We start from the raw sequence: 57,671 nt of genomic DNA on the forward strand, positions 1-57,671 counted from the left end.
CTGCCGATAAAGAATAGGCTGTCGGCATCCTTGATTGATTCCGCATACAGCTTCACTTCGTTGGCGTTTTCCAGCACCTTCTCCACCTGAACGGGAAGTGCCTTCAAGCCTTGGACCAGCTCCGAATGAAGCTCGGTAGACAGCGTCTGTCTTTCCTTGGCCAAGTAAATGCTGAACAAATAAAAGGCGAGCAGCTGTGCGGTATATGCTTTCGTCGATGCCACGGCAATTTCCGGGCCAGCCTTCGTTGCGATGACATAGTCCGCATCACGCGCCACAGAACTGGTTGGCACATTCGTAATGGCCAATACTTTAGCGCCTTGCCTTCTGCTCTCTTGCAGAGCAGCAAGTGTATCCGCTGTTTCCCCAGATTGGCTCACCACGATGACGAGCGTTCGGTCCGTGATGATCGGGTCACGATATCTGAATTCTGATGCGATATCGCACTGCACCGAGATTCGCGTTAGCTTCTCAAGGACCGTGCTGCCGACCAATCCGGCATGATAGGCGGTGCCGCAAGCCACAATAAAGATTTTATCCACATGTTGAAACGCGCCTGCTGCGTGCGATAATTCTGGGAAAATCACTTCGTTCAGGTCGTTGATACGCCCGAGCATCGTATTGCGCAGCGTTAATGGCTGTTCGTGAATCTCCTTCAGCATGAAGTGCTCAAACGGCCCCTTCTCCACCTGATCTGCGCTCCAATCAATATGCAGTAGCTTACACGCCGCCGGCTCCCCTGTCTCGACCTTCATGATGGAGATACCCTCGTGTGTAAGGATGGCCAGATCGCCATCCTCCAAAATATAGACCTCACGGGTATGCTCAATAAGAGCGGAGATGTCCGAAGCCATGAAGTATTCTCCCTGACCCGCACCAATCACAAGCGGACTCGATTGTCTGACCGCGACAAGCTTATCCGGCTCATACTCCGTCATGACACCAAGGGAATAAGACCCCTGCAGTCTCTGAATAACCGCAAGCATGGCGGTGAAGAGGTCCCCTTCATAATGCTCGGCAAGCAAGTGAGCAATAACCTCGGTGTCGGTCTCGGAAGCAAAGGTGACGCCATTTTGCTCCAGCTCAATTTTCAGCTCCATGTAGTTTTCCACGATGCCGTTATGCACGACAGTGAATTTGCCCGACATATCCGTATGTGGATGGGAGTTGACATCCGACGGTCTGCCGTGCGTAGCCCATCGCGTATGCCCGATGCCAATCGATCCTTTCAACGGCTGCTTTTCCAGCTGAACCGATAAGTTCGCCAGACGTCCTTCCGCCTTGCTAATCTTGACCTGATCCTGCACGAGTACAGCGATCCCCGCAGAATCATACCCTCTGTACTCCAGCTTGCTTAATCCGTTCAGCAGAATCGGCTGTACATCTCGCCTTCCAATATATCCTACAATGCCACACATCGTTGTTTTCTCCTCTCTCTTCTAGGATGCGTTTAAACGCCTACAGCGAGCCTCACTTCTCGCTTGCGAATACCCGTCCCCAATCTATAAATGTTGTCCCCTTGAATATCGACAAAAGCGTTGCGCGTATCGATAATTGGCACGCCTAGCTCCGCGAGTTCACGGTTGTTGAAGCAGCGGTGATTCGTAATCAGCACCATGCCGTCATATTCGGCAAAAGCGGACAGATCGTATTTCACAGATTGTACCGTATCACCATCTTTATCGAGGAAGGAAACGGCATGTGGATCATAATAGTCCACATGAGCTCCGCTCTCCCGAAGAAGCTCGTACAGCTCCAGCCCCGGGGATTCACGGAGATCATCCACATCTGGCTTATACGCCATACCTAGAATAAGAATCTTCGAATTGCGGATCGATTTCGCATACATATTGAGAATCTGCGAAGCTTTATACCGGACATACTCCGGCATATTATCATTGATGGATTGCGCCAGCTCGATAAACTTGCTGTAGAAGCGGAATTCCTTCGCTTTCCACGATAAATACATCGGATCGAGCGGAATGCAGTGACCGCCGATGCCAGGTCCTGGATGGAACGGCATAAAGCCAAACGGCTTCGTTGACGCAGCCTTAATGACCTCCCAGACGTCAATGTCCATTTTGTCGCACATCATGGCCATTTCGTTAATGAACGCAATGTTAATGCTGCGAAACGTATTCTCAAGCAGCTTGGACATCTCCGCTACTTTCGGCGAGGAGACAGGTACGACGTCCTTCACGACATGGCTATATAAGGTTACGCCGAGGTCGATGCACGCTTCCGTCGTACCACCGATAACCTTGGGCGTATTAAAGGTGTTGAATTTGGGATTACCCGGATCGACCCGCTCCGGCGAGAAGCAGAGGAAGAAATCCTTGCCTACCTTGAGTCCTTGCGCTTCCAGCTCGAACTGGATGAGCTCCTCCGTCGTTCCCGGATAGGTGGTGCTCTCCAGGATGATCAAAGCTCCGCGCTTGAGATTTTTCTTGATTTCCCGGACTACACTCTGAATATAAGAGGTATCTGGATCTTGGTTTTCACTGAGTGGCGTCGGTACACAGATGCTGATCGCATCCAGCCTTTGAACCGTGTGGTAGTCGTCGGTCGGAATAAATCGGCCGGACTCGATCGCTTTCGCCACTTCCTCGTTCGGAACGTCTTGAATATACGATTGGCCGCTTTGAAGTGACTCAACCTTCCGGAAATCGAGATCGATGCCGTATACCGTAAACCCGCCCTTCGCCATCTCCATGCAGAGAGGCAGCCCTACATAGCCGAGACCGATGACCCCGATTTCGGCCGTTTTTGTCTGAAATTTATATTTTAATTGGTTAAATGCGTTCATTATGATTCCACCCTCTCAAGTTTTCTCGTTTATTAGCTCAGACGGGAACTGAGTTTTTTGATTCTCCACTCCAGCTCCGAAATGGAGAAGGGCTTCGTCACATAATCAGATGCGCCCAATTCAAAGGCACGGTCCATACTTTTCGGCAGTTGCTTATCCGTAAGAACGATGACTTGTCCTTCGTCGGCATAATTCCTCTTGATTTTGTCGATCAACTGGTACCCGTCAAGAATCGGAAGGTTCAGCTCCGTGATCACCAAGTTCGGCATTGTTTTCTCAAATTTCTCAAGCGCTTCACTGCCGTCCTTGGCCTCTTCTACCTTGTAGCCGTTGATCTCAAGCCGCAGCTTGACGAACTCTCTGCTCACCTCGTCCGGATCGGCGATGAGAATTGATGTAATGCCCTGCTGAACCCCATGATTCATGAACAAGTGAATATCTCTGCTCTCCCCTTTTCCATGCAGCGTCGTCTGGAGCATCTGTGACATCGACTGTTCCGTCAGCTCCCCACTCTCTGGGAAACTGGCGACGACCGTCTGACCTTCGAGCAAATCTTGCTGGTCCAGGAACTCTTTGAGCACGAGCGATGCGTAGTGGGTATTGATAAGTTTTTGCCCAGACAGAACGATTCCGAGAAGGCCGCTTGGATCCAGGTAGAAGCAATGAAGGGCTGCCTCCGGCTCAAAGCCGCTCACATAGGTCTGCATTTGTTCCAGCACCTTCTGGCTTACCGCTGCGCATGGCGCAAGGATCATCCCGCATGGAGCACCCTTTTCATAGGAAGCCTGAACTTTTTCTGCTAATTGCAACATTGCTTCTTGAATCGGATCATGAACTAGTACCGCCATCTTCTCCACTCCTCTTATCTATTTATTAAAATTGGTGCGGACCATCGTTCCCCACGAGTTGTTATTACGCAGGAATTGGACATGTCCGTTTAACCTCCACCAAACACCAATTTGCCGATAACCTGCAAACATCAAGAGCGAATATAAGATCATTTTGTTCAGGTCACGCAGCTTGGGATATCGGCTGAAGGCCGTTTCTTCAATAAACAAGGCCCCCAGGCTTAAGGCAAAGCAGGAAAATAAATTGACTAACGAAAAGATAACAACGGTGTACCAGTCCGTCATATTCAGCATCCAGTAACCCAATATAGCCAACAGGCCGCTGAGGCGGAAATACGGATTCAGTGTTTCAAACACAATGTTATAGGGAAGTGTCAGCAGCCCAAATATTTTGTATTTCGGGCGCAGCACCATGTGAATACCTTCTTCAATCATATTTTTCAGATTTCCCCGCCCCCAGCGCTTGCGCTGACTGCTCAAGATTCGGTACGAATCAGGGGCTTGTGTCCAACAAACGGCATCCGGGCAAAACGCTACCCGGTATGGAATTTTATTGTCCAAGCAGTAACGGTGAAGCTTAATGACAATGTTCATATCTTCACCAGGGTAGCCCCCACGGTAACCGCCGACTGCGATGATCTTTTCCTTTTGAAACACACCAAAAGCACCCGAGATAATAATGAGACCATTGACCGCACTCCAACCGATTCTGCCCCCGAGGAAGGCTTTCGTATATTCAACGTGTTGCAGTGCCGGCAGCAGCTTACGAGGAAATTGAACATCCTTCACAATGCCATCTTCCACCGTGCAGCTGTTGACGATTCGAACATTGCCCCCAACGGCGACCGTCTCCTCGGGGTTCTCCATGTAGACCCGGGCAATCCGCGTTAAGGCATCCTTTTCAAGCAAAGAGTCTGCATCAATCGTGGAGATCAACGCATAGTGGGAAAGGTTGATGCCTGCGTTTAGCGAATCGGCCTTCCCTCCATTTACTTTATCTATAAAAAATAGATTGGGATACTCGGAATTATGATAAACCCCTCTGATTTTTCCGGTCTTAATGCTGCTGGAGAGCACCGGATGAATGAGCTCCAGATTGAATTCTTCAAGCATGCACTTCAAGGTCCCATCCTGTGAACCGTCATTGACGACGATCACCTCATATTCCGCATAATTGAGCGCCAGCAGCGACCTTACGTTCTCAATAATCGTTAACTCCTCGTTGTAGGCCGGTACCAACAGGGAAACTGGCGGGAGCTGGCTGGAACTGGATAGCTTATTGATCCGATTGTACTGAATTCCCCGCTTGATCGAGAAAATATGCCGAATCGAAAATCCGAAGATGAAATAATAGAGCAGTGTGACGAGAACTACATAAAAGAGCGCGGCGTAGCTGTAATAGAGCAAAAACTCCCTTAACCCTTTCAAGAATGAATCCAAAACCACTTGATATCCAAAAACCCACATGTTTACGCAACCCTCCTATACAACACGATATATACGTTTGGACCTGTTAAATACTTTGTCATAGGTGTACATGAGTAGGTTATACTGCATGAGCTTATCCCAATTGTGCAGCTGCATAGACAGATGCTTGATCTCATCATCAATCAGCTGCTGCATGAACTGCCCACGCTCCTTCCCTTGAACCGCTGCTGCACTCTCACAAAGCGCCACCATACCTGCTTCTCCCAAATGGAGCAACCCTTTGGCCGACGCGTACACGATTCGCTGATCGGCGTCGCTCAGACTGGTTTTCATCAGCTCGATGTAAGCTGTATTCTTGATGTTGGCCAAAGCCTCTATCGTCAATCGGCGAATGCCAAGATTGGGATGACTCAGCAGCTTGCTAACAACGTTTCTAGGCAGCAAACGGGAGCTTTTCAGGTACAAATCCACCGCTTTGATTTGAATGTCTTCATGCTTGGAATCCATGAGACGGTAAACCGCAGAGGCCGCTGCCGGATCGGTGTAGACATTGAGCCCAATTAGCCCAATCCGAACGTAAGCTTGATCCTGACGACTCACATAGCCCGTGTACAAGGAACCGGCATCCACTTCCGAATCGGCGATCATATCCACAATCAGCTCGTAGCATTTCTTGTTGTGCTGAAGTAGAATCTGAACCATAGCTTCGAGATCCTGCTGGCTGCGGGCACACTTGGCGACTGCTCGAGCTACCACAAACAGAGACGAATTAAGCGGATGCTCTTTTAACAGATCCAGTAGTGCTGGCACCGCCGCCTTCACCCGCATGCATCCTAAATGATACGCGGCATCCAGCTTCACCCGATAAGATCGGCTGATAAAACGTTCCATATGGTGCTGCACGAGCCCCAGATCTTCGCAAAGCTGAGCCAGTTTGTGCCGCTGTTCGCCTGAGAAGATTTCCATCATATCATTCAGCTTCTCCTGCATCGCCTCCCTTTCCACCGGGTTCATCTTCCAGGGAGGGACTCTTAACGGCTCTACCCCATCCAGATTCGCTTGCACATACGTTAGGTAATCCTTAAACTTCGTTTGGAATCGGCCGTTCAATTTTCTCCTTCTTATACTTCTTAACTTGATGGCATAAATGATGACCACACAAACTAGATTAAAAGCCAAAATGATATATAAAGCTTGTATGGCTGCATTAAGATTGGTGTACACTCTTGCACTCTCCTCTTTTTCAGCTGCCCGATGGATCTGTAGGGGTAACGGGTCCGTTGATCTTATGCAACGCCTCTTTCATGATGTAGTAGCTTTGTTTCGGCCGTTCCACGTAATTCACCTTATCTTCCCAGCCCTTCCATGTGTATAGCGGCATCGTGGACACCGGAACCAGCTGCGCCGCAGCGGTGTTATCCCGACCAACAACCCCATCATTCTTCACAATCCATGGAACAAAGCGAACGCCTTTCACGTGCGTCATTTCAAATTTATTTTTACTCGGCAGGTTGTAGTTGATAACGCTCAGCGAGCTTGGATCACTGAATCCCAGAAGCATCCACGGTATTCGCATTTCGAGCACCTGCCATTGAACTTGCCACATCGCCTTCGAATTGTATTCGGGACGCGACGGATCACTGTAGCCTCTCTCTAAAAGGCCAACCTCTACATCCCCGAAAGGGTGGTTCACACGGGAGTCGGGATATTCCAGCAGATAATTGACCGCCAGCTTCCAAGGCTTGAAAATCCCTGAGTCATCCTGCTTTTCCTTCGGATTGATGTCCGGCAGTCCGGTACGCTCATACAAGCGAGCGTGAATATCGTAATTGGAAGCGATCGTTATGCGGCTTTTATTTTCATCCGACAACTCGATTAATGTTTCCAATCCTTCATCAAGTGTCATACCGTGAAACTCTGGTCCGTGGCGATTACCACCGGGCAGCGTATCCGCCCCGAAATAGATGCTTTCCTTGGACGGGTCAAAAGGCTCAGATAGCTTGGCCTGCAAATAAAGGTAACCTTCGTCCTGCGTGGCCCAGATCTCCTCAAAGCCGGGAGCCTGCACATCGAGCTTCGTCTTATCCTTCAACTTGTTCCAATCCGAGGCGTCCCCATCGATGAAGAGTTTATTGTCTTTACTCGGGAACATCCCGAGTACCCCGAAGAACGACTCATTCGTCAGCGTGTTATACCAATACGCCCGACGATCCGCTTCATCGTAGCGCTGCGTGTTCCACGTCTTTTTGAACCATTCGTCCTGCCACGTGAACAAAATCGCTCCAGAGTAGCCAGAACCATGAATCTGCTGCAGCAAATCCACATCGATTTCTCCCTGCTCCTTCTCACTATGACCGCCTTGATCGCGGCCGAGCGTGCCCAAGTGCGCTACGCCTAAGGAAGCCGGCACACCATACTCCGTAACCATGACCGGCAGATTGGGATGCGCTTCTTTTAATTTATTCAGATACGTGTAGTAACTATCGATTTCACCATTGCTATTGGTCTTTTCCTGAAACGACTTATCAAATGCAAAGAAATCCGGGTAGTACGGATACACATGATACGAGGCAAAATAGCCCGCCTCCCAATTCGCCGCCTCAATATGCGTCGGATCGACGCTAACCAGATCCTCTTCAACCAGCGGCTCGCCCGGATGTGTGAGCGGATCCGTCGTCACCCAATTGGCGAAAGCCATCGGATGCTGCCAGCCATACTGAATTTCCGTTTGCGCTGCCGTGTCGACCATCAAAGCCAGCCACTTTTCAAAAGCGTTCGCCCCCGGCTTACTGCGGAAATATTTCCCGACATAGTCTGGGGTGTCCTTGTGCAAATCATTGGTCCCCTTCACCATCTTCGGATCCCATTCCGTCCCGACAATCCAGCCCATCAGATAAGGACCTGCATTATAGGTATAAGCACCTCCTGCTTTTCCCGAATGCGGCTCGGGCGTGAGTGTCGTCTTTCCATAGACTGCCGCAACCGCGTCTTTGATCTCTTGCTCGAATTTCTCCTTGATCTTGGGATCGAAGGCATCTTGCCCTTCAATCAATTGTTCCTCGGGACTCCAAATGCCCTGAAGAAAGAAAAGCGGATTTTCCTGATGTTTCATATTGTATTTGGAAAGCGCCTCGTAAAACTCAGGCATCATGATCGTATACACCCGGATCACATTCGCTCCCATGTCCTGGATCATGCCGAACCATCTCTCGTAGTCGTCCTCCGACACGGCCAGTTCACCGGGAAAATGTCCAGGGATCGTCGCCCCCATATTGATCCCCTTGGCAAAATAGGGCTGCCAGGCTTCATTCGTGTATTCTTCGACATTCATTCCTTGTGTCCTAAACTTCACATGTATGCCGTCAGCCAACGTCGTGCTTTCAATTCTGACCAACAACGGCCGCAGCCAGTAATAAAAAGCCCCGGCTACAATTGCGATGACAAGTCCTATCTTTATCAATAATTTCGGCCATGAGCGCATTCTATTCACCTTCGATAATTTGCTGAATTCTGCTGTCTATTGCCATGGTACGACAGGAAAGTGCAATTGTCTGTTTTCAAAGTGTTAAACATTGTGAGGAAATTAAGAGCATTGTGTTCGTTATTTGAATTGTGTTATCGGATGTTTAAAAGATTGTGACCAAATTGTTAAAAGGGGATAATTTTGTGTAAATGGGAGTGTTAGGGGGAAATGTAAGGGGTGAATTTGGCGGATGTTGGGGGAGTATGGAGAATGACAAGTTAACAGCATGGATGCGTAATGAGAGCGCTTAGTTAAAAAGCAAAGGCACCTGATTTGGGTATCAGGTGTTCTTCGAACTAATCTATTCATTTCCTCAAGAATGAGTTCAACTCCCCAAACCCGCTCCACGACAGCAATCGCAGTCTTCAGTAACATTGTCAAAATAATAAAAGTCGTTTCACCGTGTCGCCTTTCTCCCACTACATGATTTGAGGAGATTAACTGGATTGCATGGTGGTGGAGAGATCGGCTTGCAGTTGCAACCCCTGGAGCTTGTTCTCGAGGATCCCCTTCTCGAATCTGACGTGGAGCAGCCCGTGTCGAGATCCTGTGCCATCGTGTGAATCGTCGTGACGATATCCTCAGCGGTGAGGATGTGAATAGAATCGGCGTGGCTGGAGATATATTCAAGTAGGATATCGATGAAGACATTGCAGAGGGAGATTCTTTGCGTGAGTGTGGTTTCTTCGTGGATGATGGATTGGTATTGGGTTTGGATGGGGTGCATGGAATCGCCTCCGGGATAAAATGATACGTATTAGCGTACCAGTTTTAAAAATATTATATGGTACGTTATCGCGTATAGTCAACCTCCAAACAAGTGAAAGGTGATCCCCTATGGCAAAAAAAGTCGTTGTTAAAATCACGGAACTTACTCAGAAGCACAATATCTCCTTGCGTGAGCTGTCGAGATTATCGGATGTGAGACACGCCGCGCTGAGTGAGTTGGCGAACGGAAAGCGTGAGAATATTAATTTTAGTCATATAGTAAGAATTGCTGAAGCTTTGGCGATTGAGGATATACGGGAGATTGTGGATTTGGTGGAGGGGTAGATAGGAATACAAGCGAAACTGTTTAAAAACACCTTGCTCTAGTAAAACCTCATCTCCAATTCCTGAAACTTAAATGAAACTTTCCAAGAAAAGTGATATCATGTTACGGAATGTACTTATTAGGAGGCACTCATGAAGAAACTCGTAAAAGTGGTTGCTGCAATTATCGAAAATGATCAGCAAGAAATTCTATGCGCCTTAAGATCTCCCGAAATGGCAATTCCAAATATGTGGGAGTTCCCTGGTGGCAAGGTTGAAGCTGGTGAGGATCTTTACTCAGCTTTAGAAAGAGAGATCACTGAAGAACTCGAATGTAAAATTGAGACAGTTAAAGAAGTATTCAATGATAATACCCATGAGTATGAAAAATTCATTATTAATTTACTGTCAATTAAATGTAGAGTCGTAGATGGAACTCCAACACCCAGTGAGCATTCAAAGCTAATTTGGCTAAAAAGGGAGAATCTAGATTCACTCAAATGGGCTCCCGCTGACATCCCTGCAGTAGAACAATTAATAAACGAAAAGTAGTCTCTCGAAATGAGAAGACTACTTTTTTTCACTGAACTATACTTTTTTCGTAAACTCCGTAAATAAGGCTGACGGTATTTCGTTGTGCAACTCGATTTTTACTGTAATGGGTCTCTCCCCCTCATACTGGACGGTATCACCCGTTCCAATATAAATATATGGCTCACTCTGTCCATCAATCACCTTATACTTCCTTACAAATAAATGTAGCACAATACCACGAACCTTATTATCAACGATGTTTTGCCCTCTATCCGTATTCTGGGAAGTATTATTGGGTGTTTGCCACTGGAAAAAACACTCATCTATGAATTTATCATTATAATTGATACTTTCCTTAATGTCTTCCTCCTTGTGAAGATCGATAAACAAGAAGTAGCTATTACCATTTGTAAGAAGCCCAGAGCCTCTATAAGAACTATGGGTTTTACGGTAATTAGATAATAAAGCAGCGTCAACCATTTGATATTGCTCATACAGTTTAAAATGTGGAACACCAAAGAATTCTTGTTTGAATTCTTTTTCATAGCGAAAAATGCCATAATTCACAATATCCTCGATATACTTCCGGTATTCCTCATTGATTAATAAGTCTCTAAACAGCGGACTCCTAACAAGCTTTCCATCACGAAATTCAGCCAATTTAGGCTTATTCTTCAGTTGAACACTATCATAATAATCTTGATTCATGCACTCAAACGCATGCAGAATACTATCATCATCCACTTCATTAATCATTTTTAGGATCTGATGCCTTGCGATGTCGAGATTCAATTCCTCGTGATCTAATAAATATCGAATGATAACAAATTCATAGATCCTTTTTAGCGGAAGCTTGCTAGATAATTCTTTTAATGTTCCTTCAAATGTATCGTTATTCAATAATTCCTTTAAATCATCATCTCTCTCTACATTGGCCACGAATTGTAAGTAGTTTTTTTCGCGATCAATAAATTTAACAGGATCAGGTGCACCGTCAAACTTCATATAATCCATCAATAAATAAGGAATTCTCCCACTATTTAGCTTTTTAAATTCAAAGTACGCTTCCTTTAAATATTTCATTGAATTGAAGTTTTCTTTATCAATCTGCGCCAAAATTCTTTCCTGGGAGATCTTATCCATTTGGATATGGGTACATCCTGGTATATTAGCAAACCCCGTCGCAATCGCTACCTTCAAACTTTCTTTATCATAGTAACGACTTCCGTTTAGTGCGAGAGCTATTAGGAAAGTCTTATTATGGTTACCGATAAAATCAAGGACAGTTAAGAAACTTTTATCTGCATGCTTACGCAATCCTCTTCCAAGTTGCTGAATAAATACAATTGGAGAATTCGTTGGTCTCAACATAAGTACGGAATTTACCGAAGGAATGTCGACTCCTTCATTAAAAATATCAACGGTAAAGATAAATTCCAGTTCGTCATTTTCATTTTCGAGGCGATTGATAAATCGCACGCGTGTGTCTGATGAATCATCACCATCCAAGCAAACACTTTTGTATCCTCTTTTATTAAACTCACTAGTCATATAATTGGCATGCTCAACGCTCGCGCAGAAACCAAGACATTTCCTTTTCTCACCGTCATGACCATAGAAATCCATTTTTTCAATAATAAAATCGACGCGTTCATTTACTTTAAGGCGTTTTGTGATTTCAGCAATGTCGTCAATATTTACATCACTTAGATCAATGCTCTCAATATCCGTTATCCCAAAATAGTGAAATGGTATGACTAACTCATCCTCTAAAGCCTCATGTAAGCGGACTTCCAACGCAACATTATTATCAAAAAGTTCAAAAACATTTGAACCGTCACTTCGCTCTGGGGTAGCCGTCATCCCCAGGGTAAACTGTGGTTCAAAGTAATCTAAAACCGTACGATAGGTGGGACTAGTCGCATGATGAGCCTCATCAATAACTAAGTAGTCAAATTCGTCCTTATCGAATTCGTGATAACATCTAGAAATTGTTTGAATCGTAGCAAACACATAATCCACATTTTTTTGTTTGTGATTCCCTGTTAGTAAGCCAAAAGTTAAGCGCTCATTAGGGAGAAGGAACTCAAACGTTTCTTTGGCTTTTTTTAGGATCTCTTCCCTGTGTACAATGAATAGAAGTTTTTTAGGTTTTACGTTTAGTACATCAAATGCTGACATATACGTTTTCCCCGTACCTGTCGCAGCAATTACTAGCGCCTTTTTCTCCCCAAAACTCCTGATTCTTTCTAAATTTTCAGTAGCTCGTTTTTGCATTCGATTTTGTACAACATATTGTTTTTTATATTCAAATAATTGATTGTTTTTTTGCGTTCTCTTGAAGCTTTTTATAAAATCTGCGTATTTCTGGATAAATTCCTGGTCCGCTAGCGTACTCATATTCCATAGATATTCAAATTCCTTAATAACTTCTTGGATAAATCGACCATTCTCTTTTGTGATAAGTTGAACATTCCACTCAATATTACTTTTCAGGGCACTTTGGGTAATATTAGATGAACCGATAATTACCTTATAATTATCTTTGAATTCGAATATGTAAGCTTTCGTATGAAAGCCAATTTCTCTATCCGTGACAAACACCTTTAAATCAACGTTATTAAACTCTCTTATTTTTTCTAATGCCTTTGCATCTGTAAAATTAAGATAAGTTGAAGTAATAATTTTACCTTTTATCCCCTCATTCTCTGCTTCTAATAAGGGATCGAGAAGTAGTTGCAAACCACTATAATTAATAAAAGCTACGCTAAAATAAAATCGTTCACACTCTCGCATCGAACTGATTAACTCTTTTAATAAATTCCCTTTATCTGAATTAACGATTAGTTTTTCTTGTAGTGCCTCCATCTGATTTGCTCCTGCCTCAAGTTTGTTTAGTCGTCCGGTATTAGTTTAGATTTGCCTCATGTCATCTCACCACTCAACATGCAAATGCATTCTATAGTGGCAAATCTCTCGAGCCCACATATATAGAAACTTGCAAACGAAAGGCAAGCCATTTGAATCGCCTATAGCAGCATATTTCCAAACTACTAGACATAGTAAATTCGACCTTGGTTAGTAGATTCCTGCCCCGAATATTGTATGCATACGCTTCCGACCGACTGTTAAAACTTCCACGGCTGTCACCAACATCACTCCTATTCTTCGCACACAAAAGACGTGGACCAAAGTCTCACATCCCTTTTTATCATTAGTACCGTATTTCATTTCTGGAACTTACGATTGCATTTGCCATGTTTAAGAAGCTAGATACATCATCACCTGAATCTTTTAGTAGTTGTCGCTCTTTGAGTAATTCATCTTTAGGTCCAGAAGATATATAATTCATATACTTATTAACAAGTACAGCCTTTGTATTTTTGGAGGCAGTCAGCATGACTTTACGGGAAACAAAGCTCTGTAGCTCTTTTACCGTTCTGAACGCATCCTTAGACAAAAGCATTTTATGTATCTCAAAAAGGAGTTCTTGAGTCTCAGGATCTGCATGCGTATAACTTTCCGGATAAATCGAAACCGCTTCCTTTTTATTGGTAACAATTAGTTTTTCTCCAGAAATACCATCTAGCTCTTGTACTAACTTAATGATATAAATTAGATATGGCTCGGAGGTTTTTAGCGCATCAGCAACCTCTTCGAATTCCTTACCGCTATACCGCACCTTTAACTTCAGCAAATCAAGTAACAGCTCCTTAGACTGGTTCGTCATTCAATACCCACGCTCCGTAAAAACTCATCTCCTACCGCGTAAAACTCTTCCGTAATATGACTTCGCGCCCTATTATCCTTGAACATCGGCTTTCCTTCACGAATACCATTGACATACGTTTTCGATTCTCTAACTTCATTTTCGAATACATGCCAGTTATTTTCTTTAGCAAAAGCTAAAACCTCTTTCTTTGAAATACGATTTTCCGGTATATCTCCTGTCTCTACGTTATTGAAAATAATTCCGGCAACGGAAATTTTATATTCTCCCTCATTGTCCTCATTAAAATCTTCGATACTTCTTTTTAGTAACGGCAATCCTATGATTGCTAATTTCTCAGGCTTTACTGGAATAATTAACGAATCACTAGCTAAATAGCTAGCCACTGATAATATGGAGTCAGTCGGTGGACAATCAATCAAAATCAGATCGTAATTATTCTGAATCTTGGCTAAAAATCGGCGCAGTTTATGCTCCTTTGTGGTTGGATTCTTCAAAGTTTTCGATAACTCTGCTCTCGCAGGAATTAGATGTAGGAGACTGCCATCTATCCATTCTTCAACAGAATGAATAATAGTGGATGTAACTTTGCTGCTGTTTTCAAAAATGTCAACAATAGACTGTCTAGGACTTTCTAAATAATCACGATAACCGTCGCCCCCCATAAATATCTGAGTTAGATTCGACTGAGGATCAAGATCGACGACTAATACCTTATACATTTTTTTATAAGCCGTATACCAAGCAAGGTTGTAGGTCAAGGTGGTCTTACCGACTCCGCCTTTCATATTAAGCATAGAGATAACTTTAGACACTCAACCCACTCCTTCCACCTATGCACAAAATTAATTCAAACGAAATCTTTATTTATGTATGTTCAATGATACGTACGGACTTTCCCACATATGCGTCATCGATCTAATTACTCAAAAACAAATAAACAGCCCTTGGTTAGGGCTGTTTATCAAATATCCTGCAGCAGGCATTTCCTAATATGTTCCATCTGTTCAACTTTCAAAAACGTAAAAAGGACCCGAACAATTGACGTATCAAGCGTTCGGGTTCTTTTTGTTAAGTACTTAAGCAGTTTCTTTAAAACGTGCCCTACTTACGCTTATTCATCACTTCGCACAAGCAATGCTACCGACTCCACATGTACCGTATGCGGAAACATATCCACCGGCGTCACCTCCGCGACGCCGTACCCGCCATCGACCAGCACGCGCAGGTCGCGCGCGAGTGTCGATGCGCTGCACGACACATACACCACGCGCCGCGGCTGCAGCTCGAGGATGGTCGCCAACAGCGCCGGGTCGCAGCCCTTGCGCGGCGGGTCGACCACGATCACGTCAGGACGAACGCCCTGACGTGTCCACTCCGGCAGGACAACCTCGGCGGGTCCTGCCTCGAAGTGCACGTTCGTCATGCCGTTTAACTCGGCATTCTTACGTGCATCCGAGATCGCCTCTTCGACGATCTCGACGCCGTACACCTGTCCCGCGCGCTGCGCCAGGAACAGGGAGATCGTGCCGATGCCGCAATAGGCATCGACAACCGTTTCGCCGCCTGTCAAAGCGGCGTACTCCAGTGCCTTCCCGTACAAGACTTCCGTCTGGACGGGGTTCACTTGAAAGAAGGATCGCGCGGAAATGGCAAATTTCACTTCGCCGATATAGTCATAGATAACCTCGCTGCCCCAGAGGACGCGCGTCTCATCCCCAAAAATAACATTGGTCTGTCTCACATTAATGTTATGACAAATACTCTTCACCGCAGGCAGAGCCTCGCGAATGCCAGCAATCCACTCATCCGCACGCGGAATCTCCGTCCCATTGGTCACCAACACGACCATGACTTCGCCCGTGCGGAAGCCGACTTTGACGACGACATGGCGCAACAGTCCAGTCCCTGTCTCTTCACTATAAGCGCGAATCCCTAAGCGCGAGCCGATCTCTTTCACCCGTGCAACGACTTCATCGTTCGCCTGATGTTGGATCAGACAAGCCTCCATATCAATGATGCGATGGCTGCCCTGCGCATAGAATCCGCCGATGAGGCCACCCCGCTCTTCCCCAAAAGGAACCTGAGCCTTGTTCCGATATCTCCACGGATCAGTCATCCCCAACGTCGGATGAACAACAATCCCTTGACCTTGGTCTTGACCTTGCCCCGGTTCTCCCGCAACCTGCAACTTCCCAATCCGCACCAAATTATCCACGACCTGCTGCCGCTTCACCCGAAGCTGCGCCTCATAACTCAAATGCTGCAACTGACAGCCGCCACATTCATCATAAATCACACAGTCGGGAGCAATGCGATCCGGACTCACTGCAATTAGCTCCACCAAACCAGCATACCCATACTGTTTCTTCAAATGTTCGACGCGTACAAGTGCACGCTCACCCGGCAGCGCCCCCGCGACAAAAAGGGTAAAGCCGTTCACACGGCCCACCCCTTCACCATCATGGCTGATCCCAATGATCTCAGCCTCGTATTGCTGCCCGACTTGCACAGGCAAGCCTGCCATCCAAGCTGGCACTTCTTTCTTCCCTCTATTCCCTGCCGAGTTCCCTGCTCTTCCAGCGGATCCCGACCTGCCACTACCTCTATGTTTACCTGGCGCTGAGCCAGATGTACCTTTTGTTTTCATAATAACCTCACTTAATTCTAGCTAAAATTAATCATTTATCTCTTCATCGGAGCAGCGGGGTTGAGGATGAAAAGGTGGGAGAAGATTTTTTCCCTACTCATGCTCATCATGCCCATTCCCATGCCCTTTCAAATGAAACGGCGTGGTCAAAGCCTCAAGAAACTTCTTTTTATAAATCGACTGGCCTGACTCATCCACAATCACCTGCAAATGGCTCTGCAAATTCGTCATCACGCAAGGCAATGTCCCGCCAAACTCACCATCAAGGTTCAACTGAACGTAGTCAGGGGAATTAATTTCGATATGATTCGTCTGAAAATAGATCAGATTCGGATCACTCAAATGCTCGCCGCGCAGCGCCAGTGATACAATACGGATGAATTCTGCGAGATTGCATTTCTTCAAAATAATAACATCGAACATGCCATCATTAATGTTGGCTTCCGGAGCTAGCTTTTCGAAGCCACCTACAGAGTTGGTGTTGCCTACGAGGAAGAGCATGACTTCTTCATGCATCTCGCGATCGCCTGCTTTGATGTAGAGCTCAATCGGCTTCAGCCTAGGCAGCTTCTCGAGTCCCTTCATATAATAGGCCAACTGGCCGATCATGGTTTTGAGCTTGCTCGGGACTTCATACGTCAGCTCGGTCATCGAGCCGCCGCCGGCGATATTGATGAAGTAGCGATTGTTGATTTTGCCTACATCGATAGCGGTTGTATACTGCTGAATGATGAGGTCGCAGGCATATTCCAAGTTCTTGGGGATCCCCAACGCACGCGCAAAATCATTCGTCGTCCCCAGCGGCAAAATGCCGAGCGGCGGCCTGCCTTCTCTTTCGGCCATGCCGTTGACGACTTCACAGATCGTGCCATCGCCGCCCGCCGCGATAATTAAATCGAACCCACGGCGCACAGCCTCGGTCGCTGCGAGTGTGGCATCTCCTTCACCGATGGTTGCGTGAGCGGATGTTTCGAACCCGCCGCGCTCTAAGCGCTGGAGGATTTCGGGCAATCTTTTTTTCATTTCTTCCCGGCCTGAAGTCGGATTATAGATCAATCGTGCTCGTTTGACCACTCAGTTCATCCCCTGTTCACTTTATGGGAATACGGAGGCAATCTGCCCCTCAATCCATTTGGAAATTTGCGGACTTGGCAATAAGGCCCGTCCATGATATCGATATTCGAACCCTTCCAGACGGGAAGGAATCACTTTATGCGTAAAATACCCTTCACTAAGAAAAAGCGGTGCCACAATCACTGTATACGACGGCTTTTCGCGTGCCCACCATGCCATCTTCTCGGTTAATTGATCTGGCAAAAGCATGGCAATATCCGCCTCGGCGAAGCCGCCTAGCGTCTTCACCCGCTCCGCGAGCTGCTCAAGCCCTTGGTGCCACTTCTGGTGGAAGCCGTCTTCCTTACTTCCATGCCCAACTAACAGGAGTATCTCCTGACCAGGCGACTCGGAAAACTCTTTGATTTTGCCATAAAGAATAGCTGCAATATCGGGATGATCATCAATCGGCGACGTAAAATGTATTCGCGCACGAATATCCAGCAGCTCCATGTCGGTTTCAAGCGACGGCTCTGCAATGACACCTAGCGCGTAGCTGATCTCGTCAATATGTGTACTCCCAGAAGACACGAACAGCGGAACGACGATGATATCGGTGACGCCCTGCGCCTCTAAGCTGGTTATCCCATCTTGTATCAATCTACCCTCGACAAGCTCCAGATATGACGCATAAATGGGCACATTCTCAGGCATCCGAACCGCATTCACGGCATCCTCCACCAGCTGTACCCAACCCGCATCACGGGATCCATGGCTAATGATAAGCACACCATACTGACTCATTCCTTTTTTCCCCCACCCGTACGAACTAAGCCTATCTTCCTATGCTACAGAATGTGTTCCTCTATGTCAATTTGAAGCTGCTCTCTGCTGTTCAACCAACTCTGAATATCCTTCTAGAAGGCTTTAGCTTCGATTAAATATCAACCATTTATCCCAAAATATGCTATAATCAATCTCGACAATAGAATCGGTTTCAAGGTTGGTCGGCTAGCCTCTTTAAGGAGGTGATGCCCGTGGAGGTATACCAAGCATTATCGCTCATGATTACATTTGCGACTTTGGTTGTGTTAATACTTACTAACAAACGGAAATAGACCTCCCTTGAGCTTCGCGGCTTTGGAGGTCTATTATCATTCAACTGCGGCCGATCACCATTGAGGTAATCTATTGTACGGGAGAGGTGTTAGCGCACCTCTCTTTTATTATGTTTACTGTAACATATCCACAATATACGTGCAATTGTATATAAGATTATTTACTACTTGCAAGCCCAAAAATTTTTAACGACCTAAACGATCCAATGTCAGTACATAACCATCGTTCCCGTAATTCAGGCACCTTTTGACCCGCGAAATGGTTGCTGTTGAAGCCCCTGTTTCCGCTTCGATCTGGTTATACGTGCATCCCTTGCGCAGCATACGAGCCACTTCAAGGCGCTGCGATAGCGACTGAATCTCATTCACGGTACACAAGTCATCAAAAAAGACGTAACACTCTTCAATATCCTTCAACGTTAGTACAGCTTCGAAAAGCTGGTCTATGGCTTTATCATTTAATTTTTTTAATTGCATGTGCTGTCAACTCCCGGTCAAAAAGCATGTTGGCTCATTGGTTCTCTAAGCTCCTGTGTATCATTCGACGTAACGATTATAAATCCTTCCTTTAGGATTGCGATTCGTTAAAATTTCTATGCGTTAATGAGGTAAACAATGACAAAACCATGGCAAACGTCCGTATAAAATGAGCATTCGCACAACAAATCCCCAAGACCCGTGACATTCGTCCATACCAAAGGTAGGCAAGTGACATATCCTGTAGGAGACAAATCTGATAAAAAGGATCGTGAATCCTAGTGACCAACCCAAGACAACAAATTATTGGTAATGGCGGAAATCGTCCTGAAGTCGAAACAAGAAGCTTAACCCTTCCCGGTGAAGGCTTCGGTCAATACCCAGGCTTAGGCGGTGGCAATCCCTTCGGTGGCGGCGGCTTTGAAGGCGGTGGCGGCTTCTTCGGCGGCCCTCCTGCTGGCGGTAATACCGGTGGCGGCTTCTTTGGCGGCGGTGGCGGTGGCGGCAATCCAGGCGGTGGTTTATTTGGCGGTGGCGGTGGCAATGCCGGTGGTGGTGGCGGCGGTAACTTCCTAAGCAATCTCCTTGGCGGCGGCGGCGGTGCTGGAGGCAGCTCGAACCCACTTAGCGGCTTAAATATGAAGCAAATCACCGGCTTCGTTGAGCGGATGGGTGGTATTGACGGCATTCTTGGTACGATGGGCAAAGTTCAGAAGTTCATGTCTACTTTTCAACAAATGGCACCGATGGTGAAAACTCTTATTGGCTCTATAGGCAAAGGGAAGGTAGCCTCCGGCGACGTAGAGGAAGTCTTCCGTCCAAAGCGCAAACGCCGTAAGAAATCCGGCAAAGCCAGAAGACGCAAAGTTGGCTCCCGCCCAAGCACAGCTAAACGGAAACGCAGATAGACCTCTATGCTGTCTATCTATGGGCAAAAGGCTCCTCGTCTTTATAGACGAAGGAGCCTTTGCATGTTCAACTCATTTTAGCGTGATGCTAGAACTTTCAATAGTGCCGTTACCGCTTCTGCTCTTGTTGTTTGGCCAGCTGGATCAAATGCATTCCCATTCTTACCTTCTACTAAGCCAAGATTCTTAAGCGCTGCGACTGCACCTTTCGCCCATGATGGAATAACCTTATCATCTGCAAAACCTGTTGCTGCTGTCGTCTCGTTCGATTTCCCTAATGCTTTGGCAATCATCACAGCCATTTCTGCTCGTGTAATTTCGGCATTCGGACGGAATGTACCATCCTCATAACCCGAAATGATGCCTGCTTGTACCGCTTGGGCAACTGATTTCTGTGCCCAATCTCCGATCGCTGCCTTGTCTGCGAAAGCTAAGGCTACGCCATCCACTTGCGGTTTCAGCGTATTCATCAGCATAACCGCAAACTCTGCGCGTGTGACGGTATGGCTAGGCTTAAATGTACCGTCTGGATAGCCGCTCACAATGCCGCTGCTTACTGCTTGCTTGATGTTGGACTCTGCCCAGTGTCCCGCAATATCGCTCAGTGTAACTGGTGGCTTGACGGGTACCTCTGGTTTTTGATCAACAGCCATGACTGCATATTTCGTAAAGTGATTAACGTCTACAGTAATGCGATTACCATCGACTTTACCACCCTCAACTTCCACCCATTTCTGAGTGACTTCATCGAAATAGAAGACAGCTGCTTGTTGGTCGGCTTTCACACTTGATGGATCGAAAGCAAACGTCAACGTGACCGGCTTGCTGAAGTTCTCTGTGAAGTTCTTAAGAATCTCATAGACTGGACTAGCTAAAATCTCATGATTCGTTAATAGCTGATCTGTCCCTGACAATTTTTCTATCGTTAACTTTAATTCTTTCATAGAAGCATTTGCTGGAATTGAGACAGAAACCTCATCCTTATAACTCACTTCGCCTGTCTTACCAATTGGTAGCGTTAGTGTACCATCTGTCGAGGTCACTTTATCGTCAATCGGTTTCGTTGGCGGAGTTGGATAGTAAGGTTCCGATGATGATTCTTCAGCACGGTATACCGTCAGGTTATACGGTTTCTTCGTACCATCTTGCGCGACAACCATAATTTCAACTGGGTTAGCCCCAACCTTTAGGTTAGTCGCTTTGTATGCATATACATTGTCTGTGACAGCCGTATACACGGCACCTGTTACTGTAAGCTTTTCGTAGAGATCCCCTCTGGTTATGAAGAGATTTATCTCGGAGATGTTATTAGACACCTCTACATTATAATCACGTTGGGTCGCAGAGAATGTCGGATACAAACTCCCTTGATTTACAGCGATGTTGGAAAGCAAGACATTGTTACTCATCCTTGTTACAAGGACTGTGTACGTTTTTGTCGAGCTATCTCCTGACGTAACGACAATCGTAATCGTAGTGTCTCCTTCGTTCAACGGAATCTCAGCACTCGCTTGACCACTGATAACCTTGATTCCGTTCACCGTTACGCTTGCTGTTTCGTTCGTGACCGTTGGTGTGACTTTCAAGCTATTAAGACTCTTAACCACACTTTGGGTATAGCTCCTTCTTGTGGGGTCAAAGGCCTCATTCAGATCTCCGCCGCTGAGACTTAGACCGGTCAAATATTCAGTCGACATCGTCCCCGTTGTGAATTTCCAAATATCCGATTTCTTCACGCCACCATACATATCCGTTGCTGCAGCATACCATTGGTAGCTAGATAATGGAGCTAGATTTTTCCAGATGGTCCCGGCATTCTCCCCGCTCTTCACGTGATTAACCGTACCAATTACTTTGTCCGTATACACATTCACTCCGAAATAGTCCGTAGCAACGCGTTTCGTTACTGGTTGCAAATTCAGATTAATGGAAAACTCATCTTTGCCAGGATACTCAGCTGGATCATAGAAGTTGTAGTCATTCAAATGCGGTGAATAAGTCTTCATGTTGATTTTGTTATTTTTCATATCAAACTGCATAAGTCTGATGTAACCAAGTCCACCTTCTGGCGCCCCTTGGTAGTCAGCAAGCATTTGATACACGTTACGATCTGCTACGCCGTCATTGTTATCATCAATCGCATCGACTTTCAACTCTGCATCGTGATAATGGCCGGAAAGTGCCGCAATAACGTTCTTATTCGGTTTAATAACGCGTTCGAATACTTTTTCCGCCATTGGCGCGCGGTTATTGGAAACGAGCATGAATTCATGGAAATTCAAGATGGCTTTCCGGTTCGGATACTTTTTCAAAACGTCGTTAATCCAATCAATCTCTTTGTCACCATAACCCCAACCCATGTAAACAACGATGAAATCATTCCCGTTGGAGGATACGAGATCAAAATGGCCTCGATTGTTATCGTAGGATTCGCCGTATGTTGGCTGATTCTTGAAGCGATCTTCCCCGAACCATTTGGAATAGTAACTGTAATCATTGTTTTGATGGCCTACGTCATGGTTACCTGCCAATACGCCGTATGGAATGTTGGCTTGTTCCAAGACCTTCATATCCTTATCTGCTTCGATCCATTGATATTCCTGGTCTGCGATATCCACGATGTCGCCTGTATGAATCACATATTTAATTTTATTATCTACTTTGTGATCTGCGATCCATTTCACAATTTCTTGATAGATATACGGATAGGTCCTCGAGTAATACTGTGTATCCGACATCCATACGAATGAGAAATCATAATCTGTTGCTGCATCTGTGGTAGCTTGTTGTGGTGCAGCTGCAATTTCATCCTGTACCATCACTTGAATCTTCTTGTTGTTGGCATACGTACCAGCAGCTACTGTAGCTTGCAACTCGAAATCTGCAGTGCCAGCTATAACAGTCTTCAGAGCGTTCCATTTTTGCGCGCTAGGACTCCATGCATACAGGGTCACTTTGCGGCCTTCCAGGGACTTCCCTTTCCAGTTAATTTCCACTTTATCGGTGCTTTTAATAGCATCATCCAAGGAAATTTCAAATCGCTGATACGGGAATTTCTCGTCAGAATCATCGACCAGATACTGCCCGTCCAAGGCACTAATTTTATTATAATCCTCTTGCGTAAAGGCAGTTTCTCCACTCGGTTTTTCCTGTCTAGGAGGCTCTGTGTCTACGGCATTGCGGAACCCTGCAAATTGCCCCTGCACGCTTGCATCGTATTTAAAGCCTTGGTTAATGCTTACGTTCATTTCATCATTCATTGGATCCGATACTTTAACGCTCAAAGGAGCATTACGATCTACGTCAACAACGCCTTGCCCTGGTGCCACTTGCTCAGGTGCATTCGGAATTTCATTTGGCACCTCGAAGTTGATGGTCACATTTTGCACGTTACCAACTTTATCAACAGCCTTGATGCTGAATACATGCTTACCGCCAGGCAGCTGCGCAGATGATGTGGCATATGGCAACGTAATTGGCTGGGTGTCGAGCTTAGTCTCTACCTTGTCCACGCCAGCTAATGCATCAGTTATGGCTGCATCCAGGCTGAAGTCGCCACGGTACATGACCCCCTCTTTAACGGAAGGCTTGATAACAGGAGCTGTATTATCCACTTTCACCGTCGATTTAACGGTTCCACTAACACCACCACTTACCGCAATCTCATGTTGACCATCACTCGTAGATGCTGTATTCCAAACATGAGCCTTGGATGCCAACTTCTCTGCTGGAATGACGAAATCGAAATCAACAACTGGCGGCTTCCCTGAGGAATCACCCATTTTAATAACTTTGGCTGGATCATTGTACTTCGCATCATAAATCACCGTACCATCATCAAGCACTAAACGTACGTTCTTCACGTCAAAATTATCTTTATTCTCCGCTGGACGATCATCGAAAGGCGAAGCCTTCGAACCCGCTCGGATGGAAAATACATTGCTGCCTTGCTTCAATCGGTCTGCTTGAATCGTCGTAGATAGCGTTGTATAGCTATTCACGGTGTCCTGGAACGTAAAGAGGATATCTTTATCTTGCGTGACCGCATTTTTAAAATAGTAATTTACGCCTGTCACTTCGAATGCGATATAGGCGTCATGTTCAACGGCATGGAAGGTGGATTGCGTTAATTCACTGCCATCAATGGCCAGCTTTAGGTCATCAGCGCCTAGCCCTTCGCCTGTTCCTTTAATTACTTTGGACCCTGCAATCACATCGCCGTCTTTCACATTCAGACGCAGGGCTGAGTGATCCGAGCCTCCCGTGATGGCAACGCGCTTCGTAGCCGTCGTAGTCTCATTCTGACCGTCCGAAGTCACAAAGTAATAATCCAAGTACTTGTTACCGATAAGCTCAGGTGAGAACACCGTATAATGATATAACGTATCTGCGAAGCTTTCTTGCAAATACTTTTTCGTATAATTCGTCTGTTTTTCCGTTTTATAATAGAGCGCTACTGTCTTTAACGATGTTTCATCTTTAGCATCCGCGATGATCTCAAGATCCTTGGATTGCGCAATGCTAATCTCTTTCGTTAAATCCGATAGCGTCGGCTTAACCGTATCTGACTTGACAATGACACTCTGAAGCGGCGCTTGAACCTGATCAAGCGTTCCAGGTGTTGCAGCCATAGTTGCAGCGCTGTATTTCGTCATTGTTTTGCCGCCATCAACCGGGTATTTATACATGATGCCCATATTTTTCTTGGAATCGCCGCTTACGTAATACGCGGATGAGACTTCAACACCTGTATTCGTAGCAATTAGAATGCCTCTATTTCCGCTATTTGCCATACCATCGGTATGTATGCGTACAAGATTCGTGCCTTCAACCAAATTAGTGTTGTAGTTGGTGTTGAAATCAGCCACAGGTGTATTCGCATTCTGCGCATTGATCACCCAGAAAACAAGCGTACCATTAGATGGAATTACCATGTCTTCCTTATCTGCTGGCCAAATGACATCCGCATCTGGACCGGAATCTGTGTAACGGTAGATTAATTGGTAGTCTTTGAAATTAATCGCTTTATCTGTGTTGTTGTACACTTCGATAAACTCATAACCATCTGCGGTACCCACATTCTCAGAATCAGGCACAACTTCTGTAACGAGAAGCGGTGGAATCTTCGTGAAATCCGTATTATCTAATTTAACGGTCGCACTATAAACGTTTGAGCGAATCGTACTAAAGCCGTCATCCGCTTGAATGTAATACTTGAGCGGGGTGTCGGTCAGCTTGGCCCTAGGTATCGTAGCTTGATACTGGGTACTGCCTGTCACGGTCATAGGAACGGAATCATAAGTGGTCTGAGAACCTGCTTTAAAATACACAGCCGCGGACACAGATTCACTCTGCTCAGGGTTCGCGATTTGAGCTTGCAGCGTTAAATCTACTTTCTGATCCGCTTGCGTAACCGGCGTGTGGCTAATAACCGGAGGCTCCGAATACGTCCGCGGGATCGTTGGAACTTGACTGGGATCGACAACGCCTGGCGTTGCAGCAGATTCCCCTACAGAATACATCGCCATATTCTTCGTACCGTCAGACGGATAACGATAGAAAATACCTTTGTCCGGTTTCGGGTCTCCATTTAGGTAGCTTGTTTGGTAGCTTGCAATCGAGATATCACTACCGGATTTCTCCTGAATAACGAGCCCTCTTGGACTCGCATTAGCCATGCCATCCTTTCCGTCAACACGGAATAGGTTCACATTTTCCGTTAGGGTTGTTTGATTATTCGCATTGAAATCAGCTTCAGTCAAACTTTTGTTCTTCGTGTTCATCACCCACAAGACGATAGAGGAATGCGAAGGAATCGGCATACTCCCACCTATGTTCCCGTTATTATAAGGCGCCCAGACGGTATCCGCACCTGAAATCCGGTAAACCAGATTGTAATCCTTAAAATCTAGCACTTTGTTCGAGTTGTTATATACTTCAACGAACTCATAGGCATCCGCACCAGCCACACTAGCAGTAGAATCCGGTAATAGCTCGGTAATTAGCAACTTAGGAATCTTCGAGTAGTCCACAGCGCTAACTTGTACGTCGTTATCCACCGCATTAGCCATCGGGGCCAGCATGCTGAACATCATCCCGAATACGGTCATCCCGGAAACCAATCGTTTTAAACCTTTTTTATACACGTAGTAACGCCCTCTCATCGTCAAATTCAAATGAATCCTATTAACTATTTATTGGGAAAGAATTCGCTCAAACAACCAGTACATGCCGAATACGCCAATGATGCCGGACGCATATAAGTTCCAATTGATCTTCAGCGGTACGCGGCGGAGCAATATAAGAAGTGGAATTACTACCGCGACAACGACAAGCTGTCCAATTTCGACGCCTAAATTGAAGGAGAATAAAGGCAGCGCCATGTTTCCAGACAATGTACCTCGCAGCACCTCAGCAAATCCGAAGCCATGTATTAACCCGAACAGCAAGGTAACCGCTACACGAGCGCTCTCTTTTTTCTTCCATATGTTCTCAACGGCAATATACAAAATACTTAACGCTATTAAAGGCTCGACAATTTTGGGCGACAGATAGGCGATCTCCAGTGAAGATAAGACCAGCGTGATGCAATGGCCTACTGTAAAAGCCGTAATCAGCTTCACAATTTTCATTACTCTTTGTTCAGATGCCAGCAGCAACCCGAATAGAAACAGCATGTGATCAAGTCCTGACCATATATGCTCCATCCCCATGAGAACGTAGGTTTTTAGCGTATTCTGCCAGGAATCACTAGCGATTACGTCGACAACTGGTTTACTCGTTGCTGACGCAGCAGTCATGCCAGGATTCCCTGCAGCTGCACCAGGACCTTGGATCTGCACAATATAATTTTGACTGCCAAGTACCTGCTGAATCGTCTGGCCTCCCACCTGAATCGTGGCATAGTTGCTATGAGTTGGATCGATTCCGCTATACCAGAAGAAGTTATATTGCACGAGATATTGCTTCACTGGGGCAGCAAATTTATAACGGATATCCATGCCAATCATATCCATGCTGGCTCGTTTCTCATGCTTAGCGCTAAGAACGACCGCCGTTCCAACTTTGCCATCCCCCGTCACAATAATCCCATCATCTACGAGCTTGGTTAATGCTTCCAAGGAGGTTGATAATTGGTTATCACTGATCTTGTCTCCGCCGTCTGCTTTATTGGGAAAAATCTGTAGCAGGTCATGTTCGGCTAGAGATAGATGATACTGCATCGTATCTGAGCCTACTTTAATATCTGAGTAACCGCTCGAAGAAGCATGCGCCCCTACCGAACCTGCTAGGCTTAGATGTACGATTACTGCCAAAACCAACGTGAAGAAGCTCATCTTGATGTTCAACTTTGTTCGTTTGCGCATGTGGTCTTCCCCTCATTATTCATTTGCTTGTGCCTAACTTACGTCAATCTTGACTCTCCTTTCTGCAAGCACCTGTGTTACCTGCTCATCATATCCAGAACCACATACCGTGCCTATACACATCATTTTGGATCTTCGACGATTATTACGATTCGTTTTTTAAGCTTTTATAAATGGGCAAACAAGTAAAAACGGCAAGCTTCCCAAAAAGTGCCCATACCTTTCAAATCGTTTATGATCTACAATAAAGTGTGTATAACTCGCCGGAAGCAAACAGCGTAACAAGAAGAGGGAGCCTGCGACTTATGAATATTTTCTCCATGCAAAAATCTTTATTTCGAAGCATCCTAGCCAGCTTTATGATCTTGATTCTCATCTTCTGTTCGTTTAATCTCTTGATTTTTTGGCTCGTCAAAAACCACTTCCGCAGCGAGATGATGGCACAGAATCGTCTTACTCTGCAGAAAGTGGCTGAGCGCTATCAAATTCAATTGGATAAAGTGCGAGAAGCTTTGTATAAGCAATTTACAGATAAGAACGTCATTACACTTAACAATCAAGTGATTTTAAAAAAGGATCCCGAGTCACTTCCTACCCGTCCTATTGTGCTGGACATGCAGAGTATCGCAAGCGATTCGGACCTATATGTCGATAATTTGATCCTGATGTTCCGATCTACGAATTTGACTCTGAGTAAGCTCGGTCCTGGAACAACAGTCGATTTATTCAGCAGCATCTACCAAAGCACACGATATCCGCTCACTTACTGGCAATCGCAGTTTGATCGCAGTGACAATTACGTGCTTCATCCGGGGACTTTATTTGGGAGCCCCTCATCAGCAGGAGAGTCAACAGGAAGAATGTTAATTCCTTATTCCATTAAGCCTGCTCTAGCTGACAATATGATGATTGCTATGATCGACGGCAACCGCTTGCGCGACGCGGTTCTGAAAGAAAATCCCGATCTGGACATCACGATACTAGGGCCGAACCAATCGATCATTTATGAGACAAATAAGGATTCACGCCAGCTCCAAGGGCCGGTTGAGATTGAATATCAAGATGAAAACGGTTTGCGTTACGTCATGAAGATCACAAGTCCTGAATTTACATCCCAAATTCTTCGTTTGGACACTCTCATGATGTTTCTGTTAGGCGCTTCTATTGTCATCGCCTTCATCGTCTCTCTCTTTTTCAGCAAACGAATCCATAAACCAGTCCGACAACTGATCCAAGAAAAAGGTGAAATTCAGCAGGAGCTGCAGGATCAGCAATCGGAGTTAATCAACTATCATTTCATGAATAAGCTGAAGAATATCCATCCGGTTCCCGATGAATGGCAGCATATTCAAGGTACAGAGGGGACTTACACCATCGTTCTGTACGAGCTGCGCTTCCGTTCACCAGCTTTCACCCAAATCCCGATGAGCAGAGAACATATTTCGCAAACGATCGGCGAACACCTCAAACGAATAACAGATGAGCGGTTTCCTGATTCCCATACACTGCAGATGGAACATCATCAGTTTCTAACGGTGTTCCCTGGCAATGAGCGTGAACGCATCCTTCTGATGCTCGAAGAGTTGAAGCTGGTTCTCGACAAGGACCTTCGTTACTGTCTGGTGACTGCCGCCATCAGTTCAGCGTTCGAGCATTCTCTACAGTTTGGTCATGCCTACCGACAGGTGAAAGAGTTAGCTGGACATGCCCGGTTACTGGAAGCAACGCAAATTGTCGTTGAATATCGTTCAGATCGCGCTACGTACTTCCTTACCCTTACACAGGAGCAAGAACTGACTACAGCGCTAAAATTAGGCAAAGAACAGGAAACGCTGGACCTCTTTCTTCCGTGGCTGGATGAACTTGACTTGAAGGAAGCTTCTGTGGATATGTTTAAGCATATGGTGGTTGCTGTAACCGATAAGGCCAAGATGGTGCTTGAGCATTACAAAGTTCAGACTGACGATACCTTGCAGCTGAGGTCCATCCTGCTTCAATTAGAGGAATGCTGTACGTTAGACGAGTATAAACGAACATTCGAGGCTTATTTCCGTATCGTCACTCAGCTCATCCGTGAGAAGAAAGAGACGAATGATCCCATCATTGATCATGTGCTTAGCGTCATTAAGGAGCAGTATGCAGAGGATCTTTCTCTCGATGTTCTCGCTGATCAACTAACTCTAAGCAGCTCCTACCTCTCTACGTATATCAAAGAGAAGACAGGAGCCAATTTCATGGAACATTTGCATGATAGACGAGTCGGCTACGCGCAAGAACTATTGGTCCATACCGACTTGAACATTCAAGACATTGGCATTCAAGTGGGCTACCGAAACATCTCTTCCTTTAATCGCATGTTCAAAAGCCGCACAGGCTCTTCCCCTGGCGAGTACCGTAGGACATATTTACTTAGAGCATAAAAAAAACGAAAGCCGGTTCATATCCCGGCTTTCGTTTTTTCATTTTAACGACTTATTATACGCATCGATTTTGGCGTTAATTTCTAAGGTTGCTGCATCGAGCGCTTCCTGTGGCGATTTCTGCCCGCTCAGCGCCTGCCTGATGGCATTCTCCGTCAGCTTTCTCGCTTCTGGATAGACCCCTAGAACACCGCCTTGTGTCGCTTGATTGTGCTTTGCAGCGTTATGCTGATCAATAGCTGTCTTGAACTGTGGGAACTGTTTCATATTGTCTTGTACGATCGGCAGCTCATAAGCCTTCTCTGTAATAGGGAAGTAGCCTGTGTTTACATGGAAGAACGCCTGCTGCTCTGGCTCGGACAAATACTTCATGAATGCCCAAGCCGCCTGCTGCTCCGCATCCGACTTGCTGTTCAGGATCCAGTTGCTTGCCCCGCTTACCACCACACCACCGTCGCCATCGGCTGGCTTGGGAAAGAAGCCCGTCCCGACATCGAACTTACCATCAACAGAATCGAGGATATCTCGCAGCGCAGCCGTTGTATCGAAGATCATAGCGACCTTCCCTTCCGCGAATGCTTTCTTGGAATCGTCGCCCTTACCCGCTGAGTGAATAGCCGACTTACTGTCAATTAACCCCTTCCACCAAGAAAGCGCCTTGACTCCCTCTTCACCATTCAATTGCCATTGCGTTGCTAAGCCATCGCGCCCGTTGCCCAAGTTCACCAGCTCAGCGCCTTGATTGGCAATAAGCTGTTCCATGTACCAACTGTGCGTGCCGAAGTAGGCGCCGGTCACACCGTCTCTTGTTAACCTTTTCGCCGCTTGGGCGATGTCCGTATAGAGAACCGGCGGTTTATCGGGGTTTAATCCAGCAGTTTTGAAGAGATCCTTGTTGTAATACAGAATCGGATTAGATGTGTTAAAAGGCATGGAATACAGCGTATTCTCCACCCGATAATAATCGATAATCGCTTCATCCATTTGAGACATATCATACTTGTCCTGATCAACGAAGCTCTGAATCGGCGTAATTTCCTTGGAATCAATCATGAATCGTGTTCCGATATCGTACACCTGAATCATCGTTGGACCCAGATTGGAACCAATAGATGCCTTCATCTTGGTCAAACTATCGAAGTAGGAGCCCTGAAATACGGCCTCCACCTTAATATCCTTATGTGAAGCATTGAAGCTTGTTACGAGCCTGTCCACCACTTGACCGTTCTCGCCGCTCATGGAGTGCCACCAGACTACTTTCTTAACCCCATTAACGAATGGTTCGGCTTCAGCGGCATCCCCTGCCTCCGTGCCTTTCACCACTTCTTCATGCCCCCACACCGAATAAATGCCAAATATGCCGAACAGCAGCACAAGGATAATGAAATAAGCGGGTATCGAAATGTTACGTTGAAATATCTTCATCTTATCCCTCCTATGACTTTTAATCATAGGATCTCAATGTTTGCCTGTGATTAAGGGAATGTAAAGGTATTGTTAAACATGTCTACTCCACCTTCAACTTCGTCCCCTCCGGCACAATCTGTACCCATGTGTTGCCCGGCAGCAGCGGCACTTCCTTACCATCGCTGGCGTAGGCGCGGAGCATGCCGTTCTTGCGTTCCCAGGTGATCGCTTGGGACATGCCTTCTTGGAAGATCATCCCTTTGTTCGGCCCGAACACATCGACAATCCTGCGCCCCTCTTTGTCGATGATCTGATGCTTGCTCTCAAGGATAAGCAAATTCTTCGTCTGCAGCTGCTTGCCCGTTTCCTTATCGAGATGCGGCTTGCCTTCCATCGAACGCATGTAGACACCTTTTGCAGCCTCGTAATCATAGGAAGCAAAATACCCCATGAGGTAGGGGATTTGGATATAATGAACGGCTGCGCCCGTGAGTTTACTTTGTCCTGCCTTGGCAAACGTGAGCAAAGGCCCATTCCACTCCGTGCGGAACTTGCGCGCCTCGGCACCTTTTTTCATTTTATCCACAGAGGTATATAGATTGTGCGGTGCCTTCCGATCGGTGGAGCGCCAATAGTAGGCGCCGTCGCCATACACTTCATCGAGATGAGCCAGATTGCGGCCCGCCATCATATCCATCGCATCCTGACTCCAGCCAGCATGCACGATAATCGCGTCCAGCGCGTCGCCAATCTCTACAAAATAAGGCCGAATGCTGCGCACGGGCCCAATCGCTCCAGCAGCATGGCTCTGAAACACAGAGACGAATCTAGTAATCTCGCCCTCGGCTAGGATCTCATAGACGATGTCTGCCTGGTCGAGGCCGGTTTGGGGCCGGGCTTGTGGAGCATTTTCGACCATGACCATGTAGGGCCGAGTCTTCACCTCGTGATCGGTAGGCAAACCGGTTAACGGGAATTTAAAAGGAAGCTGCGCTTCCACTGTTGTCGTGGTGGGCTGCGTCGCAGGTGTTGTTGTGACCGAGGCCGTCACAGGGACGGTTTCCGGGGTCGCCGTTGATATAACGGACGTTGTATTACTGCAACCAGAAAGGGTCAGGACAGAGCATCCAAGTATGAGCCATGTGGTAAGCGTTCTTTTTCGAATTAACGGCAATGTTTTCATGGGGGGCTGCACCTCTTCTTCTCGTGGACTATCGATCTATGAAATGTATATGCTAGAGGCATGAAATGTAGAAGCCAGAGAGGAATTCGACTGTAGAGGGTAGAGTGCGCATCCGCTGACAGGCCATTTGAGGCTGTCCCACGGGCGCAAAGATGCGAAAGAGCATCCTTTTTCAGGGAAAACGGCTGAACATAGCTAAATTAGTGCAAAAGAGCATCCTTTTGCACCGAAAAGGTGCCTACAGAGGAATACCAGCCGAAATTGTTGCACTTTCGCACGCATTTCAGATCGAGTGGTCAACTCGAGAACAAAGGTTGCACATTTGCACTTTTGCCTGCATCACAGCTGCCCTTCACATAAAAAGAGTGCCCCCGCCATATCCATGGCTTTTGGGACACCCTCCTTTTTCACAACCACCTATTGCGTCTGCTGCCCTCTCCAGCTCATGATGCCGCCCTTCAGATGGGTCAGCTCGCTAAAACCATTTCTTCGCAGCATTCTGGCAGCTTGCTTGCTCCTCATGCCACTGCGGCAATACAGATAAATCTGACGATCCTTCGGGATTTCGCTCAATCTTTTCCCCACCTGTGACAAAGGAATATTCACCGCACCCGGAATGTAGCCTTGCTTCAATTCACCAGGTTCGCGCACATCAATGAGCACATGCTTGTCTTTGTCCGCTGCCATGGCTTCCTGAAATTGCTCGGACGACAGATTCCGCAGCCCCTTCACCCCTGCAAACCGGGAATAAAAAAACCACACGATAAAACCAAGTGCCACGATATTAAAAATCATATTGCTATCCATAAACGGCCTCTTTCCTGAGCTGTATCGCTTACTTTTTCACTTTATCCTCATATTGTAGCATCAACACGCTAACTTGGAAAACTACATTGAGGTATACTTAAAATAGAGTAAAAGCCATGCAGCACGGAGGAGAATCTTATGCCTAAAACGACCCAACATCACGCTATCATATTATTTGATGGTGTTTGCCTGCTCTGCAGCAGTGCGGTGCAGTTCATCCTGCGAAACGATCCGAAGGGCGTCTTTCACTTCGCTTCTCTCCAGTCTGAGTCGGGCCAAAAGCTGCTTGCCCAGCACAAACTGCCCCTAGATCAACTAAGCACCATTGTGCTGGTCGAAGGGGACCGCGCTTATACACGCAGCTCAGCTGCATTGCGTATTGCCCGCCGCTTGCGTGGCGCGTGGCCACTGGCCTATGTGGCCATCGTGATCCCGCCTCCGATCCGCAACCTCGGATACAGCTTCATCGCCCGTAACCGCTATCGCTGGTTCGGTAAGACCGAGCATTGCATGCTGCCGAAGCCGGAGCATAAGGGACGGTTCTTGGATTGAGTGGCAACCGCCTCCGCCTAACCGTCCTTTTTGCGCAAACTTACGCCGCTGAACATCCAACAGCACAAGCTCAGCGTACCCATCTGGAAGCTATGGTGCAGCAGTTTCGCGCTCCGTGTAGCATCGCCAGCTCCAAGCGCGATCAGTAATGGCGCAAAATGCTCCGGCGTCGGCACCGCCTCCCGCGCATGCGGCGCTCTTTCATCGTAGCGAATCAGCGCCTCCAAATTCCACGTTTCTAGCTGCTCCGCCAGCCACTCGTCAAACTCAACGGCCCACAGCTGCGGCACTGGATTGTTATGATCCAATTTTTGCAGATTGTGCACCGTTCCGCCACTGCCAATGATCAGCACCTGCTCTTCCCGTAGGGGTCCTAGCGCAGCGCCAATCCGATAATGCTCCTCCGGCGTTAGCCGCGGGTTAACCGAAAGCGTCACGACGGGAATCTGCGCATCGGGATACATAATGGAGAGCGGCGCCCAAGCAGCATGATCCAAGCCCCGCCTGTCATTGAGTTCACAGCGTATACCCTCTTGCTGAAAAAGCTGCTGAATATGCAAGCTTAAGGGGAGATCCCCTTTTGCCGGATAGTTAATGTCATAAAGTTCTTCCGAGAAACCTGAGAAATCGTACATCATCTCCGGCTCGACTGCCGAGCTAATCTTCTGCACGGGGCTTTCCCAATGGGCACTGAACAAAACAATGGCCTTAGGCGTTGGTATCGATATCGCAAGTCTTTGCAAAAACTCCGTATACGCATGCTGCTCAATCGCCAAGCTCGGTGAGCCATGCGCAATAAAAAATGCCGGCAACATAGCAACACCTCCTCCCCCACAATGCAATGCCAATTATCTACATTATTCTCGAATCTGTGAAAATAAAACCTTCGGCGCTCTGTCCCTATCCCTTACCGTTCAAAAACTGCTCAATCCCATCCGCGATGCCTGCCGCCAGCTTCTGTTGATAAGCCGCCTCCGACATGAGCTCGTCCTCCTCGGGATTCGTCATGAACCCTAGCTCAACGAGTGCCACGGGCACCTTCGACCAGTTAAAGCCGCTGAGGTCGTCGCGTGCCGAAAGACCACGTCCTTTTTGACCTGTTGCTTGCTGCATGCCAACTAGTAAATACCCAGCCGCCTGCTTACTCTCAGCAGCAATGGGCTTCACAGCCGGTTGTCCCGCCGACGGGTACAATACCGAAAACCCCTTCGTACTCGCCGAGGCATCGCCATCCGCATGAATCCTTACAACCAACGCAGCTCCTGCCTCATTCGCCATATCCGCACGCTGCTTATTACTGATATCTACATCATGCGTCTCACGCGTCATCACAACGTTGATCCCCCGCCGAGCCAGCTCTGCTTTCAGCAGCACGGATACCTCCAGATTAAGCACATACTCCGGTTTCTTCGTGCGTACACCGACAGTTCCTGAGCTCACCTTGGCTTTTGTTTCACGCGTATCCGGCCCGACCTGCTCGGGTTCGTTATTACCAACCCGTTGATGCCCTGGATCGATCATCACGAGATTTTTGCTCTGTTTTTTGACGGGGGCCACAGTTGGAGCAGGTGCCATAGATGGCGTTGGCTTCGTTCCAATCGTCGCAGCCGGTGTTGGAGTCACCGTTGGTGACGGTGCTGGCGTATTGGTAGGCGCCGCCTGTACCTCTGCAGCTGCTGCCACCGCCATTCCCTGCGAAACAGGCGCAGCGCTCTGCACAGCCTGCGTTGTAGGCGAAGTCTCTATCAGCGGCTGCTTATCCCCACAGGCAGCCATCACACCAACTAACACAATGACCGCAGCGAGGTGCAGCATTCTTTTATAACACATCTAACGATTCCCCTTTTTCTCTATGTTCTGCATAAAAACACCCAGCATTCACGAAACTAACGCTACCATGCTTCTCCACATTCGGGAGGTCACACGATGGCACTCTGGCATTATATCACTGATCACTGGTTGTCGATTGCATTAGTTATTCTTGCCTTACTGGCGTGTTTTTTCGTCTACAAGGGCAGAAGCAAGTACATTCGTGGCTGGGATAAAAAGTAGATGGGTAACCTACAGCTATTTCTGCATTATTTACCTAGACTCCTACATGCAAAAACACAGTCCCCCTTGCGCACGCCCAATCGGGTAATCGCTTCTCTGAGGACTGTGTTTTTTGTTCCTACAACCTATCTCAATGCCTTCATTGCAATATCCGTCCGATAATGCTTACCCTCAAAATGAATCCGATCCGCATCCGCATAAGCCTTCTGACGAGCTTCAACGATATCTTTGCCAAGGCCAGTAATCCCAAGCACACGTCCACCGTTGGTGACGATTTGTCCGTTCTCATCAACAGCTGTACCCGCGTGGAACACAAGGGCATCCTGCACTTGATCTAAGCCTGTAATCGGCAATCCTTTCGGATACGGTCCAGGATATCCAGGCGAAGCCACGATCACGCATACTGCGGCTTGCTCGCTCCATTCGATCGGCTGCTCAGCCAACGTGCCGTTGTTGATCGCTAGGAAAATATCCAGCAAATCCGTTTTCAATCGCGGCAAAATGACCTGCGTCTCTGGATCACCGAAGCGCGCGTTAAACTCAATCGTTTTCACACCGTTCGGAGTCAAAATCAGACCCGCATACAGCACGCCTTTGAACGGGCGGCCTTCTGCTACCATCGCATCCGCTGTAGGCTGAACAATGTTCACAAGTGCTTCCTGCACGATGGACTCTGGAATATGTGGAAGTGGGGAATACGTCCCCATTCCGCCTGTATTCGGCCCTTTATCGTTATCAAACACCGGCTTATGATCCTGCGAAGGCACCATCAAACGCACCGTAGAACCATCCACGAATGCCAGTAAGGACATTTCTTGTCCTGTCAGGAACTCCTCGATCACGACGCTTGCGCCTGCCGATGCCCCAAAAACCTGACCCACCATGATGTCTTTTAGCGCAGCTTCCGCTTCTTCCATGGTTTGCGCAACCGTAACACCCTTTCCAGCGGCTAACCCGTCTGCTTTGATGACGATTGGCGCTGTTTGCGAGCGCAAGTAAGCAAGTGCCGGCTCATACGCGTCGAACGACTCGTAAGTGGCTGTCGGGATGCTGTATTTTTTGAGCAGCTGCTTCATGAACACCTTGCTGCCTTCAATGATTGCAGCGTTAGCGCGAGGGCCGAATGCTGCGATGCCTTTTGACTCCAAATGATCAACCAAACCTGCCGCTAACGGATCATCAGGCGCAACCATAACCAAGTCAATCGCTTGCTCTTTCGCAAATGTGCTGATCTCTTCAAACTGAAGCTCCGTAATCGGCACGCATTCCGCTAAACCGGCAATCCCGCCGTTTCCTGGTGCGCAGAACAGTTTGCTGATTTTTGGGCTTTTGCTTAGCGCCCATACAATGGCATGCTCGCGTCCGCCACGTCCAATAACTAATACACGCATTATGGAATCCCCTCTCATGGGGAATGCCCACGGTCCCCTAACGAAACGTGAGCATTCTCAATTGTTTTAGTGTTTAAAATGACGAACGCCTGTCATGACCATCGCAATGCCATTTTCGTTGGCAACACGAATGGATTCTTCGTCTTTAATGGAGCCGCCTGGCTGAATCACAGCAGTGATGCCTGCTTTTGCTGCCATTTCGAGTGTATCGCCCATCGGGAAGAACGCATCGGACGAAAGAACGGAGCCTTTCGACTTGTCGCCAGCTTGCTCGATCGCAATTTTCGCTGCGCCAACACGGTTCATTTGACCCGCGCCTACGCCAACTGTCATATCATCAGCCACAAGTACGATGGCATTGGATTTAACGTGCTTAACGACTTTCCATGCGAAAAGCAATTGCTTCATCTCTTCCGCTGTCGGTTGACGCTCGGAAACGACTTTTAGATCTGCTTCTGTCAGTTGGTACGCATCGCTAGCTTGTACCAGCATGCCGCCTTCAACTGTTGTAATCACTGGCTGGGACTCACGACCAGCAATTGTATCCAAACCGGCTACTTTAAGTAGGCGGATGTTTTTCTTTTTAGCTAGAATCTCTAGTGCTTCTGGTGTAAAATCTGGCGCGATGACGATTTCTAAGAAAATCTCATGCAGCAATTGTGCAGTCGCTTCGTCGATCGCACGGTTCGCTGCTACGATACCACCGAAGATGGAAGTCGGGTCAGCACTGTATGCTTTCGTGTAAGCTTCCAGCACATTCGTACCGATACCTACGCCGCAAGGGTTCATGTGCTTAACCGCAACAACAGCAGGCTCGCTGAACTCTTTTACAATTTGAAGAGCCGTGTTCGCGTCATTAATATTGTTGTACGATAATTCCTTACCGTGTAATTGTTCAGCTGTTGTGATGTTGCCAGCAGCCGCATTCGGCGTGCGGTAGAACGCTGCGCTTTGGTGCGGGTTCTCGCCGTAGCGAAGCTCTTGCATTTTTTCATACGTAACTGTGTAACGCTCTGGGTAAGGCTCGCCCTGAAGGCCAGTCAAATAGTCGCCAATCAAAGCATCGTAAGCACCAGTGTGACGGAACACTTTTGCCGCTAGACGTTTACGCGTCGCCAACGTAGTGTCGCCAGTCTCTTGAACTTCTTCAAGCACTTTCGCATAGTCAGTCGTGTCGACGATAACGGAAACGAAAGCATGGTTTTTCGCTGCGGAACGAAGCATGGTAGGACCACCGATATCGATGTTCTCGATCGCATCTTCGTAAGTAACATCAGGCTTAGCAATCGTCTCTGCAAAAGGATACAAATTCACGACAACGAGGTCAATGTACTCGAGTCCAAGCTCTTTCATGCTTGCTTGGTGCTCTTCGTTATCACGAACAGCCAAAAGTCCGCCATGTACGTTCGGGTGAAGTGTTTTCACGCGTCCGTCCATGATTTCCGGGAATCCTGTAACCTCCGAAATACCGATAACCGGTACCCCTTTATCCTTTAACAAACTAAGCGTACCGCCTGTGGAAATGATCTCGACGCCCAGCTTCGACAGCTCGCTCGCGAATTCAACGATGCCCGTTTTATCGAAAACGGAGATCAGTGCTCTTTTGATTGCCACTATGCTTCCTCCTTAGGGAATGGGATTGTATGTGAATGAAATAAGTTCAATATTAAAAAAAATGGAGAAACAGAATAGCTTTTATGGCCGGTCTGGGCAGTTAGTCGATAAAATCGACTTACTCAGGCGCAGCAGCGTCCTTTCACAGCAGTTAGTCGATAAAATCGACTTACTCAGGCGCAGCGGCGTCCTTTCACAGCTGTTAGTCGATAAAATCGACTTACTCAGGCGCAGTGGCGCTCTTTTCTCGCTGTTAGTCGATAAATCGACTTACTCAGGCGCAGCGGCGCTATTTTCGCGCTGTTAGTCGATAAAATCGACTTACTCAGGCGCAGCGACGCTCTTTTCGCGCTGTTAGTCGATAAAATCGACTTACTCAGGCGCAGCGGCACTCTTTTCGCACTGTTAGTCGATAAATCGACTTACTCAGGCGCAGCGCCGCTCTTTTCTCGCTGTTAGTCGATAAAATCGACTTACTCAGGCACAGCGACGCTCTTTTCTCGCTGTTAGTCGATAAATCGACTTACTCAGGCGCAGCGGCGCTATTTTCGCGCTGTTAGTCGATAAAATCGACTAATTCGGGCACAGCGGCGTCCTTTCACAGCTGTTAGTCGATAAAATCGACTAACTCAGGCGCAGCAGCCCCTCCCAGTGCAAACAAACCCTACTTCCGCACGCTAACCCTGCGGCCATCCAGGCTCACGCGGCCCTCGCGCAGCCACCGCACAACCTGCGGCAGCAGCACGTGCTCAGCCGCATGGATTCGCTCCGTGAGCGAATCAGCCGTCTCGTGCTCGTGGATTTCCACGGCACGCTGTGCAATGATCGGGCCGGAGTCCAGCCCGCCATCGACAAAATGCACCGTGACGCCAGTCTGCTTCACGCCATACTCAACCGCATGTTCCACAGCGCGCACGCCGGGGAACGAAGGCAACAAAGATGGATGAATGTTAATCATTCGTCCGAAGAAAGGCTCAACCAGCACATTCGTAATAATCCGCATGTACCCTGCCATCACGACCAGATCGACCTGGCGATCCTGCAGCTCTTTCAAGATCAGCGTCTCATACGCCTCACGGCTTTCGTATTCCTTCGGGTTGAAGGCAAAGACAGGCACCTTCGCTTCCTTGGCACGTTCAACCACGAATGCTTTTGGGCGATCACAGACAAGAAGCTCGATGCTGACATCAAGCTTCCCCTTCTGTACCTGATCCACAATAGCCTGAAAATTCGAGCCGCTGCCTGAAGCCATAACCGCGATGCGATAAGGCTGCATTAAACGTCAGCTCCTTGGAACGTAACTACACGCTCGCCTTCAGTTACAACGCCTAAACGATACGCTTTCTCGCCTTGCGCTTCCGCTGCAGCAATCGCTTTCTCTGCATCGTCAGCTGCCACGATCACAACCATCCCGATTCCCATGTTGAACGTACGGAACATATCATTGTTCGTGATGTTACCTACACGCTGCATCAAGGAGAAAATCGGAAGGATCGGCCATGATCCGTATTGAATATCCACGTTTACGCCATCTGGCAGAACGCGCGGAATATTTTCGATGAAACCGCCGCCTGTAATGTGCGCCATGCCTTTGATTGCTACGTCTTCCAACATAGCTAGAACTGGCTTCACATACAGCTTCGTTGGCTCCAGAAGCACGTTACCAAGCTTGTCGCCAAGCTCTTCGACATGCCCTTGAAGCGTATATCCGTTATCTTCAAGCAAAAGCTTACGCACAAGCGAGAACCCGTTACTGTGCACACCGCTTGAAGCTAGTCCTAGCACGACATCTCCAGGACGGATCGTTGTTCCGTCGATGATCTTTTTCTTGTCGACGATTCCAACCGTAAAGCCGGCAATGTCATACTCCCCTTCAGCATACATGCCCGGCATTTCCGCCGTTTCGCCACCGATCAATGAGCAGCCAGACTGCGCACAACCGTCGGCGATCCCTTTAATAATCGCTTCAATTTTTTCTGGAATGACTTTGTCACAAGCCAAATAGTCTAGGAAGAACAATGGCTCTGCGCCTTGAACGATAATGTCGTTCACACACATCGCAACCGCGTCGATCCCAATCGTATCATGCTTATCCATGGCAAAAGCGATCTTCAGCTTCGTGCCCACGCCGTCCGTACCCGATACGAGTACAGGCTCCTCATACTTGTCTTTGTTCAAGCTGAACAGCCCGCCGAAGCCACCGAGATCTGTTAACACTTCAGGACGGAATGTCCGTTTAACGTGCTTTTTCATCCGTTCTACTGCTTCGTTCCCCGCCGCGATATCGACGCCAGCCTTTTTATAAGCATCCGACACTGACCAACACTCCTTAGTTTGTCTATATATGGGGGAGGTCGTTAGACCCCCGTTTTCTCTCTATTACTTTTAGCTGAATTCGTGACCGCGAGGCAGTCACAGAATCATCTATTAATCACAAGCACAGCCAACCTTCGTCACATCAACAATTTCAGTTGGATAGTTGTTATCGAAGCAAGCCGTACAATATCCGCTTTCCTTGCCTGCGGAGCCTTGACCGATTGAATCCAACAAGCCATCCTTCGTTAGAAAATGAAGCGAATCCGCGTTGATCGCTTTGCGAATCTCTTCGATTGAATTCATCGCCGCGATAAGCTCTTTGCGGTCCGGTGTATCAATTCCGTAGTAACAAGGGTTCATAAAAGGCGGCGAAGAAATCCGCACATGAACCTCCGTTGCTCCTGCTTCACGAAGCAGGTTGACGATGCGTAAGGACGTTGTCCCACGAACGATGGAGTCATCGATCATCACGACACGCTTGCCTTCGACCACCTTGCGAACGGCGCTCAGCTTCATTTTGACACCTTGCTCACGAAGCTCTTGGCTTGGAATAATGAACGTACGGCCTGTGTAGCGGTTCTTGATCAGACCCAGCTCATAAGGGATGCCCGTTTGTTCTGCAAAGCCAATCGCAGCTGAAATACTGGAATCCGGCACGCCTGTTACAATGTCCGCATCCACGAAAGCTTCCATCGCTAATCGTTTACCCATCCGTTTACGAGCGGAGTGAATATTCACCGTGTCGATGTCGCTATCTGGACGAGCGAAGTAGATGTATTCCATCGCACAAATCGCACGCTTACCGCCCTCTGCAAAACGTTCCGAACGGAAGCCATCACGATCAATTACAATGATCTCGCCAGGCTGTACATCACGGAAATAGGTTGCCCCAACCGCATCAAACGCACAGGTCTCAGACGCGAACAAGTAGGCTTCTCCGAGGCGACCGATCATGAACGGACGTAAGCCGTTCGGATCAAGTGCAGCAATCAATTTATCTTTCGTGATAATAAGGAATGCGAAGCCGCCGATGACTTGATTCATCGCATCTTTCACCGCATCAACGATATCATCATGCTCCGAGCGAGCAATCAGATGCGCCATAACCTCAGTATCACTTGTTGTTTGGAAAATGGAACCCTTGCGCTCCAGCTCACGCTTGATAATGTTGGCATTATCAAGGTTCCCGTTCGTCGCGATCGCGAGATCGCCCTCACGGTATTTGAAAACAAGCGGCTGTGCATTCGCTAGCTTGCTTTCGCCTGCTGTTGAATAACGCACATGAGCGATAGCCGTTGAGCCCGTAAGTGGATGCAAATTATCATTTGTAAAAACTTCCTTCGCAAGTCCCATCCCACGGTAATAATTGAATTTGCCTCCATCGACCGTACAGATGCCGGCACTTTCTTGTCCACGATGCTGAAGAGCATGCAGCCCGTAATAGCACAGGGAGGAAGCGTCGGGATGACCATACACCCCGAACACACCGCACTCTTCATTCAGCTTATCGAACAATCCGCCTTGGCCGCCAATACCTTCGTTGTAATAGTCACCTGTCCAAAGCTCATGCTGCCCATTCTCAAGTTGTTCAAATGGAGCCACAGGAAGCTTCAGGGCCTTGGATTGTTTCACGCCATTAGACATGGAATCGCATCCTTCCAGACTTTCGCCAGCTCGCTTACAGGAGACTGGAGACGCTGTTCGTCATTGATTTTCACAGTTAGGTAAGAACCCGTTACTATTCCGATTTCTTGATAAGGAACGCCTTGGGAAGCAATCCAGTGTTTCAGAGCATCCGCTTTATCTGGTGTCGCACTAAGCACGATACGAGATTGTGTTTCAGAGAACAATGCAAAGTCAGGACGAAGATCGGACGCTACATTTACCTCTGCGCCGATGTTGCCGCTGATGCAGCTTTCTGCAAGTGCTACAGCTAGTCCACCTTCAGACAAGTCATGCGCTGATGCAACAAGACCTTCTTGAATCGCTTTGAGTACTGCGTTTTGCAGGCGTTTCTCAGTCGCCAAGTCCAACTCAGGAGGACGGCCTTCTGTAACACCGTGAATCACATATTGGAATTCGCTGCCGCCGAGCTCAGCTTTCGTCTCGCCTAACAGGATGATGATGTCGCCTTCGTTTTTGAAGTTTTGTGTCGTGATGTGGTCGATGTCATGAACAAGACCAACCATCCCGATTACTGGTGTAGGGTAGATCGCGCCTTTGGAGTTCTCGTTGTAAAGCGAGACGTTACCGCCGATAACCGGCGTATCCAAGAAGCGGCAAGCTTCCGCCATACCGTCAGTGGACTTCTCCAACTGCCAGAAGATTTCCGGCTTGTCAGGGGAACCAAAGTTCAGGTTGTCCGTCACAGCAAGCGGCTCAGCACCGGAACAAACGACGTTACGTGCTGCTTCGGATACTGCGATACGTCCGCCCACTTCTGGATCCAAGTACACGTAGCGTCCGTTACAATCCGTCGTCATCGCAAGACCTTTGCGCGTACCGCGGATGGTTACTACTGCTGCGTCTGAACCTGGACGCACAGCTGTTTCTGTACGAACCATGTAGTCATACTGGTTGTAAACCCACTCTTTACTCGCTACCGTTGGGGACGCGAGTACGGATTTCAGCGCATCCGTCAACTTCGTTACCTCTGGGTAACGAGTTGTATCGATCGCTGCGCTTGCTTCGTAATAAGCCGGCACTTTGCTTGGCTTATTGTAAACTGGGCACTCGTCAACGAGTGCGCCTACAGGCATGTTCGCCACGACTTCACCGTGGTGGATTAGCTTAAGGAAACCGTCGTCAGTTACCTTACCGACTTTCGCGCAGTGCAAGCCCCAACGCTCGAAAATGCCTTTCGCTTGCGCCTCATCCTTCGGCTCAACAACGAATAGCATACGCTCTTGGGACTCGGACAACATCATTTCATACGCTGTCATGCCTTCTTCGCGTTGTGGAACTTCATCCAGGTACAGCTCCATGCCGTTACCTGCTTTACTTGCCATCTCAGCGCTGGAACATGTAAGTCCCGCTGCACCCATATCTTGAATTCCAAGCACGATGCCGGAATCGATTAACTCTAAGCAAGCTTCTAAAACTAGCTTTTCCATGAACGGATCGCCAACTTGAACCGCTGGGCGCTTCGCTTCGGATTCAGCTGTCAGTTCCTCGGATGCGAATGTCGCACCGTGGATACCGTCGCGGCCTGTTGCCGGGCCGACGTAGAAGACTGGGTTGCCAACACCTTTGGCAACACCGCGTTGGATCATGTCGTGGTCGATGAGACCCACGCACATTGCATTAACGAGCGGGTTCCCTTCGTAGCTCTCGTCGAACATCACTTCGCCGCCTACTGTCGGAATCCCGATACAGTTACCGTATCCAGCAATACCAGAGACAACGTGCTCGAACAAGTACTTCACGCGATCGTTTTCCAATTTACCGAAACGCAAGGAGTTCAATAATGCCACTGGGCGTGCGCCCATGGAGAAAATATCACGAATAATACCGCCCACACCTGTCGCCGCGCCTTGGTAAGGCTCGATTGCGGAAGGGTGGTTATGACTTTCAATTTTGAAAACAACCGCTTGGTTGTCCCCAATATCTACAATCCCTGCACCTTCACCAGGTCCCATCAGAACGCGAGGTCCTGTCACTGGGAATTTGCGAAGTACGGGTTTGGAATTTTTGTAAGAACAATGCTCGGACCACATTACGCTGAATACGCCGATCTCCACATAGTTCGGATTACGTCCAAGGAAGCCGCAAATTTTGGCAAACTCCTCATCGGTTACACCCATTTGCTTGTAGATCTTCTGTTCCGCGATTTGTTCTGCTGATGGTTCCTTAGCGGATAGCTGCTGCGTCATGTTTTTCCCTCCAAGCACTTAGAATTGATGTGAACATTTTCTTACCGTCTGCGGAGCCAAGAATCTCATGAATGGCGCGCTCTGGATGGGGCATCATACCCACAACGTTTCCTGCTTTGTTGCTAATTCCTGCGATATCATCAAGTGATCCGTTCGGGTTGTTGCCCGATTCATAACGGAACACAATTTGGTTGTTTTCTTGCAAATCTTTGAGTGTAGCTTCGTCACAATAGTAGTTGCCTTCACCGTGTGCGATCGGAATGTTGATTAATTCACCTTCGGCATAATCACGCGTGAACGCCGTTGTGTTGTTCTCAACTTTCAGAACCGCTTGGTGACAGCGGAATTTCATGCCGTTATTACGCAGCAAAGCGCCTGGCAGCAAACGAGCTTCCGTCAACACTTGGAATCCGTTACAAATACCTAGAATGTATTTGCCTTCTTCCGCAGCTTTTACGACAGCCTTCATCACGTTCGTGAATTGAGCAATCGCTCCACAACGCAGGTAATCCCCGTAAGAGAATCCTCCTGGTACTAGGATACAATCGTATTTGGACAAGTCGCCGTCCGTATGCCATACATAGTCAACAGGTTGACCAATCGTGTCTTCAATCGCTTTGTACAAGTCGATATCGCAATTCGATCCCGGGAACACAAGAACCGCAAAATTCATGACTTCTTCCTCCTAAAAGTTCTGGATTAACCCCGTGTCTCTTACACCAATTCGTAACGGTAGTCTTCAATAACTGTGTTTGCAAGCAGCTTCTCGCACATTGCTTTCACGCGTGCTTCTGCTTCTGCTCTGTCTGTTGTACCTAGCTCAAGCTCCAAATATTTACCGATACGCACTTTGCCAACTTCTTCGAAGCCCATGGAGTGAAGTGCTCCTTGTACGGCAGTTCCTTGTACGTCCAATACGTTCTGTTTAATCGTTACATAAACTGTTGCTTTCATCGTGAAATCGCTCCTCAGCGTTAATATTAGTCAACCAAGCGGTGCAAAATTTCTTTATATCGGTTCGAAGTCTCTTCCACAACGGATGCTGGAAGCTCGTCCGGTTCACTATTTTTATCCCAACCTGATCCCGCTAAGTACGTGCGAACAGGCTCTTTGTCCATGGAATCAATCTCGATATCCAAGGCATATTTATCTTCAGACCAGTAACGGGATGAATCCGGCGTGAAAATCTCATCAATGATAATAAGTTCGCCCGCATAAAAGCCGAATTCAAACTTCGTATCTGCTAAAATAATGCCTTTTTGCTCGCAGATGGAATGCGCCAGTACATACAGCATAATGCTGCGCTCTTGCAGTGCGTAGGTTAGCTCTTCGCCAACCAGCTCTTTCATTTGTTCAAGCGAGATGTCTTCATCGTGACCAACATCATTCTTCGCTGCCGGTGTAAAAATGGGCTCTGGGAAACGTTGGTTTTTACGTAAACCTTCCGGTAATTTAATGCCGTTAATTTCCCCGGTTTTCTCGTACTGTCTCCAGCCGTTCCCTGTGATGTAACCACGAACCACGCACTCGATGGAGATACGCTCTGCCTTTTTTGCTACAATAATACGTTCCTTCAGCAGTTCACGATCCTCGGCACTTGGAATAATCGCTTGAAGCTTCTCAACGTCCGTATGGATGATGTGATTTTTCATATAACCGCTTGTAATCCCGAACCAGTACTTACTGAGCGCATTCAAAACATATCCTTTATCCGGAACACCAGGCTTAAGAATATAATCGAATGCCGAAATGCGATCCGTTACTACGATCAAAAAGCTATCGCCAAGATCATACAGCTCACGTACTTTACCTTTGTGCACCAGAGGCGCATTAATCATTTCTTCTGCTGTACCCACAATCGCGCTTGCGTTTGCCACGAATTCCACTCCCTTTCCCCGTTAATTGTATCTTCTAGTTCAAACCAAGACGGTCAAAAATCGTGCTTACATGCTTCAAATGCCAGCTTGGATCAAAGCAATCTGCAATTTCTTCTGGGCTTAACACTTCGGTGATTACCGATGCGTTCTCAACGATTTCACGGAAGGAACGTTGCTCTTCCCAAGCTTGCATCGCTCTCGGTTGTACTGTATCGTACGCTTGCTCACGAGCAAAGCCTTTGTCGATCAGCTTCGTCATCACGCGGCCGGAGAAAGGTACATCGTATGTGCTGCGCATGTTGCGTTTCATATTTTCAGGGAACACCGTCAAATTCTTGATGATGTTGCCAAGACGGTTCAGCATGTAGTTCAACAATTGTGTTGCATCTGGCAAAATAATACGCTCAACGGAGGAGTGCGAAATATCGCGCTCGTGCCATAGCGTGACGTTCTCGTAAGCGGACACCATGTGTCCACGAATGACACGAGAAAGACCGGAAATGCTCTCGCAACCGATTGGGTTACGTTTGTGCGGCATAGCGGATGAACCTTTTTGACCTTTGGCAAACGGCTCTTCAACCTCGCGGAACTCACTCTTCTGAAGTGCGCGAATTTCTGTTGCAAATTTATCAAGCGACGTCGCTACCAATGCTAGCGTAGCCATGTATTCTGCGTGACGGTCACGTTGCAGCGTTTGTGTGGAGATTGGTGCTGCTTTCGTACCAAGCTTGCCGCACACGTATTCTTCAACAAACGGATCGATGTTCGCGTATGTGCCAACTGCGCCTGAAATTTTACCGAATTGTACGCCATCAGCGGCAAAGCGGAAACGCTCCAGGTTACGTTTCATTTCTTCGTACCATAGCGCCATTTTCAAACCAAACGTCGTTGGCTCTGCGTGAACACCATGCGTTCTGCCCATCATTGCTGTATCTCTATGTTCAATCGCTTTGTTACGAAGGATCTCGATGAAGTTTTGAATATCTTTGTCCAAAATTTCATTCGCTTGACGAAGCAAGTAACCCAGTGCTGTGTCAACAACATCTGTGGACGTTAAGCCGTAGTGAACCCATTTGCGCTCTGGCCCTAGCGTTTCGGAAACCGCTCTAGTGAAGGCGATCACGTCATGGCGTGTCTCTTGCTCGATTTCATAAATACGATCGATGTTGAAGCTTGCTTTCTCACGCAATACTTTCACATCTTCTTTCGGGATTACACCCAGCTCAGACCAAGCTTCGCAAGAAAGAATTTCAACTTCCAGCCAAGCGTTAAATTTATTCTCTTCTGTCCAAATGCGTGCCATCTCGGGGCGTGTATAACGTTCGATCATGATTCCGTTCCTCCAATGAGTTTCATTTACTTACTTTCCCAAATGCCTGTCTGTTCTATCCAAGTCAACGCTTTCTCGACATCGTCTGTTAAAAGATTAATGTGACCCATTTTGCGTTTCTCTTTCGCTTCTTTCTTGCCGTACAAATGAACTTTGGCGGAGACGCCAAGCTCTTCATTCTCCAAAAAGCCTGGCTCAGCTAGCTGATCATGCAGAGGAGCAATATGCTCACCCAGCAAATTAACCATCACAACTGGCGTCAATAACTCAGTCGAACCCAGAGGCAAGTTGCAAATCGCACGTACGTGCTGCTCGAACTGCGAGGTCCGGCAGGCTTCCATCGTATAGTGGCCGGAATTGTGCGGGCGTGGCGCAAGCTCGTTGACGTATAGCTGACCATCCTTGGTCAGGAATAGCTCAACCGCGATCAGCCCGATCACACCGAGAGACTCCGCGATGCGAATCGCCAGCTCTTCGGCCGCCTTCTGCACGGGCACAGGAATACGTGCCGGCACGATGGATTCGTGCAGAATATTAAGAACATGTATATTTTCAGCAGCAGGAAATGCCTTTACCTCGCCGCGTGGACTTCTAGCTGCAATAACGGATAATTCTTTGTCAAAATGAATGAATTGTTCGAGCACCAGCTCGGTTTTGGCGCGGCTTAAGGTTTCGTAGGCTTCATGGACCTCATCCAACGAACGAAGCACCCACTGCCCTTTGCCGTCATAACCGCCCGTAGCGGTTTTGAGTACGCATGGCGTACCGAAGCGCTCTGCCGCTTCTCGCAGCTCCGCTTCGCTTGTGATTTCCGCGTATGGCGCAACAGGTACGCCTGCCGCTTCAATCGCTCTCTTCTCACGAAGACGGTGCTGTGTCGTGTATAAAAGATGACTGCCTTGTGGAACATATGACTCTTCCATCAAGATGTTGGTGACGTGCGCGTCGACGTTTTCGAATTCGTACGTGATCACGTCCGATAGTGCCGCAAGTCTTCTAGCTGCCTCAACGTCGTCGAAATTCGCTTGAATCTGCTCGTCGGCTACTTGGCCGCATGGTGCGTCTTCTGTCGGATCGAGCGTCACGAAGCGATACCCCATGTTGCGTCCGGCTAGCGTCAGCATGCGCCCTAATTGCCCGCCGCCAAGGATGCCGATTGTGCCTCCTGGCTGGATGACCTTACCGCTGGATGCCTCGCTCATAGCTGGTCACTGCTTTCTAGCACCGTTTGCGTAATACGCGCGCGGCGTGCTTTCACTCTCGCTTGGATCTCCGGATCAAAAGCGCCCAGAATTTGCGCAGCGAGCAAGCCTGCGTTCGTTGCACCTGCATGACCGATAGCAACTGTAGCAACTGGAATGCCGCCCGGCATTTGTACAATAGAGAGCAAAGAGTCCATGCCGTTCAAAGTAGACGTCTTGACTGGAACACCAATAACCGGAAGCTCCGTTTTGGCCGCTACCATTCCTGGTAAATGCGCCGCTCCGCCTGCTCCGGCAATAATCACTTGTAGGCCACGTTCGATGGCCGATGCTGCATAGTCAAACATCAAATCCGGTGTTCTATGCGCGGATACGACCTTTTTCTCAAAGGCTATACCCAGTTCGTCCAACATATCACAAGCATGCTTCATCGTTTCCCAATCCGACTGGCTTCCCATAATTACACCAACACGTACCGTCATCACAAACCTCTTTCTGAACGTCGACTTATAATCATATACGCTATAAAAATAAAAATGCCCAGAGCTAGAATTCACGATTCTATACGCTGGACAGCAAAAGAACCGAATGCAAAAAGACCATCATTTCCTATGGTTCCCCTCATTCGCTTCCTCGTAGTCCAAAAATTCATGGTTTTTGGGTAGATACTTCCAGGCCTTATTCCTGATTTTATACGAGTTGATTCGACATTTTCAATTAGTGCGGCTTCATTTCCCGCTTTCCTAGTTTACTACCAACTAACGTGCCATGTCAATTTGAAAAAACGAACGTTTATTACTTTATTCTTTTAAATAGTTCGCTTTTTCGGCACATTTTCTATCTTTTACCTGTTTTAGACGGAAGATGCGTTTCTCAACATCTCTATATGAGATCATCCCTTGTTCTTAGACTTCAAAATCACTAGTAAGACGAGCCTTATATTTTTCGACACAACTTCGTTCTTCGAAAAAACAAACGCACTGACATACAGGTGTCAGTGCGTTTGTTTTATAATGATAGTGAGAGGTGACCAGAAATCTTATGATCATAGATAAAATCGTACAAGTTCACACACGACAAGATTGGCGAAATTGGCTAACTGATCATCACAGCACGGAGGATTACTGTTGGTTAGTTCCTACAAGTCGTCATTCCGAAAGTTACTTAGATTCTGTAGAAGAAGCATTATGTTTCGGTTGGATTGATAGCACGATTAAAAAATTAGATGATACTCAAACAGCACAACGATATTCGCCAAGAAAAAAGAAAAGTAACTGGACTGAGCTCAATAAAGAACGCGTCCGTAGGTTAGATAAATTAGGCCTCATGACAGAAGCAGGATATCGCGTGTTGCCCGACATGAGAACTGAATCTTTCATCATAGATGAAGAGATCCTAGCGCAATTAAGTCAGGACGAAGCACTCTATCGCCATTTTCAAGGCTTACCTGCACTCTATGTGAGAATCAAGCTCGATAATATCCAGTCCGTACGGAAAGATGAAACGTTATTTCAGAACCGACTAGCCAAGTTTATTGAACATACTCGTGTGAATAAAATGTATGGACAATGGCACGATGCTGGTCGACTTTTAAACTATTAAGAACAGATCGCCGCTTCATATCGTAAAGAGGCTCCGCTAACCGTCGATTCATTCACTAATCCTAGCTGTTTAAAAACGTGCAGAGAGCTGTTCACTGTCATCGCATTCAGATGTGGATATTGACCGACCATCGCCTCGCAAATGTCTTTCACTGTTGTGAAGCCTTCTTGCTCATAAAGAAATACAAGCAAAGCTCGCCGCTGCGGGGTTAACGGGATATTTCTGGCCCGAATCCGCTGGAGCGCTTGATTCAGATCATGTTTGACCATTAGGGTAACCTCCTCTTTCAATTTATTTATAATAATTACTATATAATATTTATTATAAATTTAGTGGGATTGGTTGTCAACAAACTCTCCGCTAAAAGGAAATAGAGGGCATCCCCAATCCTAGTCAAAGATGCTAAAGTACACTTATTTTCGGAGTAAATGGCTGAATATAGATAAATTGATGCAAAAAGGCATCCTTTAGGGCCGAAAATGTGCCCAAATGTACCCAAATGATGAATACCAGCAGGAATAGTTGCCTTTTCGCAAGTATTTTCATTCGAGAAGTTATTTCAATAAAAAAAGATGCCTTTTCGCATTTTTCGTCACGAACGAGCTTTATAAAACGCAAATAAGAGGGTCCCCGCCACCATACATGGCCTTGGGTCCCCCCTCTTTCATATACGCTCCTATTATGTACGGATGGCCGGAACCGTCGGATCCCACCCATCCTCGCCTGCAAGAATACGCTGAGCGGTCAGCTTCTCCGCTTCCAGCACGTTCAGCTCACTTGCCCACTCTGCGCGCCCGCTCGTTACAGCGCCTGGCCCTCTACTCCCAAACTCCATGTACTTAACCTCATCTACCGGTTCCTGCTCATTCCAGCGATCCCAACCCGCAGCCTTAATATGCGGCCCTACCCAGCAATCCAGAAACGCCACTTTCGCATAATTCCTCCACGGTCTACCTAAACCAACCGATTGCTCCGGCGCATTCCCCATCAGTTTGCATCCCAAGAATACGTACCCAAATTGGACATCCTCAGGGGTAGACGCGGCTGTGATCCAACCTCGCCCCAAGGAGTATATCTCGCAATCCTGAAACACCGCTGTTGCCGAGCCGAAAATAAAATCGATATCCCCTTCTATATAGCAGCGTTCATAATACTGCCTGACGGGACGTCTCGGAGCATCCTCCCTTGGACCGCCAAAGCTGCCGCGATCTCTCGGATGCGGTGGTAATGGACCCGTAAACAGCGTGTCCTGAAATCCACGGAACCTGCAATCTCGGAAGGCGACGCAGTCTCCATCGATGTAAGCAGCAAGCGCCTGCCCAACGACCTCGCCTCTCCCCGCTGTATTCTCGAACGTGACGCCTTCCACCGTTACATGATCCCCGCCTATGTAAACCGTATAGGAATGAAAGGTGTGATATGGCTCCCCGTTTGGAAACAACTTTTTCGCGTAATCGTCATATGTGATAACGGTCTGATCCGCGCCATCCCCAACCAGTCTTATCCACGGCTTATCGATCACCAATTTTTCTTTGTACACACCACTTTTGATATAGATGGTCACTGGCTCTTCTCGCTCGACAGGTACATGATCGACAGCCTCTTGAATACGAATGAAATCGCCGCTTCCATCTGCTGCAACTGTAATCATCATTTCCCACCCTTTCTCTAGACGATAGAAAGAGCAGGCGCTATGCCTGCTCTACTTCCACACCCAGCTTGATGAAATCGCCTAACGTAAGCGTTCGGAACTCTTCCTTCCATGGCGACAACGCCTGCAGCTCCCCAAATATCTCCTCAGCCTTCTGAATACACACCGACTGCACAATACGTGCATATTCCAAGCAGCCAGAGTCCTGTATCAGCTCTCTTACCGTATCTTCACTCTCCACAAATTGCGCAGCCGTGATTTCTCCAGCATAATAGGCTTTCACTGGTGAAAAGGCCTCGTCCTCAAGGGCGATTAAATACAAGATCGGCAATGTCCTTTTCTTCGCCATTAAATCACTTTTCTCATCATAGCGAACAAGATCTCGCACATCATTTTGAATCTGGTGGAGCAGCCCCACGCAGTCCGCCATCTGATGCAGCTGCTCTATTGTTTCTTCCGTACATGTGGTATCGGAATAGCCCATGAAGCAAGCTAGGCGGAATAACGAACCCGATTTCTCTTGGGTCATCCACAAATATTCATCCACGGTCGTGACGGCATTGGTCACATCCTTATGCTGGCCGTTAATCGATCTAGCGACGATTTTGCTGATTTCTACCAGCATATTTCCGCTGGCATTCAACCTTCCCAATTCGCCGACCACACCCATGATTAGTGCTAATACCGCATTCAACGCATTCGCAGCGTCAACTCTCATCCATGGCTTACTCTCACTATCCTGATCCTGCAGATCATCGACGATATCCAGAATGAGCACAACCAGTTCTGTCAATGCCGCTCGGCGATGAATATTCGGTGAGCCGCCACCTAGCATGGCGTGTGTGCACAGCGTGAGATTGGACCATGAAAGACTCGAGGTCTCCTTATCAGACATACAGGATCTCAGCAAATCTTTCAAATCCTCATCAAACATATAATCATCCATCATCCGTGCCATATGCTGCCGAATATCCTGCATGCAAAGCGCCTACTTTCAGGTATAGTATTTACTTTTAATAAACTTCTCCAAAGCCTCAGTCCTTGATTTCGCGCCCCACTTGTCATAAATTTTACGCAAATAATTATCTACCGTTCGCTTACTCATGAAAATCCGCTCAGCAATTTGTTCGTGTGTAGCCCCTTTTACGAGCATGTTCATCATGAGCACTTCTTCCTCTTGCAGCTCGCACTCTTCCCCAGCATCCGCTTCATTTAACTGCATCTGGTTGAAGAAGGACAGTGGAATCATCGTATATCCATCTAAAATGCAATACACCATATTCTTGATCGTTCGCTCACTCGATTCTTTCGAGAGAACACCGCTTACTTTCATTTCAATGAGTTTATTATAAATACCAGCCAACTCGATGCCTGTGAAAATGACAATATGGATGTGCGGATAAAGCTGCTTAAGCTGTGCGGCAACTTCTGTTCCTGTCTGATCAGGAAGCTGATAATCCAGAAATACGAGTCCAGGCTGGTGCTGCTTCACATGCTCCAAGCATTCCTTCGCATTACTAACAACCCCAACAACCTCGATACGATCTATTTCATCTAGCAACGACTTCGTCGCCCGCGCAAATAATGGATGGTCATCGACCACTAATGTTTTAACGATTTCACTCATGCTGATATCACTTCCTCTGTTGGTATTGTGATTAGGATATGGGTTCCTTTACCCTCCGCTGTCTCCAATTCAAAGCTTCCACCCACATGCAGCACGCGGCTTCGCATATAGGTAAGCCCCATTCCCGAAGCAGCGATCTCAACCGCAACCTCTTCCTTCACCTGAAAGCCTACGCCATCGTCCCGATAGCTTAAGTAGAAGAAAGGCCCTTCCTCCCACAAATGAAAGCTAACGTTGGCAGCCTGTGAATGTTTCTTAGCATTGTTAAGTAATTCTTGCACAATTCGGAAGATATGTCGTTTGGCCGATAAATCCTTTCCTTCGATGTCGGAAATTTGCTCTGCGCGGAAAGAAATCTCGAACGGCGTCGTATACGATTCCTTCTCAACGAACGTCTTCAAGGTTTGCTTCAAGCCTACCTCTTTCAACAGGTGAGGGTTCAACTCAAAGCAGCTTTGGCGCAAGCTGGCATTAATCATCTCCACAAAGTTGTTCATGCTGTTCAGCTGTTCACGATCCTCTTGGCGCATCGACGGTTTCTCTGCCAGCGTGGTTAATCTGCGTTTGAGGAAAAATAAATCCTGCATCGTCGTATCATGAAGATCAGTTGCGATCCGAACCCGTTCTTCCTCCTGCAGCTCGAACATCACCTTCCTTAACCAGAGATGCTCTTCCTGCGGAAGATGGGAGACCATTTGCTGGAGCCTGCCAGTCAGCTTACGAATTAGATAAACATTTTCCATCCCTACTTCCAAATAGGACGTAATCAGCTGCAGCCACTGTAATTCCTCTTTGGCAATATGTGTATTCGTCTTCTTCCGAGTCACAATCAAGTAGCTTGTATACTCCTCGTGGCAATTCATCTCCATAAAGGTATAGTACGGATGTTCAAGCATCTCCGAAGAATTGACCAAATGTTGAATTTCCGCCGTATCGACTTCACCTTCACCGATGATTTCAACATCATTTTTATGACGAAAAACAATAGCTCCACCCGTCACTTGCAGCGTGTTAACGATATCGACGAGGATGATATCCTTCAAATCGCGAAAGCTTGATATCGTACCTAAATTCTTGGAAATCTTTTTCAAAGCGGATTTTAATATGTACTTTCTCGGGAATAAGTAAGGTTCCAACCGCGTCGTCCAATATTCGGCTGCGTACAACATAATGGAAACAAGGAAAAGCGAGCCGCTGAAGATAAATAAAAGCTGTTTACTGTTCGTCTCACCATGAAAAACGAGTGCAAAAGCAACTGTAAACAATAAGACAGGCAGCACCGCGATCAGGCAGGAAAAAACAATGCGTCGTACCACAAGTCCAATATCATACAACTGATCGGAAGCTATTAAATATGAAAACGTAATTGGAAAAATGAGCAGCAATCCGCTCGTATAAATCGGGTCCAATATCCAGCCGCCAATGATTAACTGTGGAAGAAAGGATAGACAGATAATGGGCAGAAATGAAATAAGCAAGGAGTAAAACACGCTTTTAATAATACTAGTCAGCGGTGATTGGACTTTTCTAATTTTCAGAAATAGCGTCGCTAACAGCGAAATATTTAAGGAAATCACGATAATGAAGAATCCCATTGTGAAGGTTCCATCATACCGATAGACGTAAACCATCGAAGGAAAAAAGTAACTTGCTCTTAATAGCAGCGCTAATGTAGCGATGCCATATAAATATTTAAAATGCCCCCTGGGCAGCCCCATATCTCCCTTTTCTTTGAAAAACACGACAAGGAAATGGAGAAACACAATGGGTAAGAACATCATGGAGCTGGCAATAACCAGTTTAGCTAACAAGTCGCCTCGCGATGAAGCTCCCAAACTCATAAAAATCAAAGCTGCGCAAAGAAAAGAGAAAGCTAGTAATCGTGCAGAAGGCGAACGACTCTCCTTAACTAATAGAAGAACGCACATAAATAAGCACACGAATTCCTCGGCAAGCGACATAATATCGATAATAGAAGGTTCACTCGTCCTCAAATCGATAGATTCTACAATGCCATCTCTTCCTATTGCTAGTACACTAGCTTTTCCTACAATATTCCACCGTTGTACGGCAGGGGAGTCCTTAGGCGGTTTCCCATCAATGGCTAAGACTTTATCCCCAATTCGAATTTCATTATTCATACTATTGGCTTCAAGCTTACTTACTACCCACTCATTCGTTGGCGTAGATTCCAAGTAAATGCCATTGTATGGAAAGTGAAAAGTGATATAAGAACACCATACTTGCAAAGCTATAAATAGAATAACAAAAAAAGTGACTAACCCTTTTCTTAAAATTTTCAAATAGTTCTCCCCTGAATTCCAATATTTTGCTATAATGTGTATGCAGTTATACATTCTCTTAAAGGAGCTAAAACCATGCCAGTTATCCAACTAAATTCCGAACTACAACGTTCCGTTCACGCTGCAAAACGCGCAGAACTACGCAAGCAAGCAGATTCCTTCATGGTTGCTCAACCACTGTCTGCGCAAGAAACATCTGCACTGCTCAAAACATTCACAACATCTACTGACGTAAGAGCAAAGGATGCAGAAGTAAGATCTCTCTACTGGTGGTAATCAGCATTTCTACTAGTCTTATTTTACCAATATAAAAAAGGATTGCATATTAGCTTTAGCTAATTATACAATCCTTTTTTTATTTCGTATGCATGTCCTTCGCACTACTCTGCCAAAATCCAACAAATTTCTTGCTACGCTGTTCCGAAAGTGACGCCTAGCTCACGAAGCCGCTTGCGGTAGGCGATACTCAAGCGATCGCACTTCAGGTGCAGCTCAGCCTGCAAATCTAGCGGCAGCAGCTCCGGCTTCTGATTCTCTACCATAACCCGATCCTGCTCGATGAGCCGATCTTGGAATTGGATGAACACTTCATCGAGCTCGTCATACGCATAATTTCTTTGCTTCAGCATATAAGCCACGCTAGTCTGCTCCGTAACCGGCAGCACCATCAGAAACAGACGAAAGATGTGATCAGATACGTCATCCCTCTTCGTAAAAGCTACACATAACGGACCGAATACCTCATACACATAGCGACTATTCACGCCACGTCCAGTCCCATCGGCATCAGGCTGATACACGATGATTTCCTCGGAACGCAGAAGGCCATCCTCTTCCAACACATGATAATCATTGATTTCAGCGAAATCACTATCCCCCAGCAGACCCTCATGCACGAACATGAGGTGGGACACATCGAGGAAATTTTCTATAATGCGCGGCCCTGCTGCTTGCAGCGTGTAAGGCCCCATGAACACTTCCTTGAAGCCTT

At 47.2% G+C, this 57,671-nt stretch carries 48 protein-coding genes and 1 riboswitch (2 of these 49 cut by a window edge); of the genes, 10 read left to right on the forward strand and 38 right to left on the reverse strand.

Going from position 1 to position 57,671, the window contains the following annotated elements:
• The 6 genes in view from glmS to AC58QO_RS30075 are tightly spaced (at most 32 nt apart) and all read right to left on the reverse strand, a layout consistent with a single transcriptional unit that may run on beyond the window.
• A protein-coding gene (gene glmS, locus AC58QO_RS30050) for a glutamine--fructose-6-phosphate transaminase (isomerizing) (RefSeq protein ID WP_497272102.1) crosses the window boundary here: on the reverse strand, positions 1 to 1,418 show its 5' portion. 412 nt of this gene lie to the left of the window's left edge; only the first 1,418 of its 1,830 coding nucleotides appear in the window; it begins with the start codon at positions 1,416 to 1,418; its stop codon lies off the left edge, out of view.
• A 32-nt stretch (positions 1,419 to 1,450) separates the two neighbouring features.
• Entirely contained in the window at positions 1,451 to 2,806 is a 1,356-nt protein-coding gene (locus AC58QO_RS30055; RefSeq protein ID WP_497272104.1) for a nucleotide sugar dehydrogenase, read from the reverse strand.
• A gap of 32 nt (positions 2,807 to 2,838) precedes the next feature.
• Entirely contained in the window at positions 2,839 to 3,654 is an 816-nt protein-coding gene (locus AC58QO_RS30060) for a response regulator transcription factor (RefSeq protein ID WP_497272106.1), read from the reverse strand.
• A gap of 18 nt (positions 3,655 to 3,672) precedes the next feature.
• The gene (locus AC58QO_RS30065) at positions 3,673 to 5,121 is read right to left on the reverse strand and encodes a glycosyltransferase family 2 protein (protein ID WP_497272108.1); all 1,449 of its coding nucleotides are present in this window, start codon (positions 5,119 to 5,121) and stop codon (positions 3,673 to 3,675) included.
• 15 nt (positions 5,122 to 5,136) lie between these two features.
• The gene (locus AC58QO_RS30070) at positions 5,137 to 6,306 is read right to left on the reverse strand and encodes a HEAT repeat domain-containing protein (RefSeq protein ID WP_497272110.1); all 1,170 of its coding nucleotides are present in this window, start codon (positions 6,304 to 6,306) and stop codon (positions 5,137 to 5,139) included.
• 19 nt (positions 6,307 to 6,325) lie between these two features.
• A complete protein-coding gene (locus tag AC58QO_RS30075) occupies positions 6,326 to 8,563 on the reverse strand; it encodes a hypothetical protein (protein WP_497272112.1) in 2,238 nt (745 codons plus the stop codon).
• An 879-nt stretch (positions 8,564 to 9,442) separates the two neighbouring features.
• On the opposite strand from AC58QO_RS30075, the gene AC58QO_RS30080 reads away from it, so the two are divergent.
• Both AC58QO_RS30080 and AC58QO_RS30085 read left to right on the forward strand, forming a co-directional pair.
• Positions 9,443 to 9,658, forward strand: a complete 216-nt coding sequence (locus AC58QO_RS30080) for a helix-turn-helix domain-containing protein (RefSeq protein WP_497272114.1) — start codon at positions 9,443 to 9,445, stop codon at positions 9,656 to 9,658.
• Between the two features lie 132 nt (positions 9,659 to 9,790).
• Complete coding sequence (locus AC58QO_RS30085) at positions 9,791 to 10,189, forward strand: (deoxy)nucleoside triphosphate pyrophosphohydrolase (RefSeq protein ID WP_497272116.1); 399 nt, start codon at positions 9,791 to 9,793, stop codon at positions 10,187 to 10,189.
• 36 nt (positions 10,190 to 10,225) lie between these two features.
• On the opposite strand, the gene AC58QO_RS30090 is transcribed toward AC58QO_RS30085, so the two are convergent.
• From AC58QO_RS30090 to AC58QO_RS30115, 6 genes are all read right to left on the reverse strand, one after another.
• Positions 10,226 to 13,039, reverse strand: a complete 2,814-nt coding sequence (locus AC58QO_RS30090; RefSeq protein WP_497272118.1) for a DEAD/DEAH box helicase — start codon at positions 13,037 to 13,039, stop codon at positions 10,226 to 10,228.
• A 346-nt stretch (positions 13,040 to 13,385) separates the two neighbouring features.
• The gene (locus AC58QO_RS30095) at positions 13,386 to 13,868 is read right to left on the reverse strand and encodes a hypothetical protein (protein WP_497272120.1); all 483 of its coding nucleotides are present in this window, start codon (positions 13,866 to 13,868) and stop codon (positions 13,386 to 13,388) included.
• 29 nt (positions 13,869 to 13,897) lie between these two features.
• Entirely contained in the window at positions 13,898 to 14,716 is an 819-nt protein-coding gene (locus AC58QO_RS30100) for a ParA family protein (RefSeq protein WP_497272122.1), read from the reverse strand.
• A gap of 299 nt (positions 14,717 to 15,015) precedes the next feature.
• Entirely contained in the window at positions 15,016 to 16,428 is a 1,413-nt protein-coding gene (gene rlmD, locus AC58QO_RS30105) for a 23S rRNA (uracil(1939)-C(5))-methyltransferase RlmD (RefSeq protein WP_497272198.1), read from the reverse strand.
• 216 nt (positions 16,429 to 16,644) lie between these two features.
• Positions 16,645 to 17,574 (reverse strand): diacylglycerol kinase, encoded by a 930-nt coding sequence (locus AC58QO_RS30110; RefSeq protein ID WP_497272200.1) that lies wholly within the window; start codon positions 17,572 to 17,574, stop codon positions 16,645 to 16,647.
• A 72-nt stretch (positions 17,575 to 17,646) separates the two neighbouring features.
• On the reverse strand, positions 17,647 to 18,408 hold the full coding sequence (locus AC58QO_RS30115) for a sirohydrochlorin chelatase (RefSeq protein ID WP_497272124.1): 762 nt from the start codon (positions 18,406 to 18,408) through the stop codon (positions 17,647 to 17,649).
• Between the two features lie 227 nt (positions 18,409 to 18,635).
• On the opposite strand from AC58QO_RS30115, the gene AC58QO_RS30120 reads away from it, so the two are divergent.
• A complete protein-coding gene (locus AC58QO_RS30120; RefSeq protein WP_414813269.1) occupies positions 18,636 to 18,722 on the forward strand; it encodes a putative holin-like toxin in 87 nt (28 codons plus the stop codon).
• Positions 18,723 to 18,908: 186 nt separating this feature from the next.
• Here the strand turns inward: AC58QO_RS30120 and AC58QO_RS30125 are convergent, their stop codons facing one another.
• Positions 18,909 to 19,199, reverse strand: a complete 291-nt coding sequence (locus tag AC58QO_RS30125) for a YerC/YecD family TrpR-related protein (RefSeq protein ID WP_029198698.1) — start codon at positions 19,197 to 19,199, stop codon at positions 18,909 to 18,911.
• A 281-nt stretch (positions 19,200 to 19,480) separates the two neighbouring features.
• Here AC58QO_RS30125 and AC58QO_RS30130 point away from each other — a divergent pair, with 281 nt between their 5' ends.
• Positions 19,481 to 20,107 (forward strand): aminotransferase, encoded by a 627-nt coding sequence (locus tag AC58QO_RS30130; RefSeq protein ID WP_497272126.1) that lies wholly within the window; start codon positions 19,481 to 19,483, stop codon positions 20,105 to 20,107.
• A 77-nt stretch (positions 20,108 to 20,184) separates the two neighbouring features.
• On the opposite strand, the gene AC58QO_RS30135 is transcribed toward AC58QO_RS30130, so the two are convergent.
• Together AC58QO_RS30135 and AC58QO_RS30140 are read right to left on the reverse strand one after the other, a co-directional pair.
• Positions 20,185 to 26,253, reverse strand: a complete 6,069-nt coding sequence (locus AC58QO_RS30135) for an S-layer homology domain-containing protein (protein WP_497272127.1) — start codon at positions 26,251 to 26,253, stop codon at positions 20,185 to 20,187.
• A gap of 48 nt (positions 26,254 to 26,301) precedes the next feature.
• Positions 26,302 to 27,474 (reverse strand): HupE/UreJ family protein, encoded by a 1,173-nt coding sequence (locus tag AC58QO_RS30140; protein ID WP_497272129.1) that lies wholly within the window; start codon positions 27,472 to 27,474, stop codon positions 26,302 to 26,304.
• Positions 27,475 to 27,779: 305 nt separating this feature from the next.
• Here AC58QO_RS30140 and AC58QO_RS30145 point away from each other — a divergent pair, with 305 nt between their 5' ends.
• Positions 27,780 to 29,894 (forward strand): helix-turn-helix domain-containing protein, encoded by a 2,115-nt coding sequence (locus AC58QO_RS30145; RefSeq protein ID WP_497272131.1) that lies wholly within the window; start codon positions 27,780 to 27,782, stop codon positions 29,892 to 29,894.
• 39 nt (positions 29,895 to 29,933) lie between these two features.
• Here the strand turns inward: AC58QO_RS30145 and AC58QO_RS30150 are convergent, their stop codons facing one another.
• The 3 genes from AC58QO_RS30150 to AC58QO_RS30160 form a co-directional block, all read right to left on the reverse strand.
• A complete protein-coding gene (locus AC58QO_RS30150; RefSeq protein WP_497272133.1) occupies positions 29,934 to 31,319 on the reverse strand; it encodes an ABC transporter substrate-binding protein in 1,386 nt (461 codons plus the stop codon).
• 82 nt (positions 31,320 to 31,401) lie between these two features.
• On the reverse strand, positions 31,402 to 32,484 hold the full coding sequence (locus AC58QO_RS30155; protein ID WP_497272135.1) for a DUF3048 domain-containing protein: 1,083 nt from the start codon (positions 32,482 to 32,484) through the stop codon (positions 31,402 to 31,404).
• A 417-nt stretch (positions 32,485 to 32,901) separates the two neighbouring features.
• Positions 32,902 to 33,291 carry a rhodanese-like domain-containing protein gene (locus tag AC58QO_RS30160; RefSeq protein WP_497272137.1) on the reverse strand — a complete coding sequence of 130 codons (390 nt, stop codon included), beginning with the start codon at positions 33,289 to 33,291 and terminating at the stop codon, positions 32,902 to 32,904.
• A 138-nt stretch (positions 33,292 to 33,429) separates the two neighbouring features.
• Between AC58QO_RS30160 and AC58QO_RS30165 the strand changes: the two genes are divergently transcribed.
• On the forward strand, positions 33,430 to 33,843 hold the full coding sequence (locus AC58QO_RS30165; protein WP_497272138.1) for a thiol-disulfide oxidoreductase DCC family protein: 414 nt from the start codon (positions 33,430 to 33,432) through the stop codon (positions 33,841 to 33,843).
• Positions 33,844 to 33,860: 17 nt separating this feature from the next.
• On the opposite strand, the gene AC58QO_RS30170 is transcribed toward AC58QO_RS30165, so the two are convergent.
• Both AC58QO_RS30170 and AC58QO_RS30175 read right to left on the reverse strand, forming a co-directional pair.
• Positions 33,861 to 34,658 carry a DODA-type extradiol aromatic ring-opening family dioxygenase gene (locus tag AC58QO_RS30170; RefSeq protein ID WP_497272140.1) on the reverse strand — a complete coding sequence of 266 codons (798 nt, stop codon included), beginning with the start codon at positions 34,656 to 34,658 and terminating at the stop codon, positions 33,861 to 33,863.
• Positions 34,659 to 34,743: 85 nt separating this feature from the next.
• On the reverse strand, positions 34,744 to 35,673 hold the full coding sequence (locus AC58QO_RS30175) for an N-acetylmuramoyl-L-alanine amidase family protein (RefSeq protein WP_497272142.1): 930 nt from the start codon (positions 35,671 to 35,673) through the stop codon (positions 34,744 to 34,746).
• Between the two features lie 96 nt (positions 35,674 to 35,769).
• On the opposite strand from AC58QO_RS30175, the gene AC58QO_RS30180 reads away from it, so the two are divergent.
• Entirely contained in the window at positions 35,770 to 35,895 is a 126-nt protein-coding gene (locus AC58QO_RS30180) for a hypothetical protein (protein WP_497272144.1), read from the forward strand.
• Between the two features lie 125 nt (positions 35,896 to 36,020).
• On the opposite strand, the gene purD is transcribed toward AC58QO_RS30180, so the two are convergent.
• Together purD and purH are read right to left on the reverse strand one after the other, a co-directional pair.
• Complete coding sequence (gene purD / locus AC58QO_RS30185) at positions 36,021 to 37,286, reverse strand: phosphoribosylamine--glycine ligase (RefSeq protein WP_497272146.1); 1,266 nt, start codon at positions 37,284 to 37,286, stop codon at positions 36,021 to 36,023.
• 66 nt (positions 37,287 to 37,352) lie between these two features.
• Complete coding sequence (gene purH / locus AC58QO_RS30190) at positions 37,353 to 38,900, reverse strand: bifunctional phosphoribosylaminoimidazolecarboxamide formyltransferase/IMP cyclohydrolase (protein ID WP_497272148.1); 1,548 nt, start codon at positions 38,898 to 38,900, stop codon at positions 37,353 to 37,355.
• Between the two features lie 19 nt (positions 38,901 to 38,919).
• Here purH and AC58QO_RS30195 point away from each other — a divergent pair, with 19 nt between their 5' ends.
• Complete coding sequence (locus AC58QO_RS30195; RefSeq protein ID WP_497272150.1) at positions 38,920 to 39,207, forward strand: hypothetical protein; 288 nt, start codon at positions 38,920 to 38,922, stop codon at positions 39,205 to 39,207.
• Positions 39,208 to 39,564: 357 nt separating this feature from the next.
• On the opposite strand, the gene purN is transcribed toward AC58QO_RS30195, so the two are convergent.
• The 10 genes from purN to purE form a co-directional block, all read right to left on the reverse strand.
• A complete protein-coding gene (gene purN, locus AC58QO_RS30200; RefSeq protein ID WP_497272152.1) occupies positions 39,565 to 40,176 on the reverse strand; it encodes a phosphoribosylglycinamide formyltransferase in 612 nt (203 codons plus the stop codon).
• The gene (gene purM / locus AC58QO_RS30205) at positions 40,176 to 41,216 is read right to left on the reverse strand and encodes a phosphoribosylformylglycinamidine cyclo-ligase (RefSeq protein WP_173119042.1); all 1,041 of its coding nucleotides are present in this window, start codon (positions 41,214 to 41,216) and stop codon (positions 40,176 to 40,178) included. The genes purN and purM overlap by 1 nt, the downstream gene beginning before the upstream one ends.
• A 111-nt stretch (positions 41,217 to 41,327) precedes the next feature.
• Positions 41,328 to 42,860, reverse strand: a complete 1,533-nt coding sequence (gene purF, locus AC58QO_RS30210) for an amidophosphoribosyltransferase (protein ID WP_497272154.1) — start codon at positions 42,858 to 42,860, stop codon at positions 41,328 to 41,330.
• Positions 42,845 to 45,088 carry a phosphoribosylformylglycinamidine synthase subunit PurL gene (purL, locus tag AC58QO_RS30215; RefSeq protein WP_497272156.1) on the reverse strand — a complete coding sequence of 748 codons (2,244 nt, stop codon included), beginning with the start codon at positions 45,086 to 45,088 and terminating at the stop codon, positions 42,845 to 42,847. The genes purF and purL overlap by 16 nt, the downstream gene beginning before the upstream one ends.
• Positions 45,066 to 45,761, reverse strand: coding sequence for a phosphoribosylformylglycinamidine synthase subunit PurQ (gene purQ / locus AC58QO_RS30220; protein ID WP_497272158.1), 696 nt, complete (start codon positions 45,759 to 45,761; stop codon positions 45,066 to 45,068). The genes purL and purQ overlap by 23 nt, the downstream gene beginning before the upstream one ends.
• A gap of 41 nt (positions 45,762 to 45,802) precedes the next feature.
• Positions 45,803 to 46,042: a phosphoribosylformylglycinamidine synthase subunit PurS gene (gene purS / locus AC58QO_RS30225; protein ID WP_028556672.1), complete on the reverse strand. Its 240-nt coding sequence runs from the start codon at positions 46,040 to 46,042 to the stop codon at positions 45,803 to 45,805.
• A gap of 26 nt (positions 46,043 to 46,068) precedes the next feature.
• Complete coding sequence (locus AC58QO_RS30230) at positions 46,069 to 46,926, reverse strand: phosphoribosylaminoimidazolesuccinocarboxamide synthase (protein WP_497272202.1); 858 nt, start codon at positions 46,924 to 46,926, stop codon at positions 46,069 to 46,071.
• 73 nt (positions 46,927 to 46,999) lie between these two features.
• Positions 47,000 to 48,295 carry an adenylosuccinate lyase gene (gene purB / locus AC58QO_RS30235; protein WP_056612767.1) on the reverse strand — a complete coding sequence of 432 codons (1,296 nt, stop codon included), beginning with the start codon at positions 48,293 to 48,295 and terminating at the stop codon, positions 47,000 to 47,002.
• A gap of 26 nt (positions 48,296 to 48,321) precedes the next feature.
• Positions 48,322 to 49,497, reverse strand: coding sequence for a 5-(carboxyamino)imidazole ribonucleotide synthase (purK, locus tag AC58QO_RS30240; RefSeq protein WP_497272160.1), 1,176 nt, complete (start codon positions 49,495 to 49,497; stop codon positions 48,322 to 48,324).
• A complete protein-coding gene (purE, locus tag AC58QO_RS30245; protein WP_497272161.1) occupies positions 49,494 to 49,979 on the reverse strand; it encodes a 5-(carboxyamino)imidazole ribonucleotide mutase in 486 nt (161 codons plus the stop codon). The genes purK and purE overlap by 4 nt, the downstream gene beginning before the upstream one ends.
• A 134-nt stretch (positions 49,980 to 50,113) precedes the next feature.
• A riboswitch (purine riboswitch) is annotated at positions 50,114 to 50,215 on the reverse strand.
• 323 nt (positions 50,216 to 50,538) lie between these two features.
• On the opposite strand from purE, the gene AC58QO_RS30250 reads away from it, so the two are divergent.
• Entirely contained in the window at positions 50,539 to 51,099 is a 561-nt protein-coding gene (locus AC58QO_RS30250) for a YdeI/OmpD-associated family protein (RefSeq protein WP_497272162.1), read from the forward strand.
• Here the strand turns inward: AC58QO_RS30250 and AC58QO_RS30255 are convergent.
• From AC58QO_RS30255 to AC58QO_RS30275, 5 genes are all read right to left on the reverse strand, one after another.
• Positions 51,096 to 51,368 carry a Fur family transcriptional regulator gene (locus AC58QO_RS30255; RefSeq protein WP_497272163.1) on the reverse strand — a complete coding sequence of 91 codons (273 nt, stop codon included), beginning with the start codon at positions 51,366 to 51,368 and terminating at the stop codon, positions 51,096 to 51,098. The genes AC58QO_RS30250 and AC58QO_RS30255 overlap by 4 nt on opposite strands.
• A gap of 410 nt (positions 51,369 to 51,778) precedes the next feature.
• Complete coding sequence (locus tag AC58QO_RS30260) at positions 51,779 to 52,753, reverse strand: pectinesterase family protein (protein WP_497272164.1); 975 nt, start codon at positions 52,751 to 52,753, stop codon at positions 51,779 to 51,781.
• Positions 52,754 to 52,790: 37 nt separating this feature from the next.
• Positions 52,791 to 53,729, reverse strand: a complete 939-nt coding sequence (locus tag AC58QO_RS30265) for a polyprenyl synthetase family protein (RefSeq protein WP_497272165.1) — start codon at positions 53,727 to 53,729, stop codon at positions 52,791 to 52,793.
• A 15-nt stretch (positions 53,730 to 53,744) separates the two neighbouring features.
• Entirely contained in the window at positions 53,745 to 54,377 is a 633-nt protein-coding gene (locus tag AC58QO_RS30270) for a response regulator (protein WP_497272166.1), read from the reverse strand.
• Positions 54,374 to 56,680 (reverse strand): sensor histidine kinase, encoded by a 2,307-nt coding sequence (locus AC58QO_RS30275; protein ID WP_497272167.1) that lies wholly within the window; start codon positions 56,678 to 56,680, stop codon positions 54,374 to 54,376. The genes AC58QO_RS30270 and AC58QO_RS30275 overlap by 4 nt, the downstream gene beginning before the upstream one ends.
• Positions 56,681 to 56,755: 75 nt before the next feature.
• Here AC58QO_RS30275 and AC58QO_RS30280 point away from each other — a divergent pair, with 75 nt between their 5' ends.
• Entirely contained in the window at positions 56,756 to 56,956 is a 201-nt protein-coding gene (locus AC58QO_RS30280; protein ID WP_497272168.1) for a hypothetical protein, read from the forward strand.
• Positions 56,957 to 57,090: 134 nt separating this feature from the next.
• Here AC58QO_RS30280 and AC58QO_RS30285 read toward each other — a convergent pair whose 3' ends face one another.
• Positions 57,091 to 57,671, reverse strand: partial view of an aromatic ring-hydroxylating dioxygenase subunit alpha gene (locus tag AC58QO_RS30285; protein WP_497272169.1) — the 3' portion only. Its footprint extends 397 nt past the window's final position; the window shows 581 of its 978 coding nt (coding positions 398-978); its start codon lies beyond the right edge, outside the window; it ends in the stop codon at positions 57,091 to 57,093.

This window comes from Paenibacillus sp. J31R30 (assembly GCF_059692115.1).

Bases quoted from the DNA above. Each gene is read 5' to 3' on its own strand.
- AC58QO_RS30055 (WP_497272104.1), bottom strand. From the start codon at position 2,806: ATGAACGCATTTAACCAATTAAAATATAAATTTCAGACAAAAACGGCC.
- AC58QO_RS30075 (WP_497272112.1), bottom strand. From the start codon at position 8,563: ATGCGCTCATGGCCGAAATTATTGATAAAGATAGGACTTGTCATCGCA.
- AC58QO_RS30265 (WP_497272165.1), bottom strand. From the start codon at position 53,729: ATGCAGGATATTCGGCAGCATATGGCACGGATGATGGATGATTATATG.
- AC58QO_RS30085 (WP_497272116.1), top strand. From the start codon at position 9,791: ATGAAGAAACTCGTAAAAGTGGTTGCTGCAATTATCGAAAATGATCAG.
- AC58QO_RS30195 (WP_497272150.1), top strand. From the start codon at position 38,920: ATGGGATTGTATGTGAATGAAATAAGTTCAATATTAAAAAAAATGGAG.
- AC58QO_RS30150 (WP_497272133.1), bottom strand. From the start codon at position 31,319: ATGAAGATATTTCAACGTAACATTTCGATACCCGCTTATTTCATTATC.
- AC58QO_RS30140 (WP_497272129.1), bottom strand. From the start codon at position 27,474: ATGCGCAAACGAACAAAGTTGAACATCAAGATGAGCTTCTTCACGTTG.
- AC58QO_RS30065 (WP_497272108.1), bottom strand. From the start codon at position 5,121: ATGTGGGTTTTTGGATATCAAGTGGTTTTGGATTCATTCTTGAAAGGG.
- AC58QO_RS30170 (WP_497272140.1), bottom strand. From the start codon at position 34,658: ATGTTGCCGGCATTTTTTATTGCGCATGGCTCACCGAGCTTGGCGATT.
- AC58QO_RS30230 (WP_497272202.1), bottom strand. From the start codon at position 46,926: ATGATTAATGCGCCTCTGGTGCACAAAGGTAAAGTACGTGAGCTGTAT.
- AC58QO_RS30115 (WP_497272124.1), bottom strand. From the start codon at position 18,408: ATGAGTCAGTATGGTGTGCTTATCATTAGCCATGGATCCCGTGATGCG.
- AC58QO_RS30180 (WP_497272144.1), top strand. From the start codon at position 35,770: ATGGCACTCTGGCATTATATCACTGATCACTGGTTGTCGATTGCATTA.
- AC58QO_RS30125 (WP_029198698.1), bottom strand. From the start codon at position 19,199: ATGCAATTAAAAAAATTAAATGATAAAGCCATAGACCAGCTTTTCGAA.
- AC58QO_RS30175 (WP_497272142.1), bottom strand. From the start codon at position 35,673: ATGTGTTATAAAAGAATGCTGCACCTCGCTGCGGTCATTGTGTTAGTT.
- purS (WP_028556672.1), bottom strand. From the start codon at position 46,042: ATGAAAGCAACAGTTTATGTAACGATTAAACAGAACGTATTGGACGTA.
- AC58QO_RS30145 (WP_497272131.1), top strand. From the start codon at position 27,780: ATGAATATTTTCTCCATGCAAAAATCTTTATTTCGAAGCATCCTAGCC.
- purK (WP_497272160.1), bottom strand. From the start codon at position 49,497: ATGAGCGAGGCATCCAGCGGTAAGGTCATCCAGCCAGGAGGCACAATC.
- AC58QO_RS30280 (WP_497272168.1), top strand. From the start codon at position 56,756: ATGCCAGTTATCCAACTAAATTCCGAACTACAACGTTCCGTTCACGCT.
- purQ (WP_497272158.1), bottom strand. From the start codon at position 45,761: ATGAATTTTGCGGTTCTTGTGTTCCCGGGATCGAATTGCGATATCGAC.
- AC58QO_RS30120 (WP_414813269.1), top strand. From the start codon at position 18,636: ATGCCCGTGGAGGTATACCAAGCATTATCGCTCATGATTACATTTGCG.
- AC58QO_RS30255 (WP_497272163.1), bottom strand. From the start codon at position 51,368: ATGGTCAAACATGATCTGAATCAAGCGCTCCAGCGGATTCGGGCCAGA.
- purB (WP_056612767.1), bottom strand. From the start codon at position 48,295: ATGATCGAACGTTATACACGCCCCGAGATGGCACGCATTTGGACAGAA.
- AC58QO_RS30080 (WP_497272114.1), top strand. From the start codon at position 9,443: ATGGCAAAAAAAGTCGTTGTTAAAATCACGGAACTTACTCAGAAGCAC.
- purN (WP_497272152.1), bottom strand. From the start codon at position 40,176: ATGCAGCCTTATCGCATCGCGGTTATGGCTTCAGGCAGCGGCTCGAAT.
- AC58QO_RS30270 (WP_497272166.1), bottom strand. From the start codon at position 54,377: ATGAGTGAAATCGTTAAAACATTAGTGGTCGATGACCATCCATTATTT.
- purE (WP_497272161.1), bottom strand. From the start codon at position 49,979: ATGACGGTACGTGTTGGTGTAATTATGGGAAGCCAGTCGGATTGGGAA.
- AC58QO_RS30165 (WP_497272138.1), top strand. From the start codon at position 33,430: ATGCCTAAAACGACCCAACATCACGCTATCATATTATTTGATGGTGTT.
- AC58QO_RS30155 (WP_497272135.1), bottom strand. From the start codon at position 32,484: ATGAAAACATTGCCGTTAATTCGAAAAAGAACGCTTACCACATGGCTC.
- purF (WP_497272154.1), bottom strand. From the start codon at position 42,860: ATGTCTAATGGCGTGAAACAATCCAAGGCCCTGAAGCTTCCTGTGGCT.
- AC58QO_RS30110 (WP_497272200.1), bottom strand. From the start codon at position 17,574: ATGAAAAAAAGATTGCCCGAAATCCTCCAGCGCTTAGAGCGCGGCGGG.
- AC58QO_RS30160 (WP_497272137.1), bottom strand. From the start codon at position 33,291: ATGGATAGCAATATGATTTTTAATATCGTGGCACTTGGTTTTATCGTG.
- AC58QO_RS30060 (WP_497272106.1), bottom strand. From the start codon at position 3,654: ATGGCGGTACTAGTTCATGATCCGATTCAAGAAGCAATGTTGCAATTA.
- purL (WP_497272156.1), bottom strand. From the start codon at position 45,088: ATGACGCAGCAGCTATCCGCTAAGGAACCATCAGCAGAACAAATCGCG.
- AC58QO_RS30260 (WP_497272164.1), bottom strand. From the start codon at position 52,753: ATGATGATTACAGTTGCAGCAGATGGAAGCGGCGATTTCATTCGTATT.
- rlmD (WP_497272198.1), bottom strand. From the start codon at position 16,428: ATGGCAGGCTTGCCTGTGCAAGTCGGGCAGCAATACGAGGCTGAGATC.
- purD (WP_497272146.1), bottom strand. From the start codon at position 37,286: ATGCGTGTATTAGTTATTGGACGTGGCGGACGCGAGCATGCCATTGTA.
- AC58QO_RS30090 (WP_497272118.1), bottom strand. From the start codon at position 13,039: ATGGAGGCACTACAAGAAAAACTAATCGTTAATTCAGATAAAGGGAAT.
- AC58QO_RS30250 (WP_497272162.1), top strand. From the start codon at position 50,539: ATGATCATAGATAAAATCGTACAAGTTCACACACGACAAGATTGGCGA.